This window comes from Proteus sp. NMG38-2 (assembly GCF_020640995.1).
In the GTDB taxonomy this organism is placed as follows: domain Bacteria; phylum Pseudomonadota; class Gammaproteobacteria; order Enterobacterales; family Enterobacteriaceae; genus Proteus.
Genome location: NZ_CP085481.1, coordinates 3167728 through 3225398, shown reverse-complemented (window position 1 = coordinate 3225398; position 57671 = coordinate 3167728). Strand labels below are relative to the sequence as shown.

Below are 57671 nucleotides of genomic sequence, written 5' to 3'. Positions count from 1 at the left end.
TAGCATCAACGATAAGATCATCTTCCTGTCCACCAAGACGACCTAATTCAGCCTCTACAGTGCAATCCCAATGATGGCAGAAATTGACCACTTCTTTGACGATACGAATGTTTTCTTCAAAATGAAAATGAGAGGCATCGATCATGGCGGAGCGCACACCTGAAATGACTTTATGGCAAATATCAGGAATATCTTCATGGTGATCTAAATGTAGTGCAACGGGAATTCGGTATTGCTCTGCGGCTTGTTGACAAATAGAGATCAAATAATCACTACCTGCATAAGCAAACGTACTTGGTGTACCAGCTAGAATGACGGGAGATGCCATTTCAGCAGCCGTCTCCATCACAACTTGGATAGTTTCCAAGTTGTGAATATTAAAAGCAGGCACAGCATAATTTTCACGCTGTGCTTTATTGAGCATATTACGAGTAGAAACCAGATACATGTTTGCCTCTCATCTTTCGTTTAATTACGAATTATAATAAACGAAAGAAATAGAAAGGTAAAAGATCTAAATCACATTTTTATTCCCTTCGCACTGAAAGCAAATGAAAGGTAGTTAGAAAAAATGTGCCATTTTTGAACTATAACTGGTGATCCCTTTGCGTAATAAGTTATTTTTAGGTCGTCTTGACTGTCCTATTACGGTTTCAGTGACTTTTTGTGCTAAGGTCTGTTTTTCTAAACGGCGAGTTAATGGGGTTTGCTGAGTTGTATAATCTTCACAAAAAATGACAGTTACCTCTTGTGTTGCTTTCACACCAGTTACTAAAGCTTGGATAGATGGAATTTCGAAACGAAAGTTATCTTTTTCGATAGGTAAAGGAAGTGAAGGCGTTTGCCATAAATTGATACGATCAGCACAATAGAGCGCGATAATCACAGCACGTAATGACCAAAAACTACTGGCTGGCCCACTGTAGTTATCGACCAAACGAGGATCGTGAGTAAATAAGCCTTGAGTTGGTGCGCCATTTTTTAATGCACCTTGAGAAATAAAATAACGTAAGCTACTTTCAAAGGCGCGTTTTGCCTCACCTACTTTGACTGAAGGGCAATGCAAATCGACGCCTGCTAATAATGGCGCAGAAACCGCAAGGCGATAGCAGGCACTTCGACCAAAGAAAGGAATACCTTTGGGAGTCATAAAATAAAGGTAGTGCTGATTAAAGGTGTTAAGTGATTGAGTAATAAATGTCGAATCAAATTGAGGGTCGATTTGCGCTAACCAATACAGTGAATAGTAAAAACCCCACGCATTGTAGTAATCATAATTACCTTTTGCGCCATCACGAAACCATCCATCACCAACATAAAACTCTTTTAATCGTTCATAACGCCAATGGGCAATTGTGTCTTTTCCTGTGAGTGCTTTAATGACAAATTGGACGGTAAGAGGGAAGAAATGCCAATTATTATCAACAATTTCACAATGATTAACTTGTTCGAACCAAGCAATAATTTGTTGTTGTGTTGCTGGTGCTAATGTATCCCAAACCCATTCACGGCTTATCCAAAGTGTGAGCGCTAAATCAGATGCTTCACAAATTCGTTGATCGTAATTTTCAAGTTTCCCCCAATATCCTTTATGAAGTGGATCAGTACCATGAATAAAACTTTGTTTGATCATTAATGGTAAATTAAATGCTTGCTGATTTAATCCCATCAACGTACTTTTTTTGCTGCTAACTATCCATGCTGCAAGTAGAGGAAGTACTCTGCTAACACCTTCAAGAGCATCCGTTCTTGCTGTTTGTTGCCCGGGACTTCCGGGATAATAAGCATGGGAATAACCCCAGACTTGATAATGATGAAAAGCCTGAGTGACATACTGTGTCAACATTTCGCATAAAGAGAAAAGAGACTGATTTTCATCATTAAAAAAGTGAGTGATCGTTTTATCATAGCGACGATAAGCTGATTTTCTGACTAATCGTCGAATGATATTTTCCTTAAATAAGCGTTGATAGATTTCTACGTTTGGGTGCTCATAAGGGAGTTTTGGACGTGCTGAAGATGCAATTTTAATAGCCATTTTCGTATCTCAGAAAAAAGACGCATCCTTGCGAAACAAAACGGAGGTTGAATATTAAGGTTTTGCAGAATCCACTAATATTTGATAGTGATCTTGCCCCCAAATAACGGGCTTTGGCTTATCTTTGATCCACTGGTAATACGCATTTTTTAGCTCTGTAACTTTTTGTGGGTTTTGTTTGGCAAGATCAATTGATTCGGACGGATCGTTTTTATCGTTAAAAAGTTGAGGCTGATTTTTCCCGTCATCATAAAAATAGAGCGCCCATTCACCGTCGCGTACAGCCCAAGCACCTTTAGAGAGTTTTTCTAAATTAGGATTTGTAGGCGGTGTTTTACGTTGATAGGTTATCCATTGATGATATCCATGCCAAAATTCTTGGTTTTCCTCACTGTAATGTTTAGTGCCAGGACCGGCCCAATAAAGATAATTGTGAGGGGATTTTGTTGTTTCACCTTTGAGTAAAGGCATGATGTTTTTCCCTTCAACATTTAGATTGTCAGGAATAGTAATACCTGCTGTTTGTAGCGCAGTCGGTAAAATATCAAGTGCGGAGATCATCTCATCACTTTTTGTACCAGCAGGAATAGTGCCGGGTTGATAGGCAATGAAAGGTACTCTGACCCCACCATTAAACATTTGTCCTTTAAAGCCTCTATCCATTGCATTCATTGGCATTGGTGATTCATTAACTGCACCATTGTCGGATAAGAAAAAGATAAGTGTATTTTCTAATTCACCATTTGCTTTTAATTTTGCAAGAATTTGACCAATACCTTCATCGGCTGCATTTAATGCTGCAAAGTATTTATCTGCTTCAACATTACCAGTATCAAATTTTTCCATATATTTCGCAGGTGAGGCTTGTTCCAACGGAATATGAGGAACGCTATAGGAGAGATTAATAAAGAATGGTTTATCTTTATGTTCATCAATAAATTTTAAGGTCTCATCCGTTAATAAATGTGTGGTATAGCCCGGAGCTGGAACATTGACACCATTACGCCAAAATGCAGGCGAATTCCATAAAGCCACACCCGATGCGTAATAGCTAAAGTCATAATCAAAACCTCGTTCATGAGGTGTGTAACCCACTTCTGGTGTTGAAATCATGTTGTCGTGATAATCGCGAGTTTGTTTACTTTCATTAATTTTCGGTTTGCGGATCACTTTTGCATTGTGCCATTTTCCAATGCTGGCTGTGGCATAGCCATTTTCTTGGAAAAGTGAAGGCAATAGTTTGATATCTTTGGGAATACCTAAAATGGCATCATCATTACTGTAAGTACCAAAGCTTGCAGGAGAACGGCCCGTAAAAATACCTGCTCGAGAAGGGCCACAAACAGGATGAGCAACAAATGCATTGGTCATTTTGGCACCATTTGTAGCCATTTGACTGACATTTGGCATTGCAATGCGTGCAGCTTCAACCATCTTATTGATATCGCCTTCATAACGTGGCGGTGTCGGTCTTTGTGCTAATTCATCAACATTTAAGGTATCCAGTACAAAATCAAGCTGTCCTGTTCCTAAATCATCCATCACTATCAGTAAAATATTTGGCTTTTCAGGTGTACCACCTGCATTGGTAGTGATTGGGATGCTTAAACATGATGTAGCAATCAGCCCAGTGAGTAAGCTTTTTTTAACAGAAGGTAAGATCACGGATTGTCTCCAGAATAAACAAGATAAAATAAAAAGAGTTACTTTAAGTAGTTTTTTTTCATCGCAGGAAGTGCATCACTAGCAAGGCCTCCGCGCGAAATAGCTTGTTGCATTAATTGCATGCCTATCGCGGTATGGTGAAATATTTTTTTATAAGAGCGACATAGGTAGTTATGGCGATGTTTTTCACCTTCAATAGCAATAATGCGATGTTTAGGGCAACCGCCGTAACATAAGCTTTGCACTTCACATTGTTTGCAAAGGCTAGTTTGTTTATCATATTTATTTTGGCCAAAGCGCTGCTGCTGTTTTGATGTGGCTAAATGAGCAAGACTATTTTGATGAATATTGCCCAAATTATTGGCGGGATAGACATAGTGATCGCAAGAGTAAACATCACCATTGGCTTCAATGATCAATGCCTGACCACAGGTTTTAGATTGAATACAGGTTGATGCGGGATATCCCATCCATGTGCCTAATAAACTATCAAATAAGCGGATATATATTTTCCCGATATCGCCTTGCCGTATCCATTCATCAAATACTTCAGCCATAAATTGCCCATAGCCTTCAGCCGGAACAGAAAATGGTGCTAATTGTGCATTAGGGCCCGGCGCATAATGTCCTCCGTGAGTATGAGGAAAGCGTCTATCGACTTCGACAATGGGAATAAATTGAAAGAAAGTGGAACCTAATTCTTTTAAGGCTTGATAAGTTTCTTTTCCTTTATTCCAGTTTTGGTCATTAACGACAGTGAGTGTGTTAAATTCGACGCCATATTCATTGAGTAACTTAATTGCACGTTTTACTCGTTCAAAAGTAGGGCTTCCATTGACTGAAATACGATATTTATCATGAACAGCTTCAATACCATCAATTGAAACGCCTAATAGAAAGTGATTATCAGCAAAGAATTGTGCCCATTGGCGATTAATAGCAATTGCATTGGTTTGTACACTATTTGTAATTGTCTTGCCGTTAGCAAATTGCTTTTGGTATTTGACAACTTGCTCAAAGAAAGCCAATCCTGCAAGCGTTGGCTCTCCACCTTGCCAAGAGAAATCAACCTGATCTCCACCGTGTGACTGAATATAGTCTTTAATATAACGACGAAGTACACCATCTGGCATCACGGTATGGCCTGTCTCTTTTTTTTCATCTTGAAAAATATTTTCTTTTTCCAGATAAAAGCAGTATTCACACTTAATATTACAGTGGTAGCTTGTAGGTTTTGCCATCATATGAAAATAAGCAGGTTGATTTAATGCCATTAGTCATTTCCTGAGTTTCTTTTTTATCCTGTTACATTACGTAAAATTTATCAAAACAAAAGAGATTAAAATCACAAATACGAAACAACGAAAGTAAATGAAAGATTTTTTCGAAAGATAAATACTGTTTTTTTCGATAAAAATACTTTCGATTCGATACTATTTCATATTCTATTGACTATTTGAGCTATTTAGTTTGATTTGTTTTTCGAAAATAAATGAATGTATTGAAGTTTTAATCTTTATTTTGTGAGATAAGGCGAAATTAAATCTATGTTATTGTGCTTTACCTAGCTGTATATGGTGTAATCATAAGTATAGTGTTGCGTTATATCATTTTATTTATTGGAAACTGATGGCCTGAAGGCTATCATTGAAATGACACGAAAATAATCGTAAGCATTCGATGATGAATCGAAACTTTGTGAAAGAGATCAAAAGTTTTGTTTTTTTGCATTGTCGGTTAAAATTGGCGTAGTAAACTACATTCGAAATCAATCGAAAGAAAGTATTTTGGTTTCGTAAGGAGACGAAAGTGAAAGCGGCAGTTGAGAGGCGTATGGAAATCCTCGATATGGTAAACCAGCAAGGTAAAGCCAGAGTCGAAGATCTCGCTGAATTATTTAAAGTCTCAAGTGTCACTATCCGCAGCGATCTAAGCTTTCTTGAAAAAAATGGTTATATCGTTCGCTCTCATGGTGCAGCAATTCCTAACACAGGATTTATTGCCGAATTGAGTATCCACGAAAAACGTGGACAAAATGCGGGCATAAAAACATTAATCGGGAAAGCAGCCGCAACGCTGATAAAGGATGGAGACACCGTCATTCTTGACTCGGGGACAACTACTCGCGAAATCGCGACACATTTAAAGTCGCGCGAAAATGTAGTGGTCATGACTAACGGTCTGGATGTCGCAATGGAGTTAGCAAATACCTCAGGTGTGGAAGTATTAATGACCGGTGGTGTATTGCGAAAAAGTGCGTTGTCTTTTTCAGGCTCACAAGCTGAAAATAGCCTTAGAAATTACCGTTTTGATAAGGTTTTTCTAGGTGTTGACGGATTCGATTTACGTGTTGGTATTACTACACACAATGAACAGGAAGCTAGTCTTAACCGTTTAATGTGTGATATCTCAGAAACGATTATTGCGGTTGCCGATTCTACGAAATTCAGTAAACGCAGCTGTCATATGATCAGAGAGTTTGGTGATATTGATATATTAGTGACCGATTCAGGTATCCCTGAAGAATATATTCAGGAACTGAAAGATCACAAAATCGAAGTGATTATCGTCGACGATAAGGCATCGTAATTTGCTAACTCCATTAGCAACACCGCCGGTGTTGATTATGGAGTTAGTATTTAATGCATCCTTTAGAAAAGATTGTTCAGCTACACAAATCAGGCAAACAGAATGGTATTTATTCTGTTTGTTCTGCCCATCCTTTAGTAATAGAAGCAGCTCTATTACAAGCGCTGGATAATGATTCCTTTCTGCTAATTGAAGCCACCTCTAATCAGGTTGATCAGTTTGGTGGTTATACAGGAATGACTCCCGCTGACTTTTACCAATATGTTATTGAACAGGCTAAAAATGTCAGCTTTCCTATCGAGAAGCTTATTCTTGGTGGCGACCATTTAGGGCCTAATCGTTGGCAACATCTAAACGCTGAAGAAGCGATGGCGAATGCAGATGTGTTGATTGCACATTATGTTGCCGCAGGTTTCAAAAAAATCCACCTTGATTGCAGTATGTCTTGTGCTGACGATCCCGTTCCTTTAACCGATGAAATTGTGGCATCTCGTGCAGCACGCCTTGCTGTTATTGCAGAAAATACAGCAAAAGAGACTTTTGGCTCGAGTGATATTGTTTATGTTGTTGGCACAGAAGTGCCTGTCCCGGGCGGTGCCGCTGAAGAGCTTGATACGGTTGAAGTGACTTCACCTGATGCTGCACGTAAAACCTTAGAATGTCATCGCCAAGCTTTTCAACATGCTGGTGTCGGTGATTGTTGGGAACGTGTTATTGGTTTGGTGGTTCAACCGGGAGTCGAGTTTGATCATACAGGTATCATCGACTACCAACCAGAAGAAGCACAAGCATTAAGCCAAGTCGTAAATGATTATTCTCATCTTGTTTTCGAAGCTCACTCAACGGACTATCAAACCAAAGAGGCTTATAAACAATTAGTTCACGATCATTTTGCAATTTTAAAAGTTGGGCCTGCACTAACGTTTGCTATGCGTGAGGGTTTATACGCACTTTGTGCCATTGAAGAGACTTTATTTCCGCAAGAACAGTGCTCTAAATTGCGTGAAAAGATGGAACAACTGATGTGCCGTGAGCCTGGATTTTGGCAAAAATATTATCACGGTGATGAGCGTCAACAAGCCTTTGCTCGAGTGTATAGTTTTAGTGATCGTATTCGCTATTACTGGCCTGATGCTGAAATTAATGCCGCTATAGATACGCTAATGGATAACTTATCCGTTAAACCAATTCCACTGCCGTTACTGAGTCAATATCTGCCTTATCAATTTACCCAATTTAGAGAGGGCATGATTGACGGCTCCCCTGAATCTTTTGTTATTGCGAAAATTCGTGACGTGTTATCGGTGTATGCCGATGCCTGCTATGTCCATTAATTGAGGGAAACCATGGAATATTTAAGCTATCAGACCGCTAAATTAGAGCAACTGAATGCATTTTGGACTGCGAAAGAAATTGAGCAACAACCAGAATGTTGGAAGAAAACATGGCAATCAGTAAAAGAGAAACGTGCTGATATTGAAGCCTTCTTAGATAAAGCGCTCGCAGCGCCTCATGCACGAATTATTTTAACAGGTGCTGGTACGTCCGCATTTGCTGGAAAAGCATTAGCCCCTATTTTAAGTGGCCATACAAAACGTCGAGTAGATGCGATTGCAACAACCGATTTAGTGGCTGATCCACAAGAATATTTAGCAGAAGACATCCCAACGTTATTAATTTCTTTTGCGCGTTCAGGGAATAGCCCTGAAAGTGTGGCGGCGTTAGATGTTGCGACTGAATGTCTATCTCAGTGTCATCACTTAGTACTGACATGTAATGCAAATGGCAAGCTTTATCAGTATTGCCAAAATAATAGTAGAGCATTGGCATTGTTGATGCCTGAAGAATCCAATGACCGTTCTTTAGCAATGACTTCTAGCTTTTCATCCATGATGATGGCTGCAGTGACTATCTTTTTAGGAGATAACGTCTTTAGTGATTCTATTGCACCTTTTTTTAGTCACTATAAAGCACAGTTTAATAAAGCGAATCAAATTATTCGGGATAAATACGCGGGTAAGTTTAAACGGGTTATTTATCTAGGAAGTGGTGGATTGCAAGGTTTAGCGCAAGAAGCTGCGTTGAAAATGTTAGAGCTTACAGCGGGTAAAGTGGTTGCGAGCTTTGATACTCCATTAGGTTTTCGACATGGGCCTAAGTCTATCGTAAATAAAGAAACTTTAGTGGTGATGTTTTTCTCTAATGATCCTTATACACGTCAATATGAGACTGACTTATTACGAGAGGTTATTCACGATAATGCATCAGGCAAGGTGATCGCGATCACCGCACGAAATGATAAAGCTTTTTCGCCTGAGAGTTTTGTTTATATTCCTGCGTTAGAGAACTGTTCTGATGTGGCGCTATTGTTCCCTTACTTGATGTTGGCGCAATCATTCGCATTTCACAGTTCCATTGCACTAGGGAATACGCCTGATAACCCGTCTCCAACAGGAGAAATCAATCGTGTTGTACAAGGCGTCACTATTTATCCGTTCTCATACAAAAAAGACGACACACAGTCTGCTTTAAATTAATAAAATATAATAAGAGAGCTAATCATGAACACACCGAATATTGTCTGGACCCGCATTGATGAACGTTTACTCCATGGTCAAATCCGCATTACATGGGGAAAACATACAGAAGCAAACCTGATTTTAGTGGCTAATGATGACGCAGCAGAAGGCCCAAACGCCGCATTCATGCAAGCTGGAATGAAAGCATCAGCAGGTGGTGAATATGCTGTTCGCTTCTTCTCTATTCAAAAAACCATTGATGTTATTAGCAAAGCATCACCTCGTCAGAAAATTTTTGTGTTGTGTAATAACCCGAAAGATGTTGCCCGTTTAGTGGAAGGTGGCGTGCCCATTACTCACTGCAATGTTGGCAATATGCATTTTCATGAAGGGAAACGCCAAATTGCAAAAACAGTATCCGTTGATGAAACCGATATTGATGCATTTAAACGCCTTGTTGCAAATGGGGTAACTTGCACAATTCAAAACACTCCCGATCAGACACCTGTTGATGTATTAACACTCGCATCTGCTTGATAAATTTCTGAATAAAAAAACCTGCATTAGCAGGTTTGAGGATTATTTATGATTTTTGAAGCTTCTTTAGTGGCTTTATGGGCCTTCTTTTGCGGTATAGATAAGTATGACGTTGCATTAAATATCCATCGTCCATTAATTACAGGGCCTGTTGTCGGGCTGATTATGGGCGATATGCAGGTTGGATTGATTGCAGGGGCAACATTAGAACTTGCTTGGTTAGGACTTGTTCCTAACGCTGGTGCTCAGCCACCAGATGTAACATTAGGCACTATTGCTGCGGTTGCTTTTGCAGTAATGACAAATCAATCACCTGAAGTTGCTATGGGTATTGGTATGCCAATTGCGGTGTTAATGCAAATGTTGGTGATTGGCTTCTTTGCAATGACTGCGTTCACTATGGGAAAAGCCGATAGATACGCAGAAAGAGCCGATGCTGGTGGTGTGTCACGGCTACTGATTATCACGATTATAGTACGTTCATTACTCTACGCATTAGTTGCCTTCGTAACGGTCTATTTCGGTGAACATGCGGCCCAGTGGATTGATGATAATACCCCGAAAGTGTTGCTTGAAGGTCTAGGTATTGGCGCGAAGATGGTTCCGGCTATTGGTTTCGCAATGTTGTTGAAAATCATGTGGTCAAAAGAAGTTGCTGGTGTGTTCTTCATTGGTTTCGTGATGACAACCTATTTAAAACTCCCAATTATGGCGGTCGCTATTTTAGGCGCATCAGCCGCTGCACTCTACTTCTTCTTTAGCGGTAATAACAAAAATACAAGTCAGCAAAATGAGGATTTCGAAGATGGTATCTGATAACAGCACTGCATTGAAAACACAAGATAAACCAGAAACGGGTTCTTTGATTGATGGCATTGATGAGTACCAAGATACTACGGTCAGAAAAGTTATCACTAAAGGTGATCTTTGGAAGTGTGCGTTCCGAGGGTTATTTATGGAAGGTAACTTTAACTTTGAACGTATGCAAGGCGGTGGATTTGCCTTCTCAATTATTCCGGCACTAAAGAAGATCCACGGGAATAATAAACGCGATTATGCAACATCACTGAAAAACCATCTGCAATTTTTTAATGCCAGTCCTAAGCTGTTTACCTTTTTATTAGGTACAGCTGTTGCAATGGAAGAAAACAAAGAAAAACCATCAACTGTTAACGTGATGAAAGTAGCAGGAATGGGGCCAACAGGGGGCATTGGTGACGCTATCGATCATATGACCTTAATGCCACTTACATTAGCATTGGGCGCATCTATTGCAATGGAAGGCTCGATTGCGGGACCTTTTGTTTTCTTCTTTTTATATCAAATTGTGCACTTTTTAGTGTATTTCGGGCTGATGTTTATGGGTTATCGCGCGGGAACTGCTGCGATGGTCAATATGAGTGATGCCACTGAAAAACTGGCTAAAGCCGCCAATATTATGGGGATCTTTGTCATTGGGGCGCTCTCCGCGACCTTTATCAAGGTGCAAACCACCGCCTCGTTAGAGCTGGGAGGAAAGGTGGTCGAATTGCAAAGCGCGCTCTTTGACAAAATCATGCCGAATTTACTGCCTCTGTGCTTAGTTTTCCTGATGTACAAAATGGTAAAAAGCACCGGCTTTTGGGGAAAACCTCCGGTATTGATTTTCTCAACTCTTGCATTTGGTGTTGTCGGCCACGTATTAGGATTCTTATAACAGAGAGCCTTTACCACCGTCGTTATCGTCAATCGAAATACATTATTAACTTGCTATAAACGGGCAGGAGAGTCTTCTGTTGCCCGCAAGGAGTCACACTCATGATAGGTCTTATTGTTTCAGGACATCTTAATTTTGCTTCAGGTATGGCATCAGCCGTAAAAGCGATTGCTGGCGAGCAAGAAGATATCGCATTTATCGATTTTGTTGAGTCAATTTCTCCTGATGAACTTGAAGAAAAAATGCGTGAAGCGATTAACTCAATGTCATGTCAGCAATATCTATTCTTAACAGATTTACCCGGTGGAACCCCTTGTAATAGGGCAATGGCCATTATGATGCAGAACCCTGCTGTTGAAGTGTTAGCGGGTGTGAATCTACCGATGATTGTTAATGCGGCCTTTGAACGAGAAGGATGTTCAACGTCAGAGTTAGTGCAAACGTTACGCGAAATAGGTCAAGACAGTATTCAAGATATTCGTGAGCAATTGGCTCAAATAGACAGCAATGATACTGATGAAGAAGACGGCTTATGAGTCAGCGATACGCCATTTTGGCAGATAGAACGTTTACGCCTGAAGGAATTCGTTATCTCTGTTATGTCTGTGTTAGGGGCGATGTCATTGAATCGATCACTTCGCAAGCACCAACAGATTGCCCCATTATTCGCCTAAAAGGGAAATCATTATTACCCGGTTTTGTGGATATCCATATTCATGGTCGTGAAGGTGCAGATGTCATGGATGCGACTGAACAAGGGTTGCAAACCATTGCTGATGCTTTAGTGAAAACAGGCGTTGTAGCGTGGGTTGGTACAACAGTTACTGCGCCTATAGATGATATTCGCCTCGCATTATCACAAGTACGTGAGTTTTTATCAAAGCCACAAACGTCCGGTGCGTTGTTGCTTGGGAGTTTTTTAGAAGGGCCTTATTTTACCGAACGCCATCGAGGCTCTCACCCAGTGAAATATCTAAAAGCACCAACAATATCAGAGTTAGAAACACTGCTTGAAAGTGCAGGTGACACATTATTGCGTGTCGCTGTTGCGCCAGAAGCACAAGGTTCAATAGAAGCGATTGATTGGTTGGTCAATCGAGGTATTAAACCAAGTGTGGCGCATACAGCGGCAACTTACGAGCAAACTTCAGATGCTTTTTTACATGGAGCTGATTGTGGTGTGCATTTGTATAACGGTATGACGGGACTTCATCACCGTGAGCCTGGATGTTGTGGTGCCGTGTTATATCACGATGTATTAGCAGAATTGATTGCCGATGGCATTCACGTTCATCCCGTGATGATGCAATTAGCGTATCGCATGAAAGGTTACCAACAACTCGCGTTAATTACAGATTGCATGCGTGCAGGTGGGTTGCCTGATGGTGATTATACGTTGGGTGCTCAAACAGTGAGTGTTACTCAAGGCCAGGCCAAAACAGCAGATGGCTCTTTGGCTGGGAGTACCTGTAGCTTAGATAGTGCATTGCGAAATATGGTGCAACTTGCGCACATACCTGAGTGGGAAGCTGTACAAATGGCGACTGCGATCCCAGCTGAGTATCTCGGTATCGGCGACAAATTGGGTTATATCAAAGTAGGGCAACAAGCCAGCTTTGCTGTGGTGGATGAGTGTTTTCATCTCACCGATACATTCATCAGAGGAAATCATATTTACTCTGTATCCGGGGAAAATGTATAGCTTTTCAGTTATGCACCCATCAGTAAAAATGAGGTATTTATAATGGAAATTCGTCAGCCAATTCATAGTGAACATGCTAAACGGCTTGATACAGAAGGACTTCGCAAGGAGTTTCTGATAGAGAACCTATTCTGTGAAGGGGAAATGAATCTCACTTATAGCCATATAGATCGTATTATTGTTGGCGGTATTGTTCCTACAACACAGCCTTTAGCATTAATGGCGGGTAAAGCCTTAGGCGTTGATTTCTTTTTAGAAAGACGTGAGTTAGGTGCCATTAATATTGGTGGCGCTGGTAAAGTGGTTGTTGATGGAGAAGTATTTGATATTGGTCCTCGTGAAGCCATTTATATTGGAATGGGGGCTAAAAGTGTTGAGTTTATGAGTGATAATATGGAAACTCCAGCTCGTTTTTATATGAACTGTGCGCCAGCTCATCATACTTATCCAACACGCAAAATAACGCAGCAACAAGCATCACCAGAAAAAATTGGTAATGCAGAAAATTGTAATGTTCGTACTATTTATAAATTCTTACACCCTTCAGTTCTGCCAACGTGCCAATTATCCATGGGGATGACGGTTCTTGAACCAGGTAGTTTATGGAATACCATGCCTTGCCATACTCATGAGCGTCGCATGGAAGTGTATCTCTATTTTGATATGAAAGATGATAACGTGGTGTTCCATTATATGGGAGAACCAACGGAAACTCGTCATTTGGTTGTTCGCAATGAACAAGCCGTCATCAGCCCTAGCTGGTCAATTCACTCAGGTGTAGGCTCTGCATCTTATACCTTTATTTGGGGAATGGTTGGTGAAAATCAAGTCTTCCACGATATGGATCATGTGGCAATGAAAGATCTGAAATAACCACAAATAGTTACATTTTCTTCTTACCCTACTTATAAAAAAGGTGTGGCAATAAAGCCACACCTGAGAGGTTACTGCTATGAATTTATTCGATTTAAATGGCAAGATTGCTATTGTCACTGGTTGTAATACAGGTTTAGGCCAAGGTATGGCTATTGGTTTAGCCAAAGCGGGCGCAGATATTGTGGGGGTGGGCATTCAAGATGCGCCTGAAACTCGTCAGCAAGTGGAAGCATTAGGTCGTCGTTTTCATTACATTACACAAAATTTAATGAAACAAGATGGGTTACAAGCGCTGGTGGATGAAGCTGTTTCTGTTATGGGACGTATTGATATTTTGGTGAATAATGCAGGGATTATTCGTCGAGAAGACCTTTTAGAATTTAGTGAAAAAGATTGGGATGATGTGATTGATATTAATCAGAAAACATTGTTTTTTTTATCTCAAAAAGTAGCTCGCCAATTTGTAAAACAAGGTGACGGTGGAAAGATAATTAATATTGCTTCTATGCTCTCTTATCAAGGAGGTATTCGAGTACCTTCCTACACAGCAAGTAAATCTGCAGTCATGGGATTAACCCGTGCATTGGCAACGGAATTATCTCAATACAATATTAATGTCAATGCAATTGCTCCTGGTTATATGGCAACAGATAACACTGCAGCCCTACGTGCTGATGATGCACGTAATGCGGCTATTTTAGAGAGAATTCCGTTAGGGCGCTGGGGTGTTCCCGAAGATGTTGCAGGTCCTGCTATTTTCTTAGCGTCTAAAGCCAGTGATTATGTTAATGGATACACCATTGCGGTTGATGGTGGTTGGTTAGCTCGTTAATTTCATGGAGAAATAGGATGGAACACGCTAATACAGATACTTTGCAAAGAGAGCTTGTATTAAAAAACATGAAGCGAGTGTATCGTTATCAATCGGCTAATCAAGTTCGCAGTGTTCGTCGCCGTAGTGGTAAAACCCGTTTTATTAAAGATACCGACTGGGAACGTGGTGTTTTATGGAGTTGTGTAAGTGCAGCATGGCAGGCAACACAAGATGAAGAGTATCTCAATGGTGTGTTGAATTACACTTTACATACTGGGTTTAGAACAGGCCCCAACGCACGTTTTGCAGATGATCATGTTTGTGCACAAGCTTATCTGGCTATTAGCCCGCTTTTTGAACAATCTGAAGTGGTTGAACCAACAATCAAAGCGTTTGATATTATGCTTAATGAGCCAAAACGCGGTCGTGAGGATTGGTGGTGGTGTGATGCACTCTTTATGTCGCCTCCAGGCTTTGCTGCATTAGCTGAAATTACCAATGAGCGACGTTATTTAGATTATATGCACACAGCTTATTGGGATGCGATTGACCATTTACGTGATCCTGAAACAGGGCTTATCTTCCGTGATCATCGCTATATTCCTGATGGTCAAGGTAATGAATTACGCGAAGCTAATGGTGAAAAAGTATTTTGGAGCCGTGGTATCGGTTGGGTCTTAGCTTCGATACCGCGTATTTTAAAATATATGCCTGATGATTATCATGATCGTGAGCGTTATATTGCACTGTTTAAAGAATTAGCGACATCCATCCTAGATTATCAACATGAAGATGGTTTTTGGCGAACAAGTTTACTCGATCCTGATAATTTTCCTGCACCAGAAAGTTCAGCAACAGCGCTATTTTGTTACGGATTAGCATGGGGAATTAATCAGGGAGTATTAGAGAAAGATGTGTATTTTCCTGCATTAAATAGAGCATGGTCAGCATTACAAACCTGTATTCATGACAATGGCATGATAGGTTGGGTTCAACTTCCGGCATTTAACCCTCGTGAAGTGAAGTTTGAACATAATATGGATTATGGTGCTGGTGCTTATTTATTGGCAGGAAGTGAAGTTTTAAATCTTTTGTAAAATTGCTAGCGCTTTGATATTGACGCTTTGTTGTTTTTCTTGCGCTTCACATGCCTTCCGCGCAATATTTTCCTATCTAGGATGCCGACCAAAAAATAAGGTCGGCTTTTTTATTTTTAATATAATAAGAGGTAACGCTGATCTGTTACCTCTTATTATAAATTTGGGTGCTGAGATAAACACACAATAATTGAAAAAAGAAACTGTGGGGGAATGCTCCCCCACAAAATTAATATAAAGTGAAAGCTATATTAACCTGAATAATTAAATATCCATTGTTTGGTATGAGTAAATAAGATATTTACGCTCTAATAATACATGACTTGGTAATATCATTGTCACGATCACTAGCCCGATTAAAGAATATTTTTTCATTTCCTCTTGCACTCCGTTAAAAATGGAGGCAAAATCAAATTGTTTGTGTTTGAGTCCGCCTCGGTTAATATGAATATATTTTCCGGGGCTTTTCTCTTTCTGGTGCTTGCGATATGCTTGAACCAGATTGATCCAAGCACCCGCGCAGAGAATAACAAATTATTTAAATGAGACAACACATTTATTATTAATAATAAAATTATCGATTTGTTTTTTCTGTTTTAAATAATTAATTGATTCATTAACTGGTGTGGTTAATAGAATAAGAGGTAAAAATAATTTGTTACCTCTTATTCTAAATTTGGGTGCTGAGATAAACACACAATAATTTAAAAAGGAAACTGTGGGGGAATGCTCCCCCACAAGGTTAATATAAAGTAAAAACTATATTAACCTGAATAATTAAATATCCATTGTTTGGTATGAGTAAATAAGATATTTACGCTCTAATAATACGTGAGTTGGTAATATCATCGTCACGATCACTAGTCCGATTAAAGAATATTTTTTCATTTCCTCTTGCACTCCGTTAAAAATGGAGGCAGAATCAAATTGTGTATGTTTGAGTCCGCCTCGGTTAATATGAATATATTTTCCGGGGCTTTTCTCTTTCTGGTGCTTGCGATATGTTTGAACCAGATTGATCCAAGCTCCCGTGCAGAGAATAACAAAATAATCATCTAGCACAACACATTTATTATTAATAATAAATTTATCGATTTGTTTTGCTATTTTAAATAATTAATTGATTCGTTAACTGGTGTGGTTAATAGAGTAAGAGGTAACAATAATCTGTTACCTCTTACTCTAAAATTGGGTGCTGAGATAAACACACAATAATTTAAAAAGGAAACTGTGGGGGAATGCTCCCCCACAAAATTAATATAAAGTGAAAGCTATATTAACCTGAATAATTAAATATCCATTATTTGGTATGCGTAAATAAGATATTTACGCTCTAATAATACGTGAGTTGGTAATATCATCGTCACGATCACTAGTCCGATTAAAGAATATTTTTTCATTTCCTCTTGCACTCCGTTAAAAATGGAGGCAGAATCAAATTGTCTGTTTTTGAGTCCGCCTCGGTTAATATGAATATATTATCCGGGGCTTTTCTCTTTCTGGTGCTTGCGATATGCTTGAACCAGATTGATCCAAGCACCCGCGCAGAGAATAACAAATTATTTAAATGAGACAACACATTTATTATTAATAATAAATTTATCGATTTGTTTTGCTATTTTAAATAATTAATTGATTCGTTAACTGGTGTGGTTAATAGAGTAAGAGGTAACAATAATCTGTTACCTCTTATTCTAAAATTGGGTGCTGAGATAAACACACAATAATTGAAAAAGGAAACTGTGGGGGAATGCTCCCCCACAAAATTAATATAAAGTGAAAGCTATATTAACCTGAATAATTAAATATCCATTATTTGGTATACGTAAATAAGATATTTACGCTCTAATAATACATGACTTGGTAATATCATCGTCACGATCACTAGCCCGATTAAAGAATATTTTTTCATTTCCTCTTGCACTCCGATAAAGATAGAGGCAAAATCAAATTGTTGGGTAAGATTTGGCCTCGGTTAATGTTGAATAACGTAATCGGGGCTTTTCTCTTTCTGGTGCTTGCGATATGCTTGAACCAGATTGATCCAAGCACCCGCGCAGAGAATAACAAATTATTTAAATGAGACAACACATTTATTATTAATAATAAATTTATCGATTTGTTTTGCTATTTTAAATAATTAATTGATTCGTTAACTGGTGTGGTTAATAGAGTAAGAGGTAACAATAATCTGTTACCTCTTATTCTAAATTTGGGTGCTGAGATAAACACACAATAATTGAAGACGGAAACTGTGGGGGAATGCTCCCCCACAAGATTAATATAAAGTGAAAGCTATATTAACCTGAATAATTAAATATCCATTGTTTGGTATGAGTAAATAAGATATTTACGCTCTAATAATACGTGAGTTGGTAATATCATCGTCACGATCACTAGTCCGATTAAAGAATATTTTTTCATTTCCTCTTGCACTCCGTTAAAAATGGAGGCAGAATCAAATTGTCTGTTTTTGAGTCCGCCTCGGTTAATATGAATATATTATCCGGGGCTTTTCTCTTTCTGGTGCTTGCGATATGCTTGAACCAGATTGATCCAAGCACCCGCGCAGAGAATAACAAATTATTTAAATGAGACAACACATTTATTATTAATAATAAAGTTATCGATTTCTTCTGGTTATTTTAAATAACTAATTAATTCGTTAATATCTTTTAATAATAAAAGAGTCTCGATGTTTCATATCGAGACTCTTTAGTTTAAATTTTATGAATTATACTTAACTAGATTAATAACAATAGGTGCTGCCTGTATTGTTGTTGTCGAAATAAGAGTGTTGTTATTGTGATGCTTAATAATAACACCGGCTTGAGGTGTTGCTAATTTCCATATTCCTTTTACGGTAATAGTGCTGTTTATTGGTTGAGATTCTGCTGTAAGCCAATCTCGAGAATAAACACTGACCTCAATTTGATCACCTTTATGATCAATTTGATCTTTTTCTATACCTTGATATAAATTTAAATCAGGGTTAACAATACTTAATGTTAATTGCTGATTTTGTGTTTTAGCCATGACCATAACCGGTGCATCACTGGATAATAATGTTGCATTCGCTGAATCTAACTGGGTGGCTTCAAAAAAAGCATATCCCTCCTCTTGGGTTAATTTATCTTTTACCGCATGAAGTTGATTATTATGTTGTAATACTGTGTATTCGGGGGATTTATTATCTTGAGATTCAATCGCTATCGCATACTCATAAGTTGCATTACTAGGCGCGTTACCATGAGAAATAACGGCTGTTGCAAATAATTGTTCTGTTGGTTCTGAATTTCTGTCATCAAGCGAATGTTGTTTTTGATAACTAAATTTTACAGTTTGTCCTTTGGTGAGCTTATATAAGTTTCCAGCAGGATCAATTAAAGTATCTGCATTATTTAAGGTTAATTGAGTATCTAATTGATTCACCTTTTTACCATTAATTATCACTGACTGTAATTTAGGAACGGCAAACTGGAATAGCGTTGTTTCGGTTGTATGTTGTTTATCGTTATTTTCAATACCAGAGCCTAAAGCGATAACTCTATTATCAAATAAGAAATAGGATTTATTAGCTCTTAAGCTTTGTTGTTGATATTTACTGTGACCATGTAATTTCATGGCAAACATACTGTTATTATTAAGTGTATTTGCACCAGAGTAACTTTCTGTTGAAAGCAACATTTCTTCAATACCGGCAGCAGGTAATTGACTAAGTTTTGCTTCAAGTTCGTTATAGGGAAGATGAATAGTTGTTGTACCTGGATATCTATTCCAATCCCATCCAGCATGACTAAACCCTGATTGAGTTAAATCAGCTGGAATAATTTCTAATTGTCCATATTGTAAATAACGACCATAACGGTTGTTATTTTCATAGCTTTCATTACCAACAAGATAACGGCTAAAACCACGCGCTATGGCGAGCCAGCTTTGTTGCGGTGATTGAGTCGATGCTCTTCGTTGTATTGCCATTGATGCATAATTCATTGCCCATGCACCAACCGGTTCACTTTCAGCTTTAATATCTTCAAAATGCGTTTTGTTGTCTAATTTTGCATAAGCGGCGGATAATGTGGTATCTAACTTTTGTTTACCATCTGGTGTTCCTGCTAATGCCATCCATTTAAATGGAGCGATCCCTATTTTATGCAATCCAGTTGGGTGACGACCACTTAATACCACAGGAATTTGTGCCTCTTTGGTGTAGATCCGCATTTTTAACAAAACATCTTTTAAACGTTCATGTGCTGAAGTAGTTAAGCGAAAAGGTGAATCACTTAACGCATAAATACTGGGCGCTAAACCACCAAATGCGTCTTTCGCATAAGCAGGGTAATGTTGTGAATGATGAAAAATAGAACCGTCAGATTTGAAACCGCCAGCAACACCTTTTGAGCTTAGTATCGTTTTACTTAACCAATTTTGCAGTTGTGCTAAGGCTTGTTGACGTTGCTGATAATCAGGTAGCATCAATAAACTTTTTATCATCCATTGCAATTGAGTATTGAGAATATCGACATTTGTATCAACGATTTCATTATCTTTTTCAAAAATTCGCCCTGTAGCGTTGTACCACATCATGGCCTGTTGAGTGGGCGCTAGAAGGTTATTTTTTGCGAGAATATGACGGCCAATAAACCATGCGTCAAAAAGTTCTCTGGTTTGATAACCAACATGAGTAATAATTTGATAACCACTACCACGTGTAAAACCTTGTTCGAGAACGTAACGAGTGCCTAATAAATAACGATCTTCTAATTTTTGCCTATCAGTCGTTGATAATGAATTACTACGCAAATAAATAGCAGTTTGAAGAAGCGTTTTACCTACATCTCTTAGTATATTGGTATCAAGTAATGCTTTTTTAGTCTCCTCACTAAATACACCTTCGACTTTCATAAAATTCTGTCGGTTAGGGTGATCAAGTGCTCTTCCTGTGATTGATCCATCAGCGTGTTGCGTTAATTCTAATTTTTCCCAAAGTGCTAAATTTTTATTGAGCATGTCAGAGGTGATTTTTTTATCACTATCAATTCCCTGATAATGCTCAAAACGCTGATAAATCGAAGTCATTTCTATTTGATCATCGCGAAATTCAGTATCGAAGTTTAAAGTGGGGTAATGAGCTTGAAACATTTGATCGTACATCAATAACGCACTCCAGTTTTTACTAACCATCGTGTTTACTGCGTTATTTACGTAAGGTGTTTGATAGTCAGGAACAGCCCAACGATTGTCTAACGGTACGCTCATCATTATTTGATCAAAAAAGAGTGTTCCGGCTTGGTTTGGGGCAGTGATCACCAATTGTTCAAATTGACCTGTTGCAGAGCCTTTCATATCACGAAAAGGAACAGCAATACCTCGCCATCCCGTAAAATTAAGTTCAGTATTAAAACTTAGTGCAATTTTATTATTTTGTTTAAATGCGAACGTTAATGGGGAAGATTGAGGTTTTTCATTATAAATCCACATCATAAAAGTGAGTGGAGTTGCTGTATTTTTATCATCTTGGTAATTAACAATATTATTTAGCGTTAATGTTGCTTGTGGTTGATATTGCCATTGTAGTGATTTTTCACCGTCTTTAGCATGCTGTTTGCTTAGCGATAATTGATTATTATTTGAAGTAATAAGGGTATTAGGTAGTTCATTTTCAAAAAGATAAATATCGCCGAAAGTTTCATGAGATAGAGAGGGTAATGCTTGTGCGGGTAATGATAAACAGAGGCTTAATGTAACCGCGTGGGCTAAAGGGTTTTTTATTAGCATAATCAGATTTCCTGCAAATAAAAAAGGAACGCAAGAGCGTTCCTTTTAATTAAATCAAGGGAGTGGTGAGAGTTTGATTTCTTGTGGAATACCAAAGTAGCTGGTAAAAGTCAGTTCAGTGTTATCACCTGAAACGCTATATTTTACGTTGCTATTTTTATCAGCAGATTGCCATTTACCATTAATCGTGACATTGATGGTGACAGGCGTTGCTGCTTTTTGGCGAGTCATATTTAAATCAGGTGTAACAGCACTGACAATAAGAGTATCTTTTTGTCGATGAGTCATCACAATCGCGGGTTTATCAACTTTTTTGATCCATTTATCTTCAATTGAAGTAGACTGATAAAAGGCATATCCCGTTACATTACTGAGTTTATCGAGAATAATATGAACGTCTTTATCCTTACGAAGAACCTGATATAACCCATTATTTTCACGAAATTTTTGTGCTATTTCTCCCATTCTTTCAGGAGTAGCATCTAAAAAGACCATATACTCATAGTTGGAATCTTTAGGTTGAACACTGTGATCAATCCATGCCGAGCTAAAGTTTCCTTCTGTTGGTTGGCGATTTTTATTTTCAGCCGAAGTCTGGTGTTGACGGCTAATATTTACTTTTTCAGCTTGCGTAATTAAATAGCCATTACCGTTGCTATCAATTAACCAATCACCTTGTTTAAGTGTTGCTTGATAAGGAAAGGTCTCAACTTTTTGTCCATTAACCCAAAGGGTATTTAATGTTGGTGTTATGGCATGTTGAAATAAAGTCGTTTCAACATTTTTATTTTTATCACTACTATTTATATTGCTACCAATAAAAATTAAGTGATTATCAACGGCTAATACACTCTTTTTCGCAGTGAAATTAGGATCAAAACGTTCAAGGTTAGTAGGATAAATAAGATCGAATGCCATCATTCCATATTTACCATCAAGGGCAGATGTTCCGCTAAATCCACGCTCGCCACGTTGCATTAATGTATGAGGTTTAGGGCTATCTAACTCTTTAAGAGAAAGATGAATAGTGGTTGCTCCTGGCATCCTATTCCAATCCCAACCTTCTTGCTGATAGCCCTGTGAAAGCTGCGAACCATTACTCACTATTTGAGCGACACCATGACTTTGATAACGACCATAACGGTTATCTTTATTATAAATTTCAGATGACCAAACATTGGTATTATAAGCTTTCAGTGTCACCATTTTATCTTGCCAACGATGAATACCAAAAGCCCCGCCATTAAAGGCATAGAAACCTTGAGGCAACGCTGCTGGTGCAATAGTTTCTCCAAAAATAGCCTTCGATTCATTTTGTGTTTTATCACTTATTGCAAGATAAATAGACGCGAGTGTTTTATCTGGAGACGGTTTTGCAGACATGGCAAGCCAGTAGTAACCTTGAGCGACTGATTTTAACGAAGGTGAGTTAAAAGGGTGCCTTCCAGCAAGAGGTAATCCAACTTCTGGATTACTGTAGATCCACGCTGAAACCATCGCTTTTTTTAGGTTATTCCAACCACTTTCACCTACTGAAAATGGGGTACCACGTAGTAAATAAATAAGTTGAGAGGCATTTTTAAAGGCAGGGAAAGAGTAGCCTGGATAGTTGCCTTCATGTCGCCACGCAGTACCGTCAGGGCGTAAACCATCTTTACCACCCGGCGGTACTTGAGTTAATGCGCCAGTGATGTAATGGCTGAAGGTATTAACTAAGTTGATACGTTTTTGATCATCAGGCTCTAGTAGTAATAAGGCTAAGTGTTGACGAGATAGGGTATTGAAATAGTCTAAGTCGGAGCTATCTGCACCCACTTTCATATCAAAACTACTTTTAAACTCTCGTGAATACCACAACAATGAATCATAAACTTGAGTTTGTAAGTTTGCCTCTTTTAGAGCATCAGACATTAGTAATGTGGAAATATACCACCAACGAGAACTATACCCCCAGTGATGGGTTGTGACTAATGCACTTCCTTTAACAAAGCCTTGATCTAATAAGTGTTTTGTCATTAATAAGTACATCTGCTTTAGTTGAGCTTTTTGTGAGGGATCTTTTTCCAGCACATAAGCCCGACTAATATTAAACATCAATGTTGTGTAATTACCTAAAATGACATAATTATCAAATAGTTGTTTATCTTGAGGGTTGAGATTTTCAGGTTGGTAAATAATAGTTTGTTTGTCTGTGATCAGGTGTCGCCCTTGTATTGTGCCATTCTCTAAAGCGTGAATATTAAGAGCATCAAAATCACTTTTTAACTTACCAATATTTTCTTCTAGTGCGAGATTTGTCTCTTTTTCGCCGCCAACAAACTCATTTATCAAACGTTGGCGAATAAGGTCAATTGCAGCTAGATTTTCAGGTGTCACCGGTAACTGAGGTTGTACGTTATGAAACTGAATTTCAGGTTCCGATAAACGCGTTTTTACTTGATAATCAGACCATTGGTAGCGAGCATCATCGATAGAAAACATAATACGATCGATATAGATTTCACCTTGTCCAACATTCGAGGGGGCTTTAAAGCGAATGCTATCGACATTAGCGCCTAAAGAGCGCCCAATGCTGTCTTGAGTACCATCAGAGGAGGTATTCATTGCATTTAAGGTCATCTCACGATTTTCAAGATCGTTATTTAAAGAGACACCCACTGCACGCCAACCAGTGAAATTTAGTTTTACTTTAAATCCAGCTTGAGCCTCACTGATTGAATTGAGTTTTTCCCCAAAATCGATAGTGAGATAACCATCAATGGGTTTTTCGTTATAAAGCCAAAATGAAAAAACGGGTGTAGATGCACGCCCCCATGCTTTAGATGCTTCTTTATCTGTTGGGACAATCAACGTTTTATGTAAAGTAAAACTACTGCCACCTTTCCATTTCCACAAAAGGGATTGGTTTCCCATAATGCTACGTTTATCAGATAACGTCAGTGTTGAATTCTTATCTGATGAGAAGTCTGCTAATGGGTTATTTTGTGCAAAATGATAGATTTCTGACTGCATCAGATTTTTAGGATCAAATGCAGGATTGCTGGTGGCTGCCATTGCGTTATAAGGGGCTGATAATAGCCCCAATGTCATTGCAAGTGCAGTAAAACGAAATATCGGCATTATTTTTTCTCCTTAGAAACGCTGGCTAAAAGTGAAACCAATGCGTCCTTCATTAAATTTGTCATAACGCTGATAGCCCATCGTTGTGCCTAAATTTAATGATTGAGTGATATCGAGATTGGCACCTAATTCCGCACTAATAATGTCACCACCAACAGTATTTCCTTTAATATCAAAGGTATCTCCTCCAGTATTAAAATAAGTCAGACTGTGGCGTTGATTAATATTATTGTCACCTGCGATATCTTTGAAATAACGAAGATTAAGGGATGGGGTTAATTTTCCATAAGCAGTTTGATAGCTATTCCATAAAGCAACAGAGCCACCTAATTGATTAACAGCATATCGTTGGCCATAAGTACGCATAGATAAGGCGGAGCCTGTTTCTTCCCAAGAATCAATATTGAGCCATTGATATTGGTAAGTCAGCATCGGTTTAATATAGATGAAATCAAAATCAAAATAGGTTCCAGCGTTAATTTGATAACCTAATTGCACACCAGAATAATCACCTTTTGCTTTGGTATTTCCTTCCCATCCAGTATTATCACCAATATCTCGTTCGCTATCGACAGTGTAATAACCAATATTTAAATTACCGTTTAGGAATAATGTGTCACTATACCAACCGGTGTAAGGCATAAATTCAAAATGGTTAATTTCTTTACTTGCGTTACGTTGTTTGGCGTCAGCCTTTGCGTAGTTATAAGCAAAAGAAACACCAATAAGAGCATCTTGATTAATTTCATAATCAGTACCGATTTGAATACCAGTACGATAAGTGTTGTAACCGTTAATTCCACCCTGATTGCTTTGTGTGCCATAACCATACAGTAAATTGGCCCAACTATTCCAGCCAGCTTCTCTTTCTTCAATTGGCAATTGGTTATCATAGCGTAAATAGCGATGTGCGATATTATTGCGCATATCTTCAACCATGATTAATCCCGCTTGAATATCACTGCCATCAGCAATAGGGGCTAAATCATTTGATAATGCAGCAATATTATTATCGTCATTTCCAGCTGCAACTAATAAACTCAAAGCCTCATCTGAAATTTGACTACGGGTATTATTAAATTCATTTAAAACAGTTGGAATAATAAAATTAGCTGCTGTTAATCCATTTTCATTGACGCCACCACGTTCAGCAGCACTAATAAAGTTATTACCACCTTCATAGCTAATGCCATAACGTGCAACTAATTGATTACCGCTAACACCACCACTAATATTAGGCGGTGTAGTTTCTAACCATGAATCTGTTTTTTCTAATAAAGGAGATACATCTGGTGCAATGGCATTGGCGTCAGTAACCGTAATTCCAGCTTCATCTTTAATCGCTGAATTGGAAGAAATCAAAATAATATCTTTATTTATAATGTTATCGACACTGGTGCCTTTAAAATCTAATTTGGCTTGGCTGCCTTTTTTAAAAGTGACATCACCGTCAACATGAAGAATGGTTTCATCAGTATTGGTATTATCATCGAGACGGAAAATTAACTGGCTATTTTCCTTATTCATGAAATTACCTTCCCAATGAATCGTTTTATCTTTTCCTTGGATAGTTAAATTGCCATGGTTTTCAATTAATGGAACACCCGTGATTTGATATCCATCAAATAAGGCGTTTTGAGCCCCACCTTGATATGCAAAGTTTATTTTAGTATCTGCGTGACCATTTCCTAATATATCGCCGTGGATCTCACCATTTACATCACTTCTAAAACCTGTTTTTAGTGTTCTAAAATCAATGGCTGCGGTTTTTCCACGAATAATGGCACCGTCTCTTACATAAACGCCAGTACCTCGTTTAGGAAAATCGCCTTCAACCAATATGGCTGTGCCATTTTCACTAGTCACATTAGCGCCATTTAGGTTGATATTACTGCTAAAAGAAGCACCTTGATTTATCTTAAGGCCACTTGCGCCATCACCAGTAACAGTAATGTTTTTTGTGATTGCTTGAGCTTTATATTCTGTTGATGAGCCATTAAATACAACACCATCACCTTGAGAAACCGTAACATCTTTATTTATTTGAGCCGTATTACCGTCATTAACATTAACCGTTTCACAGATATTTAAAGTAGGATCACATTCTGTCGCCCATGCTGAACCATAAATAGCTGATAAAATAGCAGCGCTCAAAAATAACAATTTTTTATTTTTCACAATATAACTCCATGAACAATTATATGATTTTAATTATTAGAATGTTGCTCGGAATGAAACTTTGAAATAATCCTGAGTCGATTTACTACCATCATTTTTATTTTCAACTCGTTCATTATAATATTCCGTCATGACACGCCATTGAGGTGATATTTGATATGCCATTTGTAGGGTATAACGTGTCATATCTTTTTCGATATAAACGCCTTTATTTGTTCTATCTTCTATTTTTCCAAAAATAGATTTACGCATTGATGGAGAAACTATTAATCCTATTGGTGTTGTCCAGTTCACATACATACGTAATTGTTGATTATGGTTTGTTTCTTTTGTGTCGTATTCTTCATGTCGTATTGCTTGCTTACCACCATCAAAATAAGCAACAGTAGTATTAATATTAGGGGTAACAAAATAACGTAGACCAGGTTCAATTTCCCAGCCTAAATAATCCGTATTTGTGACACCATTGCTACGTTTGTCTTCTTTCTTTTGTAAGCCAAATAAAACACTACCTGTTAAAACCCAATCTTTATTAATTGGAAATTGGTAATTGGTTTTTGATTCATAAAAATCAATAGTTAAACGACTGCCGTTATCATAATTAGTGAGATCTTGGCGGATTTTTAAACCAGGTTGGATCCAACCATTGTTTAATTTAAAACGATAACTACCTTGTAAATCATAACGTTGGTAGCGGTTTTTATTATCATGTTCACGTTGGCGAAAGCCAACATCGAAATACCAGTTAGATTTTTCTGGATTAATATTAAAATCAACACGATAACCAGCATAGTTATTGGGTGTGTCGTAATCTGCTGTTTCCCAAGAAAACATGGCGTTGACATTAGCTGCCTGAGAATGAAAAGAAGTTAAACCTAAGCCAAGAAGAGGTAAGAAAAGAGCAATACGAAGTTTGTTCATGGTATATATCCAATTCTTTATTCGCTTTTATTAATGTCAATTTTTAGGTGTAGGACGTCTTTCCTTTTATTCTATTAAAAGGATTTTTATATAAGCGAATTGGGTTTATATATAGCGCCATAAAATAATGGCGCAGATATTTTTATTATTTTTCTTTACATGTCGATATTGTTTTATTTAATTTATTGGTTGTTGCCGTAATAAATTCAGAGGCGCGCCAAGAATCTCCTGTTTTTTCCAACCAAGGGGTTAATTCTTCTTTAATTAATTTCTCAATTAAAGGCATATTGTCTTTGGCAATATTTTTCATTTGATAGGGATCATTCACATTGTCATATAAGGTATATTTCAATGGATGACCATCTTGTCTATCGATAACCAGTGTATGAGTTTTGGTTCTGACACCTCGTTTACCAAATGAAGGTTCTCCATAAGGAATAAAAAGATAAAGCTGCGAGTTTGCTGTGTCGCCTTTGCCTGTGACCACTCGGTCTGAAAGATCACTGCCTTCGACAGAATCAGGTATCCATTCGGATAAGCCAAGTAGCCCTAAGATAGTTGGGTAAATATCAGGCGCTGACATTAGTGCGTCATCAGATCCTGGTTTGATTTTACCCGGTAAACGAAACATCATAGGAACACGCATGGATTCTTCATAAGGGTTATTTTTTGTTGCCTGCCCATTTGACCCTAAGCAACTACCATGATCAGAGAAGAAAACAACGAGAGTATTATCTGCAAGGCCTTGTTTTTCTAATTCATCGACGATGCGACCAAATTGCTCATCAACACCGTTGACCATTGCCATGTATTCTTTGAAATATTGAGGTCCATAGCCTTCTTGGTATTCACTTTCCCATTGTACGTTCGGGCGAGTGTTGAGCTCTTTAGACGTTTTACCTTGATAAGCATCGAGATATTTCTTCGGTACTTGGTCATAAGGCGAATGCGGTGGATTCATTGAAACCACTAATGCAAATGGTTTTGAATTATCCCTAAATTGATTGTTTTCATTTTTGAGGAACTTGATTGCCATGTCAGCTTCATGTTCAGGCCCCCATTGATCAATGTAAATTGGTTTATCACGAGGTGTATCGTTTGCCCAATACATAGGTTTTAAATGTAAATCGTAGGTACCATAAGAATACCAAAAGTCAAAACCATGACGTCTATCAGGAGCTGCCCATTCATTCCAATAACGACCTTCCATTGGATTATTGTAACTTTCAATAAATGGTTCGTAAGGTGCATCAAGATGCCATTTTCCAATATAGCCAGTGCTGTAATCGAGTGATTTTAAAACATCAGACCAGCATTTTGCATAAGGAGATAAATCAATACCTACTTTGCCACCATAATCATGTGCATTTCCTGTAATGCCATTGCGAACAGGGTATTGCCCAGTCATAAACATGCCGCGGAAAGGAGAGCAAAGAGGGTAATTTGAAGCCATTTGTGTCATTACTTTGGCTTGCTTCGCAAATTTATTCAGATTTGGTGTAATTGAGGGATCTTCTCCCATAAACTGTAATGCGTGTGCCCGCATTTCATCAGGAAAAACAATTAATAGATTAGGGGCGTTTTCCGGACGAGATCGCGTGTTAGAGGCAGTGCTTCCTGAATTAGCAATAACAGGGGTAGAAACAGTCATTGCTGCTCCGCTGGCTGCAAGCCCTTTTATAAAAGTTCTGCGGGAAACAGTCATTGCTTCCTCCTATTTTACGTTTACTTTCGAATTGGTGTCTTTTATCTTATTTATACTTTTACATAAGATCAAAAAGTAAGTTAACGAAAGATCAAGAATTGAAAGGGAGATCACAGAATGGTGTCAAATTGTAAGCAATTTGACAGCTAAAATAGGAGTTGGAATATTGTTAAGAATAGATTAACTTTTTACAAAACAATATAATTAATTGATTTTAAATGATATCTGTTGTTTTGTGATGATGGTTGCAAAAATACCTTAAAGTTTCATTTTTTAGCTAGAAAGTTGGATAACAGAAAGTGTAAGTCTTTTTCTTTCGTTTGTTTTCATTGTCCCTTTATGACCCACCAAGATGTTCCTTTAAACTCAATGCTTTTAACTATCTTCATGCCTAACTTTTGGTGAGCTTTTAGAGATCGAATATTATCACCATTAACAAATGCAATAGGATGTCCACCATATAAAGCGCAAATATGTTGGTAAAGATCGCTTAATAGTGATTTTCCTCGATGTGATTTATCAATACAGACTGGACCATAAAACCAATTATTTTGTGTTATCTCTGGAAAGCGTCGATTAATTTCTTGAGCAATAGGCGGAATTGAGAATGATGTGACAGGGAAGCTGAAAACAACCGCAACGATATTTTCTTGATTAAGTGCAACAATAGTATTTGTACTACTTTGATACATTGCCTCAACTTTGTTTTGGGGATATTCACCATATAATCCGCCTTGTTGAGATTCTGAATTTGACTGTAATAATGTTGCCACTGAACTGATATCTTTAGATGTCATTTTTCGAAATATATAATCCATTTTCTTATTCCTTTTTATGCTAAATTATAATCTTAGTATATAAAAAATATTTTATAATACAAAAACATATTAATAATGCTAAAGATAAATTTATTAATTTAAGTGCGGTTATTTAATTTTGACTATCTAAAAAATCTCTTTTTGAAAGAAATGTAATAAAAGCAGCAATAGAATATATTTATTACTGCTTAATTAATAACATGATTTTTATTCTTTATTTATAGAAAATAGATGTAATTAGAAACCATAGGCTAAACCACCCCCGATAATGATTTCTTGTTCACTGTTTATTGACGAATTTAATCTAAATGCAATGTCGTTATTAGGTTTATATTGTATGCCTCCGGCAAAAGCCGTACCAGTTCGATAATTACTAATACCAATTCCCCCACTTAAGGTGTGATGGCTAAGATAAGGAATATTCGTCATTGCAACAGATGAGGCAATACCTGCAAATACTTTCTTTTCTAATGCGATGATTTTTTTATCTAAATTTGCAACCGAGTCTGTGATTTCAGCTTGTCTTTTCCTGTAATATTGATCAAACGTATTAACATGAGTTTTGAGATCATTAATATCTGTACTGATACTTCTTTTTAGCTGATTGATGGCGTTATTTGTTGTTATTCTGTTTTTATCTACCATTTTTTTAGTCTGGATAAGATTGACGGCATCTGTATTATTTTTACCATCACTAATATTAACTAATCGAGATGTATGGTTCTTTTCAGTGTTACCAAATGAAACCGTATTTTCTTCTGTGGCTAATGCATTATGACCAATAGCAACAGAGTGTGTATTTTTAGCTTGGCTATTGACACCTATGGCAATTGAACCATTACCTGAAGCATTACTATTATCACCTAATGAAACACCAGGGATGTTAACGATAATAGGTATTTCTTCTTTTCCTTTTGTTGAGTCTACATTTGAATAAGAAAATGAAGGAAATAATATAAAGAATAAAAATAACTTTTTAAATAACATTTAATTTAACCCTTTGAAAGGAATTTTTGGCGTAAATCAATGCTAAATGATTGTTTTTTTCATCACAAATAAAACATTCTGGAATTACTCTTAAAAATAGTTTTAAATAAAATTATATATTTTTTAATGTATTATTAATTATTTTTAAATCAAATTATATTTGATAAGTTATTAAATAAAAAACTGCATTTTTATTAAAATGCAGTTTTGGATAAATGTTAACTAATGTTTTTTCCTAAAGGCAAAAGCAACAGAAATCGCTTGTAGCAAACACATTGTTGATGTTTGAGAGCGAAAGGTTTTTATTTGAGCTTCTTTTACCGTTAAACAAACGTCACTCAAACTCGCCAATGGGCTAATGGGACTGTCTGTAACAATAATTTGTTTAGCTTCTTTATATGTTGCCATCTCACACATTTTTTGCATTTCATCTGAGTATGGATGGAAATGAATGCCAAAAAGCACATCCCGATGCGTAATATTTCTCAATTGCTCTTTGTACATTCCTCCTAAGCTGTTTACAAAGACAGTTTCACAAGGAATGTGCGAGAGCGCATGAAAAAAATAACTCGCAGCACTGAATGAGTGATGAAATCCACAAATATAAATTGTTTCAGCATATTCGAGTAATTGTAATGTTTTATTTAACATTTCTCTGTGAGTCTGATTTGCCAATTGTTGCAATGAATGGCTATTTGCTTGTGCAAATTCTTGCAAAATGTAGGCAGGCTCATTCAGATTAGGTGGTTCCTCTTTATATTTCTGTTTATAAGTTAAATTTTCATTTTCATTTACCATTTCATTCATCAAGTGATGTTGAAATAATTGTTTCATTTCATTAAAACCATTGAAATGAAACGCATTGGCAAAACGAATTAATGTCGATGGAGGAACATTTGCTTTATCTGCAAGGATTGCAATTGTATCAAATGCCACACTGTTTTTATTATCAAGTAGATAATGTGCAACCTGCTGTAGCCTTTTACTTAATCCATTATAGCGGGAGCGAACTTGTTCCTGTAGTTCATTCAGATTTGTTGCAGTAGACATAGTGCCCTCAATAAAAATACTGCTGTAATTGTAGTGTTTTTTGAGTCGAAATTGAATGTTTTTAGCTAATAGCAATTAAAATGAAATATAGAGTTAATTCAAAGTAAATGAATAAACTAAAGGTAATTATTTGATGTTTAAAACTCTATTTTATTTATTCTTTATTAGTTTTATTATCACTTATCGAAATTAATTTTCTTTATTTGAAATTAAATGAAATTATTATTTCATTTTGTTAAGGTTGGGGTAATAACAATATCGTTTCTATTTATTCGATTTTGTTTTATTTAACCTATTTCATTTCATATTATTGTTAATTTAACTTAGAATGATATTTTTTATTATTGATGTTGTTGTAAATTGAAGATTGAAGTGTTTTAATATCTTTGTGCGCAATGATTGATATTCATAATACAACACTTGTTTTATTTGTTAATGATAGTAATTTATCACTATCTTAATTTAAATATACTTATATTGGTTGAAATTTTTATATGCAAAACGATCATTCGTGGATTAATTTATTAATGCACTATTTTCATGATCACTACTCAGAAATGATGCCTGTTATTTTTTTTGTATGTATTGTGGGAATTATTTTTGGTGTTGTACGTGAAATGCGTTGGTTATCTGTTTTTTTTACTGTACCTTTAATTATCATTGTATTTTGTTTAATTAGTTCTAATTTAGGATAAGTAAATATACAATTGTTATGAAGGTTGAACAATAGTTGTATAAATCTTATTTTTAGGCATTGTTTTTCTCTATATTTTCTTCTGTTATTGAGTGTTATAAATCAGCAATGTGTTTATTCTATTTTGCCCATAAGCGATGATTTCAACAATACTATTGATTAGATAATCAACTAAGTGACTAATAAGAGCTTATTACTTATTGATTATTATTGATAAAGATAAGCAAATTATTTGTTGAATTATGGACTAACATTTTATTCCCAATACACTAAACTAGATAACATTATTTTAATGAATTAGAAACTATTGGGTTTTTATTATGCAATGGCGAAATAACACTTCTCGCTACGGGCACTTGTCACTCCTTTTGCATTGGGGGTCAGCACTTACTGTTTACGGTATGTTTGCTTTAGGATTATGGATGGTGACGCTAGGTTATTATGATAGTTGGTATCATTCAGCACCTGAAATACATAAAAGTATCGGTATTCTTTTATTTATTATTCTGATAGTACGTGTGATATGGCGTTGGATATCGCCACCACCTAAAGCATTAGCAAGCTACAGTAAATTTACTCGCATTAGTGCCCATATCGCGCACATGCTCTTATATTTAATTTTATTTTCCATTCTCATTAGCGGTTATTTAATTTCCACTGCTGATGGTCAAGCGATATCTGTATTTGAATGGTTCTCTGTGCCCGCTATTTTTACAGGGGAAGCCGAACAAGCAGATTTAGCAGGTGATATTCATCTTTATTTAGCATGGTCAGTTGTTTTGTTATCACTATTACATATGGCTGGTGCCTTAAAGCATCATTTTATTGATAAAGATGTAACGTTAAAACGCATGCTAGGAATGCGAACTAAATAATTAAATTTATAAAACAAAATTATGGAGATAGCCATGTTTAAGAAAGCTTTATTGGGTTTAACCGCAGGTGCGTTGTTATTTAATGCGAGCACTGCTTTAGCAGCTGATTATGCTATTGATAAACAAGGTCAGCACGCATTTGTACAGTTTCGTATCCAACATTTAGGCTATAGCTGGTTATATGGCACATTTAAAGATTTTGATGGTACTTTTAGTTATGACAAAGAAGATCCATCAAAAGATAAAGTTGATGTTGTGATCAAAACTGGAAGCTTAGACACAAATCATGCTGAACGTGATAAACATTTACGCAGTGCTGATTTCTTTAATGTGAGCAAATATCCTGAAGCACGATTTGTATCAACCAACGTTACTCGTGAAGGTGAGAACTATGTAGTGGTTGGTGATTTAACATTAAATGGTGTGACTAAGCCAGTATCATTAAATGCAAAATTAATTGGCGAAGGGACTGATCCTTGGAAAGGTTACCGTGCTGGTTTTGAAGCAACAGGTAAAGTAAACCTAAAAGAGTTTAATATTAAATCAGATTTAGGGCCAAAATCACAAGAAGCTGAACTAATTATCTCAGTTGAAGGTGTAAAAAAAGCGTAATTAAATGCTTTCTGTAGGGCAATAAAGCCTCTTATCACCTAGATAATTTATAAACCGATACCTTAGCGTATCGGTTTTTTTATGCGCAATTAAGGTGAGTTGTTTTATACTTAGGCAATAGTTCTTATTTTTTCATACAGTTAATAAAAGTCTATTTATTAGCTAATCTATTTTATGTAAGGATAAAAAAAGAAAAATTTTCGCCATCTCATCCATTCATTTAACGGGAAAGAGTCAATAATGAAAAAACTACGTCATACTTTTTTGGGTACTCTGCTTATTTCTGCTTTTTTTACAGCAGGAGTGTCAGAGGTTGATGCGTGTACTCGGCTTGTCTATTTAGGTGATAATAATCAAGTTATTACAGCTCGTTCAATGGATTGGAAATACGATATTGGAACCAATTTATGGATATTTCCACAAGGTATGCAACGTTCAGGAGAGGCGGGTGATAATTCAATTAAATGGACATCTAAATATGGAAGTGTTGTTGCATCCGGTTATGATATTTCAACAACAGATGGTATGAATGAAAAGGGATTGGTTGCTAATTTATTATGGTTGGCAGAATCAGATTACCCAGCTTATACCAAAGAAAAACCAGCTATTTCGATTTCAGCATGGGCTCAGTATGTGCTAGATAATTTTGCTACCGTAGAAGAAGCCGTGACAGCATTAGAAAGTGAACCTTTTATTGTTTTAACGGATAAAGTGCCAGGACAGGATAGAATGGCAACGTTACATCTTTCTCTTTCGGATGCTACAGGTGATAGTGCCATTATTGAATATATCAACGGCAAACAAGTAATTCATCACAGCAAAGAGTATCAAGTGATGACGAACTCGCCTATTTTTTCAGAGCAGTTAGCATTAAATAGTTATTGGCAACAAATTGGCGGAACCGTGATGTTACCAGGAACAAATCGTGCATCTGATCGTTTTGCCAGAGCTTCTTTTTATGTGAATGCTATTCCTAAGGCTCAATCGAGTAAAAAATCGCTTGCTAGTGTTTTTGGTGTGATCAGAAATGTTTCTGTTCCTTATGGATTAAGTACCGTTGAATCGCCTGAAATCTCATCTACACGCTGGAGAACGGTGGCTGATCATAAGAATCAATTATATTTTTTCGAATCAGCATTATCACCAAATACCTTTTGGGTTAATTTAAAGGAAATTGATTTTTCAAAGGAAAGCGGGAAAGTCATGGTGCTATCATTAGGTGAAGAGCAATCAATCATTTATTCAGCTAATGCAACAAGCCATTTTAAACCAGCAGAGCCTTTTAAATTTCAAGGATTAGATAATATTCCTTTAAATAACTAGTCGAGTATTCACGATACCTAATATGAAATTATCCGTAATACTAAATGTGATAGAGACATCTAAAGTGACAAGAAAGATGATGTCTTTATTACTTATCTTAAATGGTATATTTATCATTTATTCAATCTTGTTGTCCCGTGGTATTTATCTGGATTGGGAAATACACGGTTTTTCTGCATGGCTTAAATCATTGGGTGTATTAAAGCTTCTTGATATACCTAAAGTGATGTTAGCTTGTGCGTTGATCTTGCTTTCAATATTTATGTATTTAGGTGCAAGGATCGCATGGTGTGTCTCTATTATTTTATTAGCTACCATTGTTTTTCTTGATGTTGCGGTTTACCAGCAAATTGGTTTTCAGGCTTACTTTTCTTTTGCTTTGGTGGTTGGATTATTAATCAGTTGGCGAGCCTTTCCACATCATAGTTTAACTAGTGCTGGCTTTGTGGCTTTTATCTGTATCCTTTCTTTGCTGTTATTCTCAATGTTAGGAAGCCTTTATATTGGGAATGAGTTCAGGCCTCATATTACAACATTGATGGATGCATTTTATTTTTCTATTGTCTGTATGACGACATTGGGATTTGGCGATATTGTGCCAATTAGTACAAATGCACGTATTTTTACACTAACTGTTGTGATCTTGGGAATAACCGTTTTTACCACATCCATTGTTTATGTCATGGGATTTCTTGCTCGAGGGACTCGTGAGATTGTTAAGAAAAGGATCGCTAAAATGCATAATCATTTTATTATTATTGGATCTTCGGCACTGGCATCACAATTAGAAAAAGGATTAAGAGAGCAGGGAAAACCAGTTATTGCGATTTGTACTGATAAAAGTAAAGCTGTTTATGATGCACAAGCAAATATTATTGAAGGTGATCCGACTAACCTTAAAACACTTGAATCCGCTAATATTGCGAAAGCCAGCTGGGTAGCAACTTTATCTGAAAGTGACGCTGAAAATACCTTTATCCTACTCACTATCCAAGAATGTTCTAATGTTGATGCCAAGTTAATTACTATTATTAATCAGGATGAAAATAGAGATAAAATCAGTCGATTACGTCCTGATATGTTGTTTTCTTTAGCGTCGTTAGGTAAAGAAATTATGATGAAGGTATTATGTGGTGAATCTATTTCTTCATCAGATGTGACAGATCTGCTTTTAAACAAATATTTAAAATCATAATTTTGTTCAAACTATCTTTACGAACGATAATGATTACCATAAGATGTATTTAAAATGCATCTTAATTGAGGTTGGATTATGGAACTTGTTAGTTATAAAACAATGCCAGAGTGGACACGAACATCAATTCCTTTGGCGTTATTAGAACGCCACAATACAAAGGAAGGCACTTATGCTCAAATGCGAGTCCTGCAAGGTAATATGACATTTGTTGTATTTAATGATGATGGTTCACAAATTTCGGTGGATTGTGATACGGAAAATCAACCCCCATTAATCCAGCCTCAACAATGGCATAAGATTGATAAAGCGAGCGATGATGTATGTTGTCAGCTTTCATTTTTATGTGCGCCAGAAGATAAACTTTTTAAAGAAAATGACTTATCACTACCACACTCAGAAGTTCGTTACATGGCAACATTGACTCAACCTTGCAAGGTTTTGGATTTAGGTGCAGGGCGTGGGCGCAATAGCTTCTATTTAGCGTCTCAAGGGTATGATGTCACCGCATTAGATATTAATGTTTCTCATATTGATGCAATTGAATCCGTTAAAGCTAAAACGGGCTTGGCAGTAAAAAGCGGTTTATACGATATAAATGAAGCTTCACTGACTGAAAAATATGACATCATTATTTCAACCGTTGTATTGATGTTTTGTCAACGTGAACGCATCGAAAGCATTATTAAAAATATGCAAGAATGTACCAATAATAATGGTATTAATGTGATTGTTTGTCCGGTTGAAACAGCAAATAGTGATCCTGCTGAAATTCCTTTTAAAACCTTTTTACGTCAAGGTGAATTAGCGGATTACTATAAAGACTGGGAAATTATTAAATATAATGAAAACCCTGGGCATTTACATAAAACAGATGCCAATGGTAATCGTATTGCTTTGAATTTTGCGACGTTAATTGCCCGTAAAAAATAGTTAAGTTCAATCGTTTCTTTTTAGATACCCCAAATAATTGGGGTATTTTTTTGTCTGTTTAAGCGAGTTTTATTGTTGTGGTAATTTATCACTTTTAATATCATCGGCTTGGTTTGTTTGTTCTTTTGCCTCAGACTTTTGCAATATTCGTTCTAATAAAACCGTATAAATAGGGCGACCACCTAATAGTTGAGCCAACATTGTTGCACCTAAACAGGTGATTATCATTGGAAGGATAAGCTGATAATTATCAGTCATTTCTAAGACTAAAACTATTCCTGTCAGTGGTGCTCTTACGGTTGCGGCAAATAAAGCGCCCATTCCTGCAATAGCAAACGTACCAATTTGAATTTGATAATCAGGGAAAAGTAATGTTGCCATTAATCCGAAAGCGCTACCGAATAGCGTACCTAATGCCAGAGTGGGGGCGAATATACCGCCAGGAGCACCTGAGGCAAAACTGATAATAGATGTGATAGTTCGTAAAATAAAGAAAAGTAACAGTGCAATAAGAGAATATTGTCCGGCACTGAGTGTTGGAATAATGCTAAATCCACCCCCCGTAATTTCAGGAATAATTAGTGCCAATAGGCCACAAAGCCCACCAATAATACCGCCGGTTAAAACAAAACGTGAAGTTTTATCTTGGTAAAAATGTTGGAATTGAGTTTGAACATAAAAAAGCAATTTACTGAAAATGACACCAATAACGCCGAATAACATACCTAAGACTAAATATAACCAAAGCGTATTAAGTGGGGCTGATGAAAATTTACCGATATGAATAACACCGCCTTCACCATTAAATAGGCGAAAGACAATGCATGACATAATTACTCCAATAAAAACCGCTTTAATTGAAATCAGGCTGTATTTAAATTGAGGGCGCATCTCTTCAATAATAAACAAAATACCCGCAAGAGGTGCATTGAAAGCTGCGGTTAATCCGGCAGCGGCGCCGGTTGCTAATAATGTGTGACGTGATTCTTTATCTTTTAAGCGAGAAATATCATTTACTAATTGACCAATATTGGCACCCAATTGAACCGTTGGGCCTTCACGACCTAATACCATGCCTGAGCCCAATGTTCCAATACTGGCAATAAATTTTACTGGTAATACTCGCCACCAACGAACAGGGCGAATATCTATCATTGCACCTTCAATTTCAGGGATACCAGATCCCCCTGATTCAGGTGAGAATTTTTTCACTAAATAGTAACCAAGCATGGCTAAAATAGAGGAAAAGAGCAATGTAATAATCGCTAGAACATAAGGGTTGGTGAAGGTTTTGACGAGTTCTTCTTGCCTGAAGTTTATTACCCAGCTCACGCTTTTTTCAAATAAAACACCCACAAATCCAGCAAGCGAACCGACTATGGCAGACAGTAGCAGGACTTTCAGTGGCGCAAGATTGGTTTCTTGTGCTTTTCTGAATAAATTAAAACGTCGTTCATTTTGGCTATTTTGGATAGATTTACGGTTATGCATAACTTTGATTTATGTATTGTAACAATGAACATAATGATAGCGTAATTTTGTATTGAAGTGATATTTCTCACATAACGTAATCAATTTTAGAGTTAGTCGTTTTTTTTTCTAGCATATTTTCACTTTTTCATCTTTAGTGTAATTGATAACAAAAAATACATATTTATATAACATTTTGGACGAGAAAGGGTAATTTATGGATTTCATCACGAATATATTAAGCGCTATAAATGGCGTGGTGTGGGGAGTACCGATGCTTGTCGGTATTCTAGGTATTGGTCTTTTTATGCAGTTTCGGCTCGGTTTCTTACCTATTCGAAAATTAGGTACAGGATTTAAGCTTCTATTTGAAAAAAATGATAAAAGAGGCGAAGGACAAATATCGCCCTTTAATGCACTAATGACGGCCCTTTCAGCAACTATCGGAACAGGTAATATAGCTGGTGTTGCAACGGCAGTTGTATTAGGTGGCCCCGGTGCTTTGTTTTGGATGTGGATGACGGCATTAGTGGGGATGGCAACAAAGTATTCTGAGGCTGTACTAGCGGTACGTTTTCGTGAAGTTGATAAATACGGGAACTATGTTGGTGGCCCAATGTATTACATCAAAAATGGTTTGGGTAAAAATTGGGTTTGGTTAGGTACTGTTTTTGCTATTTTTGGTAGTTTTGCTGGTTTCGGTATTGGTAATACAGTGCAAGCTAACTCAGTCGCAGATGTATTACAAAGTAATTTTGGCATTTCAACTACTATTACAGCCATTGTGTTAGTTGTCTTAGTTGGCGCGGTACTCATTGGTGGGATCAAACGTATTGCCGATGTTGCGGGTAAATTAGTTCCTATCATGACTGTCGGTTATTTTGGTGCTGGTATTGTTGTTTTAGCGCTAAACGTGACAGCTATTCCTGATGCTATTGTCCTTATTGTTAAATCAGCATTTACCCCAGTTGCTGCTCAAGGTGGGTTTGCTGGTGCTGCCGTTTGGGCAGCGATCCGTTTTGGTGTAGCTCGTGGTGTTTTCTCTAACGAAGCGGGATTGGGTAGTGCGCCTATTGCACACGCAACAGCAAAAACACAAAATCCTGTTCGCCAAGGTTTGATTGCGATGTTGGGGACATTTATTGATACTATCATCGTTTGTTCTGTTACGGGATTAACCATCGTTATTACTGGCCAATGGCTAACAGGACAAAGTGGAGCGACATTAACTGCTGCATCATTCTCTATCGCTATTCCGGGTGGTAACTATATTGTGGCCATTGCTTTAGCTATCTTTGCATTTACGACTATTTTAGGTTGGAGTTTTTACGGTGAGAAATGTGTGCAATATCTTTTTGGACCTAAAGCTATTATGCCATTTCGTATTGCATGGTTGATTGCATTACCAGTAGGGGCAACACAATCATTAGAGTTTGTATGGTTATTAGCCGATACACTTAATGCAATGATGGCTATTCCTAACTTAATTGCATTAGCCTTATTGAGCCCAGTAGTTTATCGCTTAACAAAAGATCATATAAAAAATGTTAATGCTGATAATATCGGGTTAGATAAAGAAACTCATTCAGTAAACAAAAAAGAAGCCGAAGCAGAGTAACTCGTTCTTACTTATTGGCTAAAAAAACACAACAAAAAACCGTATGCATTTAGAGTTTGGCATACGGTTTTTTTATGGTGGTAACTTAAAGTGTGAGAAATTACAGATAATAAAAAGCCTTCTGGGGAGAAGGCGAAGAGATGAGTATAGATATTATATTTATAAGAATTTAGAAAAGAGAGAAATCTTATTCTTTCATACTGATGAAGATGTTTTTCACTTGGCTATAAGCATCTAACATCATTTTATGTGTTTCACGTCCTAAACCTGATTTCTTGTAACCCCCAAATGGTGCGTGAGCGGGGAGTTCATGATAAGTGTTAACCCACATACGACCAGTTCTTACTGCTTTTGCAACACGCAAGGCACGGTTAATATCTTGAGTCCAAACACCACCACCGAGTCCATATTCTGAATCATTTGCCATTTCGATCACTTCATCTTCATTATCGAATGGAATAACACATAATACCGGTCCAAAAATTTCTTCTCGTGCAACGCGCATTTGGTTAGTTGCGTTGATGATGATAGTAGGGCGAACAAAGAATCCATCATCGTAACCTTCACCCGTAATACGTTCACCACCAGTTAAAACAGTAGCACCTTCTTTTTTTGCGAGTTCAACGTAGCCTAAGATAGTATCCATTTGATCTTGGCTAACTTGTGTGCCCATTTGTGTATTAGGATCAAGGGGATCACCGACACGAATACTCTCAAATTCAGTTTTTAATGCTTTCAAAAAGTCATCATGAATATCTTTGTGCAAGAACAGACGTGAACCTGATTCACAAGCTTGTCCTTGGTTCATTAATATTGCCAATGCTGAATATTTGACCGCTTTTTTCATATTTGCATCAGGGAAAACAATATTGGCTGATTTTCCGCCTAACTCCAGTGTTGCTGGAACCATTTTTTTCGCGGCAGCTTCTGCTACGGTATAACCCACATTGGTAGAACCTGTAAACGCCAGTTTATCAATATCTTGGTGTTCTAAAATAGCTTGTCCTACAACAGATCCACGTCCCGTAACAATATTAATTACACCAGCTGGTAATATTTCATTTAAAATACGACCTAGCTCTAATAATGAAAGGGAAGTCAGTGTTGCTGGGTTAATTACGACAGTATCACCCGCGGCAATTGCCGGCGCCAATTTCCATGCTGCCATTAATAATGGGAAGTTCCATGGAATAATTTGTCCAACTACGCCAATGGGTTCACGAATAACAAGGCTAATGGTATTTTCGTCTAGGATGGCACTTTCATCGGTATGAGAGCGTATCACGCCTGCAAAATATCGAAAATGGTCAATAGAGGCTGGTAAATCTATGTTTTTCGACTCATTGAGTGGCTTACCATTATCTAATGATTCAATCCAAGCAAAGCGTTCTTGTTCTTGCTCTAAGCGATCTGCAATTTTTAATAAGAGGGCTTGGCGCTCTGCTGGAGATGTTTTACTCCATGTTTTGAATGCCTTACGTGCGGCAGTGACTGCACGATCAACGTCTTCGGCACTTCCTGATTGGTATTCACTTAATAATTCACCAGTTGCAGGGCTATAGGTTTTAGTTGTTTTTTGCGATGTGCTAGTTACCCATTCTCCTCCAATTAGCATTTTGTAGCTTTCTAGAGGGCGAAATTCTGATGGAACATTATTTAATTTAATCATTTTTAATCTCCAATGTAGGGGTGAGCATCATTTAAACTTATAGTTTCATTTCGTAATACTCGTGCTAATAACATATATCAAATGAAATAATTTGATTAGCTATTGATGCAATAGGTGATATTAACTATAAAAAATAGTAATGAATATTACTGATTTAACAAAAATGAATTAACTTAATCGTTTCATCTCTCAGTCTTTATATGATTAAACAAAAAATACCCATCAGTTATTCTTCAATATTCTTTCTTATTTTCTCATCAAAGGTGTAATGCGATTAAGCAAACTGTTTAAAAAACAGGCTTTAGACTTATGTGAAATCAATAGATAAAAAAAGAGATATTAAAAGATCCACTAGAAATTGCGTTAGATCAAACAACATTTAAATTGTTCAATATTGCACTTTCTCTCTGATAAAAATGGCGTATTCTTATGTTGCATATGAAATGCAACTTATAAAAATAAAGCGTTATCTTATATTAGAAGGAATACGATATGTATTGTGTGCAATGTGAACAAACAATGAAAACGCCTGTAGGTAATGGTTGTGCCTATGCGCAAGGTATGTGTGGTAAAACAGCAGAAACTTCAGATCTTCAAGATTTACTGGTTGCTGTATTAGAAGGACTTTCTGCCTGGGCATTAGCGGCACGTAGTGTTGATATTATTGATCATGATGTAGACAGCTTTGCGCCTCGCGCTTTTTTCTCTACGTTAACTAACGTCAATTTTGATTCTTATCGTATTGTTGGCTATGCGAAAGAAGCTATCTATTTCCGTGAAAGTCTGAAATCTCGTACCTTAGCAAAAAATGCAGCGATTCAAGTCACTAATCCAAGAGCTGAAATTCAATTAGCTGGAAATGATTTAGACAGTTTACAAAAACAAGCCCAGCTTTTTGCCTTAAATGGTGATAAAGCACAGATTGGTGATGATCTTCATGGATTACGTATGCTGTGCTTGTATGGCTTAAAAGGGGCTGCGGCTTATATGGAGCACGCACATGTTTTAGGTCAGTATGACAATGAAATTTATGCAGAATATCATCGTTATATGGCGTGGTTAGGTACTGATCCTGCTGATATGAATGAGTTGTTAGAAAATGCGATGGGCATTGGCCAAATGAACTTCCGCATTATGGCTATTCTTGATAAAGGCGAAACTCAAGCTTACGGCAACCCAACGCCGGTTACTGTTAACGTTCGTCCTGTTGCAGGTAAAGCTATTTTAATTTCAGGCCATGACCTGAAAGATTTACAAATGCTACTTGAACAAACTGAAGGTAAAGGCATCAACATTTATACCCATGGTGAAATGTTACCTGCTCATGGTTACCCTGAACTTAAAAAATACAAACACTTAGTGGGTAACTATGGTAGTGGTTGGCAGAATCAGCAAATTGAATTTGCGAAATTCCCAGGCCCTGTACTAATGACATCAAACTGTATTATTGATCCTAATGTAGGTAATTACGGTGATCGTATTTGGACTCGTAGTATTGTTGGCTGGCCGGGTGTAAAACACATCACAGGTGATGATTTCTCTGAAATGATTGAACAAGCTCAATCATTAGAAGGTTTCCCATATAGCGAAATTGAGCATTTAATTACGGTTGGTTTTGGTCGTGAAACACTATTAAATGCGGCTGATACAGTAATTGATTTAGTTTCACAGAAAAAATTACGTCACGTTTTCTTAGTTGGTGGTTGTGATGGTAGCCGTGGTGAGCGTAGTTATTACACTGATTTAGCAAGAGAAATACCACAAGATTGTTTAATTATGACATTGGCGTGTGGTAAATATCGCTTTAATAAATTAGATTTTGGTACTTTAGAAGGGTTACCACGCTTACTTGATGTGGGTCAGTGTAACGATGCTTACTCTGCGATTATGCTAGCAGTTAATCTAGCTGAAAAATTAGGTTGTGGTGTCAATGATTTACCATTGTCCTTAATTTTGTCTTGGTTTGAGCAAAAAGCGATTGTTATTTTATTAACTCTGCTTTCATTAGGCGTAAAAAACATTTATACCGGCCCTACAGCACCTGCGTTCTTAACAGACAATCTGCTGGCGGTCTTAAATGAGAAGTTCGGTATGCGCTCTATTACTACACCAGAACAAGATCTTAAAGAGATCCTTTCAGCTTAATCGTTTAATTCATCATCATTGCCGAAGCCTACGGGCTTCGGTAAGGAATAAATATCCATGACGATGCCAAGTTCCCTTTGTCCTAATCGTATGCAGGTTCACTCAATTGTTCAGGAAACCCCTGAAGTGTGGACACTAAATTTAATTAATCACGACTTTTATTCATACAAACCAGGCCAATTTGCATTGGTTAGTATCAATAATAGTGATGAAACAATGCGTGCTTATACCATTTCATCTTCTCCAGGATTAAGTCCTTTTGTCACTTTAACTGTCCGCCGTTTAGAAAATGGTATCGGGTCAGGTTGGTTAACATCACAAGTAAAACCTGGTGATTATCTTTGGTTATCTGATGCCCAAGGTGAGTTTACTTGTGCAGGAAAAGAAGATGCTCGCTATTTAATGTTAGCTGCAGGGTGTGGTGTTACCCCTGTGATGTCGATGACACGCTGGTTGCTAAATACTCAACCTAAAGCAGATATCACTGTTATTTTTAATATTCGTGAGCAAAGCCAGTTTATCTTTGAGAAAGAGTGGATCGAATTAGCCAATGCGTATCCCTATAATCTCAATTTTATTATGATGCCTAAATTACCTGACAATAAAGGGATATTTAGTGGTCGCATTTCTCAAGAAAAATTAGCTGCGTTAGTACCTGATATTGCGAGTCGCACTGTTATGTGTTGTGGCCCAAATAGTTACATGGAAGATACAGGACGTTTTGCAAGAAATCTTGGCGTACCTGCTGAGAATATCTTTATGGAACGTTTTGGTGATGAACCCGTTTGCGTTGATGAAAATGAACAATTAACCATGACTATTCGTCATCCATTATCGCAAATTAAAGTTCCTGTTGGTGTCACTTTGTTAACGGCAATGGAAGAGAATAAAGTACCCGTTTTTGCTGCTTGTCGTGCAGGTGTTTGTGGCAGTTGTAAAACGAGAATTGTTAGTGGTGATTATGATGTTTCCAGCACCAGTACATTAACGCCTGAAGAGATTGCGCAAGGTTACGTGTTAGCGTGTAGTTGCCGTTTAAAGGGTGATGTTGAGCTAGCATAATCGCTTTTTATTAAACTCTATTCTTCTATTCTTCTATTTTTTTGCCCTGTTAATTTATTAACGGGGTTTTTTATGTCTATTCTTCCCATTAAATGTGGCATTAATCTGGAAAATACCCCCCTTTATTTTAATTTAAACTCCCTTTTTATTTATTCAGAATAATAAGAATATTGAAATGGGAGAGTTAATAAAAATATATTTTAATCAGTGTGGAGTTTCCTTATAAACATTCTGCTATTATTTAAACCATTGATTGGGTAAGGGGGGATATATGAAAAAGTTGTTAGTTATTTGTTTATTTAGTGTCATGTTATCTGGCTGTGAAAAACCTCAACAAACCCTTGATGGCTCTAATGTAGAGTCATTACGTATGTCAATTGTTGAAATGCGTAATTCTCTCCCCCTCGATGAGCAAGCGCGTTTTGATGAAGCAATAGAATTAGCGATCCTTAATGATATTAATTTTAATGATTTAGTGATTGCAGGGCGTCATAAGAATGGCGATATGATCACCCGCAAAATGTGCCAATCATTAGATGGTAAAACAGTAAAAGAGATATTTTTACAGGCAGAAGAAATAAGAGTGCAAAAATTAGCATTTAAATAATCAATTAATAAACAGATTATCTCTGATTATGCGATTTTCACTTTCGTAGAAGCGGTTTATTTCTTTTTTATATATTAGTTCCAAATGGAATTATATTATTTAATTGTATGATGAATATTCTTGGCGTCATTTTCAATAGAACTTAAACAAAATCGTTATCGTGCTTTCCATTATAGTGTGAGTGGTTATAATGCGCGCCGCATTCGCAAGAAAATGGCAGTATCTCGTTAGGCGAGGCTCCTATACAAACACAGGTTACTGATCTGACGACGTCGAGAGACGCCCAAGATTAGGACAGGATATATCGACCGAAGGTATATCTCCATGTAACTTCCAGTATTCATCGGATACGTTGTATAGTGCTAAAACCGAGACGTGTAGATAGCTTTTGCATTCTCGCTTCTGGTTTCGCCCCTATGGAGAACTGATTTGCTAAACACAAACAGTAATAGGGAACCACAAAAATGACTTTCAATACTCAAAACAAAATGGATGCTGTCTTAGTTGCAGATGCATCCTTAAACACACCACAAAATAATTCAACACAAGATCAATACAATCGTTTAAAAGATGATACAACGGTTAGCGCATATATGAGCCAGTCTTATATTGCGGTTTCTGTTGCCGATTCAGTTGAGAATGTAAAAACCCAACTGGTTAATGATTTAAAAGATGAATTAATTCCAACCTATCTCTATGTTGTTGATAAAGATAATTATCTTAATGGAATTTTACCTGTTAAATCATTATTAACCGCGGCAAATGATCTGTTTGTGTCTGATGTTATGCGTCAAACTTTTTTCTCTGTATCACCTGAACAGAATCGACATGATGTGTATCAATTGATTAGCCATAGCGGTTTAGACAGTGTGCCTGTGATGCATTTTGGAAAATTAGTGGGTGTGTTACGTCCTCAAGATATTGCGGAATTGATTGAAGATGAAAATACCCTTGATGCACAGATGCAAGGGGCAACGTCACCATTAGAGCAGCCTTATTTAGAAACCAGTCCAGTAACATTATGGCGTAAACGTGTTGTATGGCTATTGATGCTGTTTGTGGCAGAAGCGTATACCAGTACGGTATTACATGCTTTTGAAGATAGACTAGAAGCCGCTATTTCATTGGCATTCTTTATTCCATTACTGATTGGTACTGGGGGAAATAGCGGAACACAAATTACCTCAACGCTTGTTCGTGCGATGGCGTTAGGTGAAGTTAGCTTACGCAACGTGTGGTCTGTTTTAAGAAAAGAGATAACAACATCTATCATGGTTGCGTTAACCATGGGGATCGCAGGTTTTGTACGAGCTTGGTTCTTAGGCGTTGGAATGGAAGTGATGATTGTTGTTGGATTAACACTTGTTTCCATTACCGTTTGGAGTGCAATTGTTTCGTCTGTTATTCCAATGGTATTAAAGCGTTTAGGGATTGATCCAGCCGTTGTGTCAGCACCGTTTATCGCAACGTTAATTGATGGTACAGGTCTTATTATTTACTTTGAAATTGCATCTCATGTGATGAGCGAGTTTGCCTAAGACAATCCTACATATTCATTTTCAAGATAAAGCCGATGTGATTTAACTAACACATCGGCTTTATTTTTATCTACACGAGTTCGTGTTCTTTAAATTGCAAAATTGACTGACAATGACGGCAACGATATTGAGTTTCACCACGTAATACCTTGTTATGACGTCGAATTGTAAGCTGATGTTCTTCTTCACATTGGCAAGCATAACGAAAGGTTTTGGCTTTAACGGTACTAACATCAAAATGATGGGTACGTTTAGCCGAAACGCCTAATACTGTTTCCATCATCCATTTCCACTCTTTTCCATGAGGTGCTACGCGACCGAAATGGTGATTAACTAATAAGTGCGCCAGTTCATGAGGAATAACTTCCTCAATAAAATTCTGTTTATTTTCAATCAATAATGTAGGATTAATACGGATTTCCCAATTTGCATAATAGGCACTGCCTGCAATAGTTCCTCTCTGATTATAATGTAGAGTAGGTTCTGGGTAATTTGTATTAAGATAAAGATTAGCCTGCTGCAATTTTTCACGCAGTGTTCGCATAACGCTTTGCACTAAGGCGATGGGGACTCTTACCGTTTTCATGTTACAGAGCATATAGCGCCTTATACAAACACGCAATAAAAAGAAAACTTGCACAATATATAAATTAACATATTATTAAAAAGTATATTGATTATGGAGTTTACCATGACACAACGAGTTCAACCTGATTTATTAGATGCAATGAAATTGGCGGCTAATGAAGCGTCTAGCATGCTTAAGACGCTAGGGAATGGCGATCGCCTCTTATTATTGTGTCAATTAAGTCAGGGCGAAAAAAGTGTGAGTGAATTAGAAGAAAGTTTAGGTATACGTCAACCAACACTTTCTCAACAACTGACTGTTTTACGCAATGAAGGATTAGTGAATACTCGTCGTGATGGGAAACGTATCTTCTATTCTATTGCTGATGAAAAAGTATTAGTGCTTCTTAATACGCTTTATCAGCTTTATTGTCCTATAGCAGGTTAAGTTATGAATATAGATTGGGTTCACTTTACGCCTTTAAGTGCGGCAATAGGTGGACTAATGATAGGTGTGGCTGCCGCTATTTTATTGTTATTTAATGGTCGCATCGCAGGAATAAGTGGAATTTTAGGTGGTATTTTATCAACAAAACAGCAGGGTAATGGTTGGCGTTGGGCATTCTTAATTGGCATGTTAATCGCCCCGACACTGTTTTATTTTTTTGATAAACCTTTAGCGCCAGTGATTGAAACATCGCCTTGGATGTTGATTATTGCAGGTGTGCTGGTGGGAGCCGGTACACGTTTAGGTAATGGTTGCACTAGCGGTCATGGTATTTGTGGATTAGCTCGATTATCGCGTCGTTCTATAGTTGCTGTGATAGTGTTTATGGTGACGGCTTTTATCACTGTTTATATTCAGCGTCATGTAATAGGAGGCTAATAAAATGACAAAGTTCGTTGCTTTTCTTTGTGGCCTTCTATTTAGTGCAGGGTTGATCGTGGGTGGGATGAGTAACCCGCAAAAAATCTTAGGATTTTTGGATATTACAGGAAACTGGGATCCTTCTTTATTGATAATCATGGGGGTGGGTCTTGTTGTCAGTATTATTGGCTACCAATTAACACGCCGTAGACAACAAAGCATATTAGCCTGCCCTTTAAATATTCCAACCAATAAGGTTATTGATAAACCTCTCGTATTGGGAAGTGTGTTATTTGGGATTGGCTGGGGATTAGCTGGGATTTGCCCAGGCCCAAGTTTAGTATTAGCGGGTGCGGGATTTTATCAAGGTATTTTATTTGTTCTTGCCATGATTGCTGGTTGGTTGTTAGTCGGTTTTTTGCGTAAAGCACCGTAATGGTAATGTAATCTGTCTATATTTGTGGAAATATTAAACGGGAAGCTCTAGGCTTCCCGTTTGTGTCTGACGAGTTGAACATTATTTAAAGTCAGCGTAAGGGATCAGCGGATTCGGTGGTAAATCTAAATCTCCGTTCCAGCCATCAAAAGAATAACGTAAATACATTAATGCATGGCTAGGGGTATAGTTTTTAGCTTGTTGAATATCGATAGCTGCACCGATAAACCAATGCGGTGTAATGCGATGTTCAACTAATGCTCTTGCGGTATAACCAACGCCAGTACCTGAGTCACCTTCATCAACCGCATTGCGCTCTTGATAATAAAGTTTCATCATTTCTTCTCGATCTTCGGGGCTAAGTTCATTCATATAGCGATTAAACTTATCGACGGAGACGAGATTTTGTAAGGGATAGCGTTTTCTGTCATCAGTTTGGGAGTAGGACCAAGAAACAGAACCTGATAATTCCCAAGACCAGTTTTCAGTGCGTTCACGATAATTAATCGGTATTCCCAAAGAAACATATTTTTGAGGGCTATAATAACCACCTTGGCCTAAGGTATAGCCACTTAAATCTTTATCGTAATGCCAAAGCATCGAACTTAATCCTACGGAAACCCGACGATTATTTTCATTGATAACTTTGTAATAGTAGCCGCCCATACCTCGGATACTACTATTATCTTCAACGTTTTTACCAGTGAGTTTATCAACAGAAACCTCCCCCCAATAACCGTCTTTTCCACCAAGATCATAACTTCCACTCAAACGGATACCGGTTCTTCTTACCCCCCCCCACGTTTGGTTTGTCCAAATATCTCTTTGCCCACCAAAAGCAAGTAAAGAGCTATTAACCGGGCGACGATGAATATCAAGTGTCCAACCAACATTAAAAAGATCATGACTATAGGCAATTTTACCAACCCAGTCAGTCACTTCAAAACCTAATGGTGTTGTACCCAGATCCCACTGCCATTGTTCATTTTCCCAACCAATTGCAGGACTGACACCAAAGGCTTTTTGCTCTAGAGGAAAGCAGCCTGTACGGTAACAAGTTCCAAATTTAGAGTCATAAGGTGATGTGCCAAGTTTACCACTGTTGAGATTGACTAAATCTGCCCGCCAAAAAAAACGGCCATCATAAACAGGATGATCAAGTTGTAACATCGTAGTGTGAGCACGTAATTTTGAATAGCCTTCACTTCCACTAGAGCCCCAATAATCATGTTCCAGTGTAAAACGCCATTCTTGCTGGCGATAGAGTGATTCTGCATCGGCACGTAAGCTTCGAGATAACCAATTATCTTTTTCGTCATTACGCATTAATGTGGTGTATTCAATATTATCGTTGGGCAATCTATCTGTTATTCCGTCTTTGATCATGGCTTGTTGATAATAATAGTGGGCTTGTTGACGGTGTTGTCCATCACGCTGAAAACGTGCAATATCGCGTAACACTAATGCATCAGTACTATCCGGCTCTTTTTCGATTTGTTGCGTTAAATACGCAAAGTAATGTTGTGCTTTTTCTGTATTACCCACCTCTTTTTCTGCATTAGCAACGCGCCTAAGAGAATTGCTATTAAATTGGTTGGGTGAAAGGGTTTCAATTTTAGCAAGATAATATTTTGCCTGTGCTTTCTTCCCTTGCTCTAAGGCAATATCGGTCGCGCCTAATAATGCAGTTTCATTGTTGGGCTCTAAATTGAGTGCGGTATGATAATAACTTAAGGCTTGTTCAAGGTTATTTCGTTCTTCAGCCCAATTGGCTAATAGTAAATAAGTCTGTATTTTTTGCTCTGGTGGAATATGAGCAAAAAGATAATCAACGGCTTGTTGTTCTTGTCCTTTTGCACGTAGAGACTCAGCATGTGCAAATATTTCACCAGAACGTAATCGGCTATCTAACGCTTTCATACTTTCACTACGTTGAGATAAAGGGATCATTTTTAGCGTATCAAGAGCCTGTGTTTCTCGGCCTGTTTTGTTCAGGTATAGCGCATAAGCATAAAGGCGAGATGCGTCATTAGGGAGACGACGATTTAATTGATTAAAATATTCTTCGGCAACAGTGGTTTGTTGTGTCATTAATAAATCATCAGCAAGACGATAAATATTCCAAACATCATTAGGATAATCTTTAGCGATCGCCTTGCGTTTTTCAATGGCACTTAGATATTGCTCTTTATGCTCATCATCGGCAGCTAAATCTTGTCTGATACCAGAAATGATATAACTATAATCTTCCGCTAAATTTTTATATTGTCTTGGCGTTAAATGGGAAATAAATTGTTGTGCCTTTTCATGGGACTGTTGGCGATAAAGCTTCGCTAAGCTATGTAAAGTGGCAGGATGGTTGGGTTGATATTTTAATGCCTGTAAATAATGTTTTTCCGCTATCTCCAATTGGCGTTGTGCGACAGCGATATCACCTAAGCCAAGATAAGGTTCACTTTCATAAGGGCTTAATTTATTAAGTTGATTGAAATAGCGCTCAGCTGTTTCATAATCTTGTTTTAATAGGGCATCATCTGCTTTTGAAAGCAAATACCAATATTGATTAGACTGCAACATTGTTCGCCATTGACCACTATTATCATGATTTGGCGCTAATTTTAACGCCTGAGAAAGATAATAAATTGCTGCACCACGTTGATTAGCACGAGAATAGCGTATCCCCAAGGCACCTACAATATCAGCATTATCAGGCTGCTGGCGTACTTTTTGCTTCAATGTAACGAGAGGCAATGACGAAACATCAGATTTAGGCTTTATGCTTGCCATACTACTTGTTGTTGCCATCGTTGTTTGTTGCTGATAAATACTCGCTATTTTTGCATTTTGAGAGTATTGACGATAAACATGATTGAGTCGCTCTATTTTATCCTCGAGTGAGGATTGCATTAGCACTTGGATATACTCTAGTGCTAAGGTTTCATCAGGTGGCATTCCCCGATAGATTTCATCGTATAAAGTTAAGGCATCATCATAACGCCCAGCGGTGCGATAAAGCTGGGCTCTTTGTAGTTTTTGCCGATTTTCATCTGTTGTTAATGATAACGTTTTTATTGCACGCTGATATTGCTCTGATTGTGGAAATTGAGTGCCTAATTGAGTAAATAACAGTTGTGTTTTTGCACTGTCTTTCTGTTTTACAGCAAACTGAATTTGCATTAATAGGATATTAGGATCATTGGGTTTAATTAAAGATAAACGATGTAGCGATTGAGCCACTAAAGCTTCATTTCCTGTGGATGTCCCTAATCTCACTTGCTCTTGCAAAAAGGCTTCAGTTGTTTCTTCACTGGCTTGTGTGACAGGCAAGAAGCCTGTCAGCACAAAGAGAGCAATAATAGATTGTCGATGCGAGTGACCAAAATGCCACATAGCCTTAGTCCTTAGCCGCTAAACGACGTTGGCTTCTTATTTTCATTGCTCGCCAAATAAGAAGAGAGACAAGAATAATACCGATGATTGCCGCTAAACCAAGCCAGATTGGGTGAGAAGCAAAGACATACCAAACTTCCTCCCACCAAGGTAAGTAACCTACGTAATATGTATCACCAACACGTAAGCTATTAACGCCAGATTCTCTGACTAATACCACGGAGCCATGCATTGCATCACGTTTACCGCTATCACTGATAGCTTCATTTAATAGCTTGTAACCTTGGGTACTGTCAGCTAACAGCGCGACTACGCTACGTTGTGAAAAGAACGGTGATTGGAATCCGATAATGGCGCCCATTGATCCCTTAGAGGTCAATGAGATCCGACTATCAGGACGTTTATCTGTCGGTTGATAGCTAGTATGACTAAATATACTGATCTCACGAGAAGGCAATGTAATTTCACTACGTGCCTTATCAATCAATACGTTCATCTGTTTGTCATTATTTAATGCGGGTGGAATAGTCCCAATGAGGAGTAGGTCGGCATCCCTTTTTTGCAGCTCTTCTAATGAATCAGTTAGTGAAACATTAAGCGCTGGGTAGCCTGTTTGAGCACCAATATTCCCTGTAGAGATCAAAAGAGTCGATAACTGCGTCGGTGACGGTTGCTGATTGACAAAAATTAGTGTTTCAGAAAGGTCAGCATAACGGCTAAACGGGAAGCCTGCGTGGCTGTAAACACGTAAATCAGGTAAGGCAATATAATGTCGATAATCACCTGTAAAATTAAAACTGGATAAATCATCAATAGCAACAGCGTTTGGAACGGGTTGATAAGTAATACACTGGTCAGCTGAACCTCCCGGTATTGGATTAGTGTAATCAAATGCAAATGTAATTTGGTTACGTTCACCTAATTTTACTGCAGGGATATTCAATAAATTTTTATGTTCAATCCAACCTTGAATAAGCGGTAAATAAGCAATGACAAGATTGTCTTTTTTATCTTTTTCGAGAGGATAGGACTTAATAAAATGGTCATTTACTGAAATAGACATGCGAGAATTATCTTGAAATGCAGGTGCGGTATAGCGATAACGCAATTGCATTTGTAATCCCGTATTATTAAACATAAAGAGATCAGGTGGTAAGGTCATATTTAACGTAATCGGATTAGGTTTTAATCCCCGTGATTGCAGTTGACCTTCATAATCTTGTAACGTATTAAAATAAATAGGTTTATTTAATTGTACCCATTTGGGTGCATCATAAGGCTCGCGAGGGATAAGCTTTTCTACTTCATTGATAGTGACAACATTTCCTCTAAAAATAACTTGCCCACGAGCGATGCCATTTACAGCAGTGATCAAATCATTATCATCACGTCCCATAATAAGAAGTAATTTGATATAAGGATTTGTTGGATGTGTCAGCATCTCGATAGTGGGAGCATTAACATCAGCATGCTGTTTTAAAAATTCAGGTTTTTGTTTATTGGTCGCAAAAACAATACTGTGTTGATTTGGTAATGCATCGTAATACACAGGATAATTTTGCTGACGCCAATCGACTTGAGTACCAAACCAAGAGGTGAGTATTGCAGCCGCTTTTTGTTGAGTGAGGTTAGGTGATTGGTTGAAAACCATCGGTAGAGTTATTGAACCGAAATCACGACTATCAAAGAATGGCTCAGGAAAATGCGCTAATTCATTACTTAAACGGAGTGACTGAAAGGTCAGATTTAATTGACTATTTTTACTGACGTCAAGCCAAAGCGTAGTATTGGCTTGGTTTTCACAAATTTCACGATAGTGACCAATAAAAGAGAGTTTTATATGGTTAAAATCTTGAATGAAAAGTGGATCAATCGGTAGGGTAATCTGATTTTTCTTACCTAAATCTTCTGGTTTTAGAGTAATAACCCCCATCATTTCATCGTTTAAATAGACATTAAGATGAGACTCGACAGGGAGTAAAGACGGCGAAGGAGTGAATTCTAAATCTAGGGTCGCCTTTGAAACATATTCATCACTCCGTACACCAAATTCTAAATAGCCATCTGGGCTGACTCCGGTTAAATGAATAGCGCCATAGCTAGGGGCTGTATTTGCAAATTTCAGTATTTTTTGACGTACAGAAGGTGTTATATCACCAGATGACAATGGTGTATTTACTGGTTCTGCTTGAGAAATAATTTCAGATGTTGCTTCAGTTATTGTGACCGGTGGCACTGAAGTATTCGTTTGCACTTCTTGCGTTTCATCTCCATGAACTGAAGAAGTCAGCATAAATAAGGCAAGTATGAGAAAACGTTTTTTCATTATTGTTACCCAATGATCTTATTGTTTATTAATAAATTCCCAAAAAACGGAGTTTTCCTTTAAGACTGATGCAATATTTTTGAAACATTAACGTGTTGAGGGAGTAAAGATGAAAGCCACAGCAAAAAGAGGCCAAGTAGGCGGAAAGTGGCATAAATAAAGTAAGGTGCTCGTTTTAACAAGGTGTTATAGCCTTGCATGCTGATGAAAATAATATTTTTTAGACTATTTAAAGGTTTATCCACAGGAAGATCGTGTTGCCAATCAGCCCAGGTATCAGCTCTATCAAAGGTACAAGCTGTAAAATCAATGGCTTTTTGCGTGGTCATTTCAAGTAGTTGCAACCCAATAATTTGTCCATCTATACGTGAAATATTGGCTTTAAAAGCATGCTCTCGCTGATTTTGGCTCAACAGTAGCGTGATATTTTCATTTTGAGGTAAAGAGAGAGTGACATTATCAGGCAATAAAATAGCGCAGCTATTATCAGAGAAATCATAGAGATAGCATCTGTATAGAGCTCCGTTGTTTAACAACAACATAGCCGGAACCTTGACTCTAACGCGAGGGAAACGGCGTTGTTGTTTAGTTTCAACAGAAACGGCAATTGCAACACCTAGTAAGACAAGGTTATAGCAAACCCATAATAAACACATGACAGCAGCCCAAACTTCGTCAGGATCGCCAGTTGCTATACGCCAAAAAGCAAATAAAATGCCCAATAAATTGAGATTGAAAAAGATTAAGTAAGGGCGGTTAATATTCCAATCAACAAACCCTTCTTCCATCACTCCGCCTTTTTCAGTGACGTTGAATTTTCCTTTATATGGGGAAAATAGTGTGCTTAATACAGGTCTAGTGGTGTACCACGCTAAAATTGTTTCATAGACCTCACCCCAAAATGAGTGGCGATAAGCACCTTGTAATTTCGCACTTGCCAGAGATATGTGGATCAAATATGGCACAACGTATAAGGCGATAGCGATAGCAGGCGCATAAATGATATAGGCGTGAAAAATAAGAAATGTCAGAGGGGCTAATAAGAAAATCATACGAGGAATGCCTGAGAAAAAATGCAACATGGCATTTAAATAACAGAGGCGTTGAGGAATGCTCAGTCCTTTACCGAATAGAGGATTATCGAGGCGAAATATTTGTACCATACCTTTTGCCCATCGAATACGTTGCCCTATATGTGCTGATAATGATTCAGTTGCTAGCCCAGCAGCTTGTGGTATACGGATATAGGCAGATCGCCAACCATGGCGATGTAAACGTAATGAGGTATGCGCATCTTCGGTGACAGTTTCAACAGCAATACCGCCAATTTCATCTAGTGCTGTGCGGCGTATAACTGCGCAAGAGCCACAGAAAAATGCCGCATTCCAAGTATCATTTCCATCTTGAACTAAACCATAAAATAGTGTGCCTTCATTTGGTGTTTCACGGAAATTGCCTAAGTTACGTTCAAATGGATCGGGTGAGAAAAAATGGTGAGGTGTTTGTACTAATGCCATTTTTTCGTCTTTTAAAAACCAACCCATCGTAAATTGTAAAAATGAACGTGTTGGAATATGGTCACAGTCAAAGATAGCGACAAACTCACCTGTTGCGTGTGTTAATGCATGATTGATATTACCTGCTTTGGCAAAGTCATGTTTTTCACGTGCGATATAACGAATACCCACTTCTTGTGCAAATGCTTTAAATTCAGGGCGATTACCATCATCAAGTAGATAAATAGAGAGTTTATCTTTAGGCCAATCTAAATTTAAGCTGGCATAAATAGTGGGTTTAACCACTTGCAGATCTTCGTTATAGGTGGGGATAAAAATATCGACACTTTGCCATTTTGTAATATCTTCAGGCATAGAAACAGGGTTTCTATGCAGTGGCCAAATACATTGCATAAAGCTGAGAAATAGCACACACCATGCGTAAGTTTCAGCAAGTAACAGCAGTAAACCGCAAAAAAGACTAAAATTATCAACCCAATACAGCGTAGATTGATAACGCCACCAGATATATCGACATGCAATGGTGAGTGCCAACATAATCATGGCAATGGAGGCAAAGCGACCAGGGATCTCACGGATCGCTAAAGCTACTAACCAAAGAACAATGACAAAAACAAATTGGAAAGTGAGATCAAATGGTTGGGTAATACTCAGTAAAATAAAGAAAATAGCTAAAACAGCAATGGCAGAGTAAAGCAGATATTGCCAAATGGGAGTGTTTTTTTTCTTGTGTTGA

The 57671-nt window shown here is 37.5% G+C and carries 43 protein-coding genes and 1 riboswitch (2 of these 44 only partly in view); of the genes, 25 read left to right on the top strand and 18 right to left on the bottom strand.

Going from position 1 to position 57671, the window contains the following annotated elements:
* The 4 genes from LG402_RS15260 to LG402_RS15245 form a co-directional block, all read right to left on the bottom strand.
* Positions 1-448, bottom strand: the 5' portion of a protein-coding gene (locus tag LG402_RS15260) for a tagatose bisphosphate family class II aldolase (protein ID WP_166540614.1). 407 nt of this gene lie to the left of the window's left edge; only the first 448 of its 855 coding nucleotides appear in the window; it begins with the start codon at positions 446-448; its stop codon lies beyond the left edge, outside the window.
* A gap of 114 nt (positions 449-562) precedes the next feature.
* Positions 563-2038 carry a DUF2264 domain-containing protein gene (locus LG402_RS15255; RefSeq protein WP_166540615.1) on the bottom strand — a complete coding sequence of 492 codons (1476 nt, stop codon included), beginning with the start codon at positions 2036-2038 and terminating at the stop codon, positions 563-565.
* Positions 2039-2092: 54 nt separating this feature from the next.
* Positions 2093-3703, bottom strand: coding sequence for a sulfatase (locus LG402_RS15250; protein WP_227335860.1), 1611 nt, complete (start codon positions 3701-3703; stop codon positions 2093-2095).
* A gap of 38 nt (positions 3704-3741) precedes the next feature.
* Complete coding sequence (locus tag LG402_RS15245; protein WP_210813053.1) at positions 3742-4977, bottom strand: anaerobic sulfatase maturase; 1236 nt, start codon at positions 4975-4977, stop codon at positions 3742-3744.
* A 535-nt stretch (positions 4978-5512) separates the two neighbouring features.
* Between LG402_RS15245 and agaR the strand changes: the two genes are divergently transcribed.
* The 11 genes from agaR (at position 5513) to LG402_RS15190 (ending at position 15533) form a co-directional block, all read left to right on the top strand.
* On the top strand, positions 5513-6292 hold the full coding sequence (gene agaR, locus LG402_RS15240; protein ID WP_036912386.1) for a transcriptional repressor AgaR: 780 nt from the start codon (positions 5513-5515) through the stop codon (positions 6290-6292).
* Between the two features lie 53 nt (positions 6293-6345).
* A complete protein-coding gene (gene kbaZ, locus LG402_RS15235) occupies positions 6346-7626 on the top strand; it encodes a tagatose-bisphosphate aldolase subunit KbaZ (protein WP_166540617.1) in 1281 nt (426 codons plus the stop codon).
* A gap of 12 nt (positions 7627-7638) precedes the next feature.
* The gene (locus tag LG402_RS15230; RefSeq protein WP_210813054.1) at positions 7639-8829 is read left to right on the top strand and encodes an SIS domain-containing protein; all 1191 of its coding nucleotides are present in this window, start codon (positions 7639-7641) and stop codon (positions 8827-8829) included.
* Between the two features lie 24 nt (positions 8830-8853).
* Complete coding sequence (gene agaV / locus LG402_RS15225) at positions 8854-9348, top strand: PTS N-acetylgalactosamine transporter subunit IIB (protein WP_072069319.1); 495 nt, start codon at positions 8854-8856, stop codon at positions 9346-9348.
* Between the two features lie 48 nt (positions 9349-9396).
* Positions 9397-10164 (top strand): PTS N-acetylgalactosamine transporter subunit IIC, encoded by a 768-nt coding sequence (agaW, locus tag LG402_RS15220; protein ID WP_069367637.1) that lies wholly within the window; start codon positions 9397-9399, stop codon positions 10162-10164.
* A complete protein-coding gene (locus LG402_RS15215) occupies positions 10154-11044 on the top strand; it encodes a PTS system mannose/fructose/sorbose family transporter subunit IID (protein WP_072069318.1) in 891 nt (296 codons plus the stop codon). The genes agaW and LG402_RS15215 overlap by 11 nt, the downstream gene beginning before the upstream one ends.
* A gap of 101 nt (positions 11045-11145) precedes the next feature.
* Entirely contained in the window at positions 11146-11580 is a 435-nt protein-coding gene (gene agaF / locus LG402_RS15210; RefSeq protein ID WP_109407516.1) for a PTS galactosamine/N-acetylgalactosamine transporter subunit IIA, read from the top strand.
* On the top strand, positions 11577-12746 hold the full coding sequence (gene nagA, locus LG402_RS15205) for an N-acetylglucosamine-6-phosphate deacetylase (protein WP_210813055.1): 1170 nt from the start codon (positions 11577-11579) through the stop codon (positions 12744-12746). The genes agaF and nagA overlap by 4 nt, the downstream gene beginning before the upstream one ends.
* A 42-nt stretch (positions 12747-12788) precedes the next feature.
* Entirely contained in the window at positions 12789-13619 is an 831-nt protein-coding gene (gene kduI, locus LG402_RS15200; RefSeq protein ID WP_109407514.1) for a 5-dehydro-4-deoxy-D-glucuronate isomerase, read from the top strand.
* A gap of 79 nt (positions 13620-13698) precedes the next feature.
* The gene (kduD, locus tag LG402_RS15195; protein WP_109407513.1) at positions 13699-14454 is read left to right on the top strand and encodes a 2-dehydro-3-deoxy-D-gluconate 5-dehydrogenase KduD; all 756 of its coding nucleotides are present in this window, start codon (positions 13699-13701) and stop codon (positions 14452-14454) included.
* A gap of 17 nt (positions 14455-14471) precedes the next feature.
* Entirely contained in the window at positions 14472-15533 is a 1062-nt protein-coding gene (locus tag LG402_RS15190) for a glycoside hydrolase family 105 protein (RefSeq protein WP_227335859.1), read from the top strand.
* Between the two features lie 2727 nt (positions 15534-18260).
* On the opposite strand, the gene LG402_RS15185 is transcribed toward LG402_RS15190, so the two are convergent.
* The 8 genes from LG402_RS15185 to LG402_RS15150 form a co-directional block, all read right to left on the bottom strand.
* Positions 18261-21311: a chondroitinase family polysaccharide lyase gene (locus tag LG402_RS15185; RefSeq protein ID WP_227335858.1), complete on the bottom strand. Its 3051-nt coding sequence runs from the start codon at positions 21309-21311 to the stop codon at positions 18261-18263.
* 54 nt (positions 21312-21365) lie between these two features.
* The gene (locus LG402_RS15180) at positions 21366-24431 is read right to left on the bottom strand and encodes a chondroitinase family polysaccharide lyase (RefSeq protein ID WP_227335857.1); all 3066 of its coding nucleotides are present in this window, start codon (positions 24429-24431) and stop codon (positions 21366-21368) included.
* Between the two features lie 12 nt (positions 24432-24443).
* Entirely contained in the window at positions 24444-26609 is a 2166-nt protein-coding gene (locus LG402_RS15175) for an autotransporter outer membrane beta-barrel domain-containing protein (protein ID WP_166540912.1), read from the bottom strand.
* 36 nt (positions 26610-26645) lie between these two features.
* Positions 26646-27530 carry an OmpG porin family protein gene (locus LG402_RS15170; protein ID WP_072069308.1) on the bottom strand — a complete coding sequence of 295 codons (885 nt, stop codon included), beginning with the start codon at positions 27528-27530 and terminating at the stop codon, positions 26646-26648.
* Between the two features lie 145 nt (positions 27531-27675).
* Positions 27676-29235, bottom strand: coding sequence for a sulfatase-like hydrolase/transferase (locus tag LG402_RS15165; protein ID WP_109407507.1), 1560 nt, complete (start codon positions 29233-29235; stop codon positions 27676-27678).
* A 326-nt stretch (positions 29236-29561) separates the two neighbouring features.
* Positions 29562-30053 (bottom strand): N-acetyltransferase, encoded by a 492-nt coding sequence (locus LG402_RS15160; protein ID WP_166540911.1) that lies wholly within the window; start codon positions 30051-30053, stop codon positions 29562-29564.
* Between the two features lie 237 nt (positions 30054-30290).
* The gene (locus tag LG402_RS15155; protein WP_166540910.1) at positions 30291-31040 is read right to left on the bottom strand and encodes a hemagglutinin; all 750 of its coding nucleotides are present in this window, start codon (positions 31038-31040) and stop codon (positions 30291-30293) included.
* Positions 31041-31262: 222 nt separating this feature from the next.
* Positions 31263-32090 (bottom strand): MurR/RpiR family transcriptional regulator, encoded by an 828-nt coding sequence (locus tag LG402_RS15150; RefSeq protein WP_109407504.1) that lies wholly within the window; start codon positions 32088-32090, stop codon positions 31263-31265.
* A gap of 494 nt (positions 32091-32584) precedes the next feature.
* Between LG402_RS15150 and LG402_RS15145 the strand changes: the two genes are divergently transcribed.
* The 6 genes from LG402_RS15145 (at position 32585) to tehB (ending at position 37722) form a co-directional block, all read left to right on the top strand.
* A complete protein-coding gene (locus LG402_RS15145) occupies positions 32585-32785 on the top strand; it encodes a hypothetical protein (RefSeq protein WP_109407503.1) in 201 nt (66 codons plus the stop codon).
* Positions 32786-33104: 319 nt separating this feature from the next.
* Positions 33105-33659 carry a cytochrome b gene (locus LG402_RS15140; protein WP_109407502.1) on the top strand — a complete coding sequence of 185 codons (555 nt, stop codon included), beginning with the start codon at positions 33105-33107 and terminating at the stop codon, positions 33657-33659.
* Positions 33660-33692: 33 nt separating this feature from the next.
* On the top strand, positions 33693-34271 hold the full coding sequence (locus LG402_RS15135) for a YceI family protein (protein ID WP_109407501.1): 579 nt from the start codon (positions 33693-33695) through the stop codon (positions 34269-34271).
* 237 nt (positions 34272-34508) lie between these two features.
* A complete protein-coding gene (locus tag LG402_RS15130; protein WP_109407500.1) occupies positions 34509-35594 on the top strand; it encodes a linear amide C-N hydrolase in 1086 nt (361 codons plus the stop codon).
* Positions 35595-35616: 22 nt separating this feature from the next.
* Positions 35617-36789, top strand: a complete 1173-nt coding sequence (locus LG402_RS15125; protein ID WP_166540909.1) for an NAD-binding protein — start codon at positions 35617-35619, stop codon at positions 36787-36789.
* A gap of 78 nt (positions 36790-36867) precedes the next feature.
* Complete coding sequence (gene tehB, locus LG402_RS15120; protein ID WP_227335856.1) at positions 36868-37722, top strand: SAM-dependent methyltransferase TehB; 855 nt, start codon at positions 36868-36870, stop codon at positions 37720-37722.
* Positions 37723-37791: 69 nt separating this feature from the next.
* Here the strand turns inward: tehB and clcA are convergent, their stop codons facing one another.
* A complete protein-coding gene (gene clcA / locus LG402_RS15115; protein WP_227335855.1) occupies positions 37792-39213 on the bottom strand; it encodes a H(+)/Cl(-) exchange transporter ClcA in 1422 nt (473 codons plus the stop codon).
* Between the two features lie 196 nt (positions 39214-39409).
* On the opposite strand from clcA, the gene LG402_RS15110 reads away from it, so the two are divergent.
* Complete coding sequence (locus tag LG402_RS15110; protein WP_227335854.1) at positions 39410-40810, top strand: alanine/glycine:cation symporter family protein; 1401 nt, start codon at positions 39410-39412, stop codon at positions 40808-40810.
* Between the two features lie 187 nt (positions 40811-40997).
* Here LG402_RS15110 and LG402_RS15105 read toward each other — a convergent pair whose 3' ends face one another.
* Positions 40998-42479, bottom strand: a complete 1482-nt coding sequence (locus tag LG402_RS15105; protein WP_166540907.1) for an aldehyde dehydrogenase family protein — start codon at positions 42477-42479, stop codon at positions 40998-41000.
* 492 nt (positions 42480-42971) lie between these two features.
* Between LG402_RS15105 and hcp the strand changes: the two genes are divergently transcribed.
* The 4 genes from hcp to mgtE all read left to right on the top strand — a co-directional run bounded on the left by hcp (position 42972) and on the right by mgtE (position 47831).
* Positions 42972-44624 (top strand): hydroxylamine reductase, encoded by a 1653-nt coding sequence (hcp, locus tag LG402_RS15100; protein WP_227335853.1) that lies wholly within the window; start codon positions 42972-42974, stop codon positions 44622-44624.
* A 57-nt stretch (positions 44625-44681) separates the two neighbouring features.
* The gene (hcr, locus tag LG402_RS15095) at positions 44682-45686 is read left to right on the top strand and encodes an NADH oxidoreductase (protein ID WP_166540906.1); all 1005 of its coding nucleotides are present in this window, start codon (positions 44682-44684) and stop codon (positions 45684-45686) included.
* A gap of 271 nt (positions 45687-45957) precedes the next feature.
* Positions 45958-46293 carry a DUF6694 family lipoprotein gene (locus tag LG402_RS15090; protein ID WP_166540905.1) on the top strand — a complete coding sequence of 112 codons (336 nt, stop codon included), beginning with the start codon at positions 45958-45960 and terminating at the stop codon, positions 46291-46293.
* Positions 46294-46509: 216 nt separating this feature from the next.
* Positions 46510-46681, top strand: a riboswitch (M-box (ykoK) riboswitch).
* A gap of 76 nt (positions 46682-46757) precedes the next feature.
* The gene (gene mgtE / locus LG402_RS15085; protein ID WP_109407492.1) at positions 46758-47831 is read left to right on the top strand and encodes a magnesium transporter; all 1074 of its coding nucleotides are present in this window, start codon (positions 46758-46760) and stop codon (positions 47829-47831) included.
* 70 nt (positions 47832-47901) lie between these two features.
* Here the strand turns inward: mgtE and LG402_RS15080 are convergent, their stop codons facing one another.
* Positions 47902-48417, bottom strand: a complete 516-nt coding sequence (locus LG402_RS15080; RefSeq protein WP_166540904.1) for a SprT family zinc-dependent metalloprotease — start codon at positions 48415-48417, stop codon at positions 47902-47904.
* A 105-nt stretch (positions 48418-48522) separates the two neighbouring features.
* Here LG402_RS15080 and LG402_RS15075 point away from each other — a divergent pair, with 105 nt between their 5' ends.
* The 3 genes from LG402_RS15075 to LG402_RS15065 are packed head-to-tail and all read left to right on the top strand — an operon-like array spanning position 48523 to position 49702.
* Positions 48523-48846, top strand: coding sequence for an ArsR/SmtB family transcription factor (locus LG402_RS15075; protein ID WP_036912417.1), 324 nt, complete (start codon positions 48523-48525; stop codon positions 48844-48846).
* A gap of 3 nt (positions 48847-48849) precedes the next feature.
* Complete coding sequence (locus LG402_RS15070) at positions 48850-49284, top strand: YeeE/YedE family protein (RefSeq protein ID WP_227335852.1); 435 nt, start codon at positions 48850-48852, stop codon at positions 49282-49284.
* Between the two features lie 4 nt (positions 49285-49288).
* The gene (locus LG402_RS15065; RefSeq protein ID WP_227335851.1) at positions 49289-49702 is read left to right on the top strand and encodes a DUF6691 family protein; all 414 of its coding nucleotides are present in this window, start codon (positions 49289-49291) and stop codon (positions 49700-49702) included.
* 81 nt (positions 49703-49783) lie between these two features.
* Here the strand turns inward: LG402_RS15065 and bcsC are convergent, their stop codons facing one another.
* The 3 genes in view from bcsC to bcsA are tightly spaced (at most 59 nt apart) and all read right to left on the bottom strand, a layout consistent with a single transcriptional unit that may run on beyond the window.
* Complete coding sequence (gene bcsC, locus LG402_RS15060) at positions 49784-53092, bottom strand: cellulose synthase complex outer membrane protein BcsC (protein WP_227335850.1); 3309 nt, start codon at positions 53090-53092, stop codon at positions 49784-49786.
* A gap of 4 nt (positions 53093-53096) precedes the next feature.
* Positions 53097-55418 (bottom strand): cellulose biosynthesis cyclic di-GMP-binding regulatory protein BcsB, encoded by a 2322-nt coding sequence (bcsB, locus tag LG402_RS15055; protein ID WP_227335849.1) that lies wholly within the window; start codon positions 55416-55418, stop codon positions 53097-53099.
* 59 nt (positions 55419-55477) lie between these two features.
* Positions 55478-57671: the 3' portion of a UDP-forming cellulose synthase catalytic subunit gene (bcsA, locus tag LG402_RS15050; protein ID WP_166540901.1), read on the bottom strand. It continues 392 nt past the right edge of the window; the window shows 2194 of its 2586 coding nt (coding positions 393-2586); its start codon lies off the right edge, out of view; its stop codon occupies positions 55478-55480.

Excerpts from the sequence above, each read along its gene's own strand:
- LG402_RS15255 (WP_166540615.1), bottom strand. The coding sequence starts at position 2,038 with ATGGCTATTAAAATTGCATCTTCAGCACGTCCAAAACTCCCTTATGAG.
- LG402_RS15245 (WP_210813053.1), bottom strand. The coding sequence starts at position 4,977 with ATGGCATTAAATCAACCTGCTTATTTTCATATGATGGCAAAACCTACA.
- kbaZ (WP_166540617.1), top strand. The coding sequence starts at position 6,346 with ATGCATCCTTTAGAAAAGATTGTTCAGCTACACAAATCAGGCAAACAG.
- LG402_RS15230 (WP_210813054.1), top strand. The coding sequence starts at position 7,639 with ATGGAATATTTAAGCTATCAGACCGCTAAATTAGAGCAACTGAATGCA.
- agaV (WP_072069319.1), top strand. The coding sequence starts at position 8,854 with ATGAACACACCGAATATTGTCTGGACCCGCATTGATGAACGTTTACTC.
- agaW (WP_069367637.1), top strand. The coding sequence starts at position 9,397 with ATGATTTTTGAAGCTTCTTTAGTGGCTTTATGGGCCTTCTTTTGCGGT.
- LG402_RS15215 (WP_072069318.1), top strand. The coding sequence starts at position 10,154 with ATGGTATCTGATAACAGCACTGCATTGAAAACACAAGATAAACCAGAA.
- agaF (WP_109407516.1), top strand. The coding sequence starts at position 11,146 with ATGATAGGTCTTATTGTTTCAGGACATCTTAATTTTGCTTCAGGTATG.
- nagA (WP_210813055.1), top strand. The coding sequence starts at position 11,577 with ATGAGTCAGCGATACGCCATTTTGGCAGATAGAACGTTTACGCCTGAA.
- kduI (WP_109407514.1), top strand. The coding sequence starts at position 12,789 with ATGGAAATTCGTCAGCCAATTCATAGTGAACATGCTAAACGGCTTGAT.
- kduD (WP_109407513.1), top strand. The coding sequence starts at position 13,699 with ATGAATTTATTCGATTTAAATGGCAAGATTGCTATTGTCACTGGTTGT.
- LG402_RS15190 (WP_227335859.1), top strand. The coding sequence starts at position 14,472 with ATGGAACACGCTAATACAGATACTTTGCAAAGAGAGCTTGTATTAAAA.
- LG402_RS15185 (WP_227335858.1), bottom strand. The coding sequence starts at position 21,311 with ATGCTAATAAAAAACCCTTTAGCCCACGCGGTTACATTAAGCCTCTGT.
- LG402_RS15180 (WP_227335857.1), bottom strand. The coding sequence starts at position 24,431 with ATGCCGATATTTCGTTTTACTGCACTTGCAATGACATTGGGGCTATTA.
- LG402_RS15170 (WP_072069308.1), bottom strand. The coding sequence starts at position 27,530 with ATGAACAAACTTCGTATTGCTCTTTTCTTACCTCTTCTTGGCTTAGGT.
- LG402_RS15165 (WP_109407507.1), bottom strand. The coding sequence starts at position 29,235 with ATGACTGTTTCCCGCAGAACTTTTATAAAAGGGCTTGCAGCCAGCGGA.
- LG402_RS15160 (WP_166540911.1), bottom strand. The coding sequence starts at position 30,053 with ATGGATTATATATTTCGAAAAATGACATCTAAAGATATCAGTTCAGTG.
- LG402_RS15155 (WP_166540910.1), bottom strand. The coding sequence starts at position 31,040 with ATGTTATTTAAAAAGTTATTTTTATTCTTTATATTATTTCCTTCATTT.
- LG402_RS15150 (WP_109407504.1), bottom strand. The coding sequence starts at position 32,090 with ATGTCTACTGCAACAAATCTGAATGAACTACAGGAACAAGTTCGCTCC.
- LG402_RS15145 (WP_109407503.1), top strand. The coding sequence starts at position 32,585 with ATGCAAAACGATCATTCGTGGATTAATTTATTAATGCACTATTTTCAT.
- LG402_RS15140 (WP_109407502.1), top strand. The coding sequence starts at position 33,105 with ATGCAATGGCGAAATAACACTTCTCGCTACGGGCACTTGTCACTCCTT.
- LG402_RS15135 (WP_109407501.1), top strand. The coding sequence starts at position 33,693 with ATGTTTAAGAAAGCTTTATTGGGTTTAACCGCAGGTGCGTTGTTATTT.
- LG402_RS15125 (WP_166540909.1), top strand. The coding sequence starts at position 35,617 with ATGAAATTATCCGTAATACTAAATGTGATAGAGACATCTAAAGTGACA.
- tehB (WP_227335856.1), top strand. The coding sequence starts at position 36,868 with ATGGAACTTGTTAGTTATAAAACAATGCCAGAGTGGACACGAACATCA.
- clcA (WP_227335855.1), bottom strand. The coding sequence starts at position 39,213 with ATGCATAACCGTAAATCTATCCAAAATAGCCAAAATGAACGACGTTTT.
- LG402_RS15110 (WP_227335854.1), top strand. The coding sequence starts at position 39,410 with ATGGATTTCATCACGAATATATTAAGCGCTATAAATGGCGTGGTGTGG.
- LG402_RS15105 (WP_166540907.1), bottom strand. The coding sequence starts at position 42,479 with ATGATTAAATTAAATAATGTTCCATCAGAATTTCGCCCTCTAGAAAGC.
- hcp (WP_227335853.1), top strand. The coding sequence starts at position 42,972 with ATGTATTGTGTGCAATGTGAACAAACAATGAAAACGCCTGTAGGTAAT.
- hcr (WP_166540906.1), top strand. The coding sequence starts at position 44,682 with ATGACGATGCCAAGTTCCCTTTGTCCTAATCGTATGCAGGTTCACTCA.
- LG402_RS15090 (WP_166540905.1), top strand. The coding sequence starts at position 45,958 with ATGAAAAAGTTGTTAGTTATTTGTTTATTTAGTGTCATGTTATCTGGC.
- mgtE (WP_109407492.1), top strand. The coding sequence starts at position 46,758 with ATGACTTTCAATACTCAAAACAAAATGGATGCTGTCTTAGTTGCAGAT.
- LG402_RS15080 (WP_166540904.1), bottom strand. The coding sequence starts at position 48,417 with ATGAAAACGGTAAGAGTCCCCATCGCCTTAGTGCAAAGCGTTATGCGA.
- LG402_RS15075 (WP_036912417.1), top strand. The coding sequence starts at position 48,523 with ATGACACAACGAGTTCAACCTGATTTATTAGATGCAATGAAATTGGCG.
- LG402_RS15070 (WP_227335852.1), top strand. The coding sequence starts at position 48,850 with ATGAATATAGATTGGGTTCACTTTACGCCTTTAAGTGCGGCAATAGGT.
- LG402_RS15065 (WP_227335851.1), top strand. The coding sequence starts at position 49,289 with ATGACAAAGTTCGTTGCTTTTCTTTGTGGCCTTCTATTTAGTGCAGGG.
- bcsC (WP_227335850.1), bottom strand. The coding sequence starts at position 53,092 with ATGTGGCATTTTGGTCACTCGCATCGACAATCTATTATTGCTCTCTTT.
- bcsB (WP_227335849.1), bottom strand. The coding sequence starts at position 55,418 with ATGAAAAAACGTTTTCTCATACTTGCCTTATTTATGCTGACTTCTTCA.